Source organism: Aeromonas sp. R7-4 (genome assembly GCF_040908055.1).
In the GTDB taxonomy this organism is placed as follows: Bacteria; Pseudomonadota; Gammaproteobacteria; order Enterobacterales; family Aeromonadaceae; genus Aeromonas; species Aeromonas sanarellii.
In genome coordinates this window covers 113,364-169,903 of record NZ_JBFODA010000067.1, presented here as the reverse complement: position 1 = coordinate 169,903, position 56,540 = coordinate 113,364, and the positions used below count along the sequence as shown (strand labels likewise).

At 62.3% G+C, this 56,540-nt stretch carries 55 protein-coding genes, 2 tRNA genes and 2 pseudogenes (2 of these 59 cut by a window edge); 24 read left to right on the top strand and 35 right to left on the bottom strand.

The window, feature by feature from the left end:
- The 3 genes from AB5Y72_RS19970 to AB5Y72_RS19960 form a co-directional block, all read left to right on the top strand.
- Positions 1-192, top strand: the final stretch of a protein-coding gene (locus tag AB5Y72_RS19970) for a TldD/PmbA family protein (protein ID WP_219143701.1). 1,209 nt of this gene lie to the left of the window's left edge; the window shows 192 of its 1,401 coding nt (coding positions 1,210-1,401); the start codon falls outside the window, past its left edge; its stop codon occupies positions 190-192.
- Positions 192-1,532, top strand: a complete 1,341-nt coding sequence (locus AB5Y72_RS19965) for a TldD/PmbA family protein (RefSeq protein ID WP_325782077.1) — start codon at positions 192-194, stop codon at positions 1,530-1,532. Before AB5Y72_RS19970 ends, AB5Y72_RS19965 begins: the two co-directional genes overlap by 1 nt.
- 149 nt (positions 1,533-1,681) lie before the next feature.
- On the top strand, positions 1,682-2,059 hold the full coding sequence (locus AB5Y72_RS19960; protein WP_042078887.1) for a VOC family protein: 378 nt from the start codon (positions 1,682-1,684) through the stop codon (positions 2,057-2,059).
- Between the two features lie 68 nt (positions 2,060-2,127).
- Here AB5Y72_RS19960 and AB5Y72_RS19955 read toward each other — a convergent pair whose 3' ends face one another.
- Entirely contained in the window at positions 2,128-3,054 is a 927-nt protein-coding gene (locus tag AB5Y72_RS19955; RefSeq protein WP_042078886.1) for a L,D-transpeptidase family protein, read from the bottom strand.
- A 444-nt stretch (positions 3,055-3,498) separates the two neighbouring features.
- Between AB5Y72_RS19955 and yegQ the strand changes: the two genes are divergently transcribed.
- From yegQ to AB5Y72_RS19940, 3 genes and pseudogenes are all read left to right on the top strand, one after another.
- Positions 3,499-4,863 (top strand): tRNA 5-hydroxyuridine modification protein YegQ, encoded by a 1,365-nt coding sequence (yegQ, locus tag AB5Y72_RS19950; protein WP_325782075.1) that lies wholly within the window; start codon positions 3,499-3,501, stop codon positions 4,861-4,863.
- 1 nt (position 4,864) lies between these two features.
- Positions 4,865-5,113 (top strand): YfhL family 4Fe-4S dicluster ferredoxin, encoded by a 249-nt coding sequence (locus AB5Y72_RS19945; protein WP_325782073.1) that lies wholly within the window; start codon positions 4,865-4,867, stop codon positions 5,111-5,113.
- Between the two features lie 24 nt (positions 5,114-5,137).
- Positions 5,138-5,221 (top strand): annotated as a pseudogene (locus AB5Y72_RS19940) (ferredoxin); the annotation flags it as partial.
- Between the two features lie 81 nt (positions 5,222-5,302).
- Here AB5Y72_RS19940 and AB5Y72_RS19935 read toward each other — a convergent pair.
- Entirely contained in the window at positions 5,303-5,695 is a 393-nt protein-coding gene (locus AB5Y72_RS19935; protein ID WP_325782072.1) for a DUF1090 domain-containing protein, read from the bottom strand.
- Positions 5,696-5,855: 160 nt separating this feature from the next.
- On the opposite strand from AB5Y72_RS19935, the gene AB5Y72_RS19930 reads away from it, so the two are divergent.
- Positions 5,856-6,209: a DsrE/DsrF/TusD sulfur relay family protein gene (locus tag AB5Y72_RS19930; protein WP_209793327.1), complete on the top strand. Its 354-nt coding sequence runs from the start codon at positions 5,856-5,858 to the stop codon at positions 6,207-6,209.
- Positions 6,210-6,212: 3 nt separating this feature from the next.
- Here AB5Y72_RS19930 and AB5Y72_RS19925 read toward each other — a convergent pair whose 3' ends face one another.
- The 16 genes from AB5Y72_RS19925 to rlmE all read right to left on the bottom strand — a co-directional run bounded on the left by AB5Y72_RS19925 (position 6,213) and on the right by rlmE (position 23,000).
- Positions 6,213-7,424 carry an MFS transporter gene (locus tag AB5Y72_RS19925; RefSeq protein WP_325782070.1) on the bottom strand — a complete coding sequence of 404 codons (1,212 nt, stop codon included), beginning with the start codon at positions 7,422-7,424 and terminating at the stop codon, positions 6,213-6,215.
- 146 nt (positions 7,425-7,570) lie between these two features.
- Positions 7,571-9,715, bottom strand: a complete 2,145-nt coding sequence (pnp, locus tag AB5Y72_RS19920) for a polyribonucleotide nucleotidyltransferase (RefSeq protein WP_368199509.1) — start codon at positions 9,713-9,715, stop codon at positions 7,571-7,573.
- A 180-nt stretch (positions 9,716-9,895) separates the two neighbouring features.
- Positions 9,896-10,165, bottom strand: a complete 270-nt coding sequence (gene rpsO / locus AB5Y72_RS19915; protein WP_042078876.1) for a 30S ribosomal protein S15 — start codon at positions 10,163-10,165, stop codon at positions 9,896-9,898.
- Positions 10,166-10,300: 135 nt separating this feature from the next.
- Complete coding sequence (truB, locus tag AB5Y72_RS19910; protein WP_368199507.1) at positions 10,301-11,251, bottom strand: tRNA pseudouridine(55) synthase TruB; 951 nt, start codon at positions 11,249-11,251, stop codon at positions 10,301-10,303.
- A 1-nt stretch (position 11,252) separates the two neighbouring features.
- Positions 11,253-11,687: a 30S ribosome-binding factor RbfA gene (gene rbfA, locus AB5Y72_RS19905; RefSeq protein WP_042078874.1), complete on the bottom strand. Its 435-nt coding sequence runs from the start codon at positions 11,685-11,687 to the stop codon at positions 11,253-11,255.
- 55 nt (positions 11,688-11,742) lie between these two features.
- Entirely contained in the window at positions 11,743-14,445 is a 2,703-nt protein-coding gene (infB, locus tag AB5Y72_RS19900; protein WP_042078873.1) for a translation initiation factor IF-2, read from the bottom strand.
- Positions 14,446-14,465: 20 nt separating this feature from the next.
- Positions 14,466-15,968, bottom strand: a complete 1,503-nt coding sequence (gene nusA / locus AB5Y72_RS19895; protein WP_042078872.1) for a transcription termination factor NusA — start codon at positions 15,966-15,968, stop codon at positions 14,466-14,468.
- Positions 15,969-15,982: 14 nt separating this feature from the next.
- Positions 15,983-16,441, bottom strand: coding sequence for a ribosome maturation factor RimP (gene rimP / locus AB5Y72_RS19890; protein WP_042078871.1), 459 nt, complete (start codon positions 16,439-16,441; stop codon positions 15,983-15,985).
- A 166-nt stretch (positions 16,442-16,607) separates the two neighbouring features.
- Positions 16,608-16,684, bottom strand: a tRNA-Met gene (locus AB5Y72_RS19885).
- 91 nt (positions 16,685-16,775) lie between these two features.
- Positions 16,776-16,860: transfer RNA gene (locus AB5Y72_RS19880), tRNA-Leu, on the bottom strand.
- Positions 16,861-16,867: 7 nt separating this feature from the next.
- A complete protein-coding gene (gene secG, locus AB5Y72_RS19875) occupies positions 16,868-17,194 on the bottom strand; it encodes a preprotein translocase subunit SecG (RefSeq protein ID WP_113994141.1) in 327 nt (108 codons plus the stop codon).
- Complete coding sequence (tpiA, locus tag AB5Y72_RS19870) at positions 17,195-17,959, bottom strand: triose-phosphate isomerase (protein ID WP_325782069.1); 765 nt, start codon at positions 17,957-17,959, stop codon at positions 17,195-17,197.
- Between the two features lie 131 nt (positions 17,960-18,090).
- Positions 18,091-19,425, bottom strand: coding sequence for a phosphoglucosamine mutase (glmM, locus tag AB5Y72_RS19865; protein ID WP_216989725.1), 1,335 nt, complete (start codon positions 19,423-19,425; stop codon positions 18,091-18,093).
- 18 nt (positions 19,426-19,443) lie between these two features.
- Positions 19,444-20,289, bottom strand: coding sequence for a dihydropteroate synthase (folP, locus tag AB5Y72_RS19860; protein WP_216989724.1), 846 nt, complete (start codon positions 20,287-20,289; stop codon positions 19,444-19,446).
- A gap of 83 nt (positions 20,290-20,372) precedes the next feature.
- Positions 20,373-22,325 (bottom strand): ATP-dependent zinc metalloprotease FtsH, encoded by a 1,953-nt coding sequence (gene ftsH / locus AB5Y72_RS19855; protein ID WP_042078868.1) that lies wholly within the window; start codon positions 22,323-22,325, stop codon positions 20,373-20,375.
- A 45-nt stretch (positions 22,326-22,370) separates the two neighbouring features.
- Positions 22,371-23,000 carry a 23S rRNA (uridine(2552)-2'-O)-methyltransferase RlmE gene (gene rlmE / locus AB5Y72_RS19850; protein ID WP_042078867.1) on the bottom strand — a complete coding sequence of 210 codons (630 nt, stop codon included), beginning with the start codon at positions 22,998-23,000 and terminating at the stop codon, positions 22,371-22,373.
- Positions 23,001-23,097: 97 nt separating this feature from the next.
- Here rlmE and yhbY point away from each other — a divergent pair, with 97 nt between their 5' ends.
- Both yhbY and AB5Y72_RS19840 read left to right on the top strand, forming a co-directional pair.
- The gene (yhbY, locus tag AB5Y72_RS19845) at positions 23,098-23,394 is read left to right on the top strand and encodes a ribosome assembly RNA-binding protein YhbY (protein WP_042078865.1); all 297 of its coding nucleotides are present in this window, start codon (positions 23,098-23,100) and stop codon (positions 23,392-23,394) included.
- Between the two features lie 106 nt (positions 23,395-23,500).
- Positions 23,501-24,094 carry a hypothetical protein gene (locus AB5Y72_RS19840; RefSeq protein WP_042078864.1) on the top strand — a complete coding sequence of 198 codons (594 nt, stop codon included), beginning with the start codon at positions 23,501-23,503 and terminating at the stop codon, positions 24,092-24,094.
- A 46-nt stretch (positions 24,095-24,140) separates the two neighbouring features.
- On the opposite strand, the gene greA is transcribed toward AB5Y72_RS19840, so the two are convergent.
- The 3 genes from greA to pomA all read right to left on the bottom strand — a co-directional run bounded on the left by greA (position 24,141) and on the right by pomA (position 26,424).
- A complete protein-coding gene (greA, locus tag AB5Y72_RS19835; RefSeq protein ID WP_042078863.1) occupies positions 24,141-24,617 on the bottom strand; it encodes a transcription elongation factor GreA in 477 nt (158 codons plus the stop codon).
- A gap of 146 nt (positions 24,618-24,763) precedes the next feature.
- Positions 24,764-25,657, bottom strand: a complete 894-nt coding sequence (locus AB5Y72_RS19830; protein ID WP_042078862.1) for a flagellar motor protein MotB — start codon at positions 25,655-25,657, stop codon at positions 24,764-24,766.
- An 8-nt stretch (positions 25,658-25,665) separates the two neighbouring features.
- The gene (pomA, locus tag AB5Y72_RS19825) at positions 25,666-26,424 is read right to left on the bottom strand and encodes a flagellar motor protein PomA (protein WP_042078861.1); all 759 of its coding nucleotides are present in this window, start codon (positions 26,422-26,424) and stop codon (positions 25,666-25,668) included.
- A gap of 233 nt (positions 26,425-26,657) precedes the next feature.
- Between pomA and xseB the strand changes: the two genes are divergently transcribed.
- From xseB to dxs, 3 genes are read left to right on the top strand one after another with little or no spacing between them, the layout of a single operon-like run.
- Positions 26,658-26,909, top strand: coding sequence for an exodeoxyribonuclease VII small subunit (gene xseB, locus AB5Y72_RS19820; protein WP_025326041.1), 252 nt, complete (start codon positions 26,658-26,660; stop codon positions 26,907-26,909).
- Positions 26,910-27,800 carry a (2E,6E)-farnesyl diphosphate synthase gene (gene ispA, locus AB5Y72_RS19815; protein WP_368199503.1) on the top strand — a complete coding sequence of 297 codons (891 nt, stop codon included), beginning with the start codon at positions 26,910-26,912 and terminating at the stop codon, positions 27,798-27,800. It begins immediately after the preceding gene.
- Positions 27,801-27,821: 21 nt separating this feature from the next.
- Complete coding sequence (dxs, locus tag AB5Y72_RS19810; RefSeq protein ID WP_325782068.1) at positions 27,822-29,687, top strand: 1-deoxy-D-xylulose-5-phosphate synthase; 1,866 nt, start codon at positions 27,822-27,824, stop codon at positions 29,685-29,687.
- Positions 29,688-29,766: 79 nt separating this feature from the next.
- Here the strand turns inward: dxs and AB5Y72_RS19805 are convergent, their stop codons facing one another.
- The 13 genes from AB5Y72_RS19805 to glyA form a co-directional block, all read right to left on the bottom strand.
- Positions 29,767-30,708 (bottom strand): ABC transporter permease, encoded by a 942-nt coding sequence (locus tag AB5Y72_RS19805; protein ID WP_042078856.1) that lies wholly within the window; start codon positions 30,706-30,708, stop codon positions 29,767-29,769.
- Between the two features lie 4 nt (positions 30,709-30,712).
- Positions 30,713-31,687, bottom strand: coding sequence for an ABC transporter permease (locus tag AB5Y72_RS19800; protein ID WP_042078855.1), 975 nt, complete (start codon positions 31,685-31,687; stop codon positions 30,713-30,715).
- Between the two features lie 96 nt (positions 31,688-31,783).
- Positions 31,784-33,340: an ABC transporter substrate-binding protein gene (locus AB5Y72_RS19795; RefSeq protein WP_209793310.1), complete on the bottom strand. Its 1,557-nt coding sequence runs from the start codon at positions 33,338-33,340 to the stop codon at positions 31,784-31,786.
- A gap of 70 nt (positions 33,341-33,410) precedes the next feature.
- Positions 33,411-35,135 carry a dipeptide ABC transporter ATP-binding protein gene (locus AB5Y72_RS19790; protein ID WP_368199500.1) on the bottom strand — a complete coding sequence of 575 codons (1,725 nt, stop codon included), beginning with the start codon at positions 35,133-35,135 and terminating at the stop codon, positions 33,411-33,413.
- Between the two features lie 775 nt (positions 35,136-35,910).
- Positions 35,911-36,390 carry a phosphatidylglycerophosphatase A gene (locus tag AB5Y72_RS19785; RefSeq protein ID WP_216989720.1) on the bottom strand — a complete coding sequence of 160 codons (480 nt, stop codon included), beginning with the start codon at positions 36,388-36,390 and terminating at the stop codon, positions 35,911-35,913.
- A complete protein-coding gene (gene thiL, locus AB5Y72_RS19780; RefSeq protein WP_216989719.1) occupies positions 36,387-37,346 on the bottom strand; it encodes a thiamine-phosphate kinase in 960 nt (319 codons plus the stop codon). The genes AB5Y72_RS19785 and thiL overlap by 4 nt, the downstream gene beginning before the upstream one ends.
- 57 nt (positions 37,347-37,403) lie before the next feature.
- Entirely contained in the window at positions 37,404-37,817 is a 414-nt protein-coding gene (gene nusB, locus AB5Y72_RS19775) for a transcription antitermination factor NusB (protein ID WP_010675390.1), read from the bottom strand.
- 14 nt (positions 37,818-37,831) lie between these two features.
- A complete protein-coding gene (gene ribE, locus AB5Y72_RS19770) occupies positions 37,832-38,302 on the bottom strand; it encodes a 6,7-dimethyl-8-ribityllumazine synthase (RefSeq protein WP_042078850.1) in 471 nt (156 codons plus the stop codon).
- A gap of 252 nt (positions 38,303-38,554) precedes the next feature.
- On the bottom strand, positions 38,555-39,664 hold the full coding sequence (gene ribBA, locus AB5Y72_RS19765) for a bifunctional 3,4-dihydroxy-2-butanone-4-phosphate synthase/GTP cyclohydrolase II (protein ID WP_042078849.1): 1,110 nt from the start codon (positions 39,662-39,664) through the stop codon (positions 38,555-38,557).
- A gap of 138 nt (positions 39,665-39,802) precedes the next feature.
- Positions 39,803-40,456, bottom strand: a complete 654-nt coding sequence (locus AB5Y72_RS19760) for a riboflavin synthase (protein WP_216989717.1) — start codon at positions 40,454-40,456, stop codon at positions 39,803-39,805.
- A gap of 55 nt (positions 40,457-40,511) precedes the next feature.
- On the bottom strand, positions 40,512-41,624 hold the full coding sequence (gene ribD, locus AB5Y72_RS19755; RefSeq protein WP_216989716.1) for a bifunctional diaminohydroxyphosphoribosylaminopyrimidine deaminase/5-amino-6-(5-phosphoribosylamino)uracil reductase RibD: 1,113 nt from the start codon (positions 41,622-41,624) through the stop codon (positions 40,512-40,514).
- Between the two features lie 89 nt (positions 41,625-41,713).
- A complete protein-coding gene (gene nrdR, locus AB5Y72_RS19750) occupies positions 41,714-42,163 on the bottom strand; it encodes a transcriptional regulator NrdR (RefSeq protein ID WP_005338880.1) in 450 nt (149 codons plus the stop codon).
- Between the two features lie 152 nt (positions 42,164-42,315).
- The gene (glyA, locus tag AB5Y72_RS19745) at positions 42,316-43,569 is read right to left on the bottom strand and encodes a serine hydroxymethyltransferase (protein WP_010675397.1); all 1,254 of its coding nucleotides are present in this window, start codon (positions 43,567-43,569) and stop codon (positions 42,316-42,318) included.
- A gap of 341 nt (positions 43,570-43,910) precedes the next feature.
- Here glyA and AB5Y72_RS19740 point away from each other — a divergent pair, with 341 nt between their 5' ends.
- The 11 genes and pseudogenes from AB5Y72_RS19740 (at position 43,911) to AB5Y72_RS19690 (ending at position 55,452) form a co-directional block, all read left to right on the top strand.
- A complete protein-coding gene (locus AB5Y72_RS19740) occupies positions 43,911-44,198 on the top strand; it encodes a hypothetical protein (protein WP_041215679.1) in 288 nt (95 codons plus the stop codon).
- A 150-nt stretch (positions 44,199-44,348) separates the two neighbouring features.
- Positions 44,349-44,993 (top strand): molecular chaperone TorD, encoded by a 645-nt coding sequence (gene torD / locus AB5Y72_RS19735; protein ID WP_325782065.1) that lies wholly within the window; start codon positions 44,349-44,351, stop codon positions 44,991-44,993.
- Positions 44,994-45,000: 7 nt separating this feature from the next.
- A complete protein-coding gene (locus tag AB5Y72_RS19730; RefSeq protein WP_325782064.1) occupies positions 45,001-45,369 on the top strand; it encodes a hypothetical protein in 369 nt (122 codons plus the stop codon).
- 105 nt (positions 45,370-45,474) lie between these two features.
- Positions 45,475-47,265, top strand: a complete 1,791-nt coding sequence (locus AB5Y72_RS19725) for an EAL domain-containing protein (protein ID WP_325782063.1) — start codon at positions 45,475-45,477, stop codon at positions 47,263-47,265.
- A gap of 173 nt (positions 47,266-47,438) precedes the next feature.
- Positions 47,439-49,385 carry an acetate--CoA ligase gene (acs, locus tag AB5Y72_RS19720; protein WP_325782062.1) on the top strand — a complete coding sequence of 649 codons (1,947 nt, stop codon included), beginning with the start codon at positions 47,439-47,441 and terminating at the stop codon, positions 49,383-49,385.
- A 347-nt stretch (positions 49,386-49,732) separates the two neighbouring features.
- Positions 49,733-50,182: a type II 3-dehydroquinate dehydratase gene (gene aroQ, locus AB5Y72_RS19715; RefSeq protein WP_325782061.1), complete on the top strand. Its 450-nt coding sequence runs from the start codon at positions 49,733-49,735 to the stop codon at positions 50,180-50,182.
- Between the two features lie 36 nt (positions 50,183-50,218).
- Positions 50,219-50,683 (top strand): acetyl-CoA carboxylase biotin carboxyl carrier protein, encoded by a 465-nt coding sequence (gene accB / locus AB5Y72_RS19710; protein WP_209793288.1) that lies wholly within the window; start codon positions 50,219-50,221, stop codon positions 50,681-50,683.
- Positions 50,684-50,698: 15 nt separating this feature from the next.
- On the top strand, positions 50,699-52,039 hold the full coding sequence (accC, locus tag AB5Y72_RS19705) for an acetyl-CoA carboxylase biotin carboxylase subunit (RefSeq protein WP_325782060.1): 1,341 nt from the start codon (positions 50,699-50,701) through the stop codon (positions 52,037-52,039).
- Between the two features lie 118 nt (positions 52,040-52,157).
- Positions 52,158-52,409: pseudogene (locus AB5Y72_RS19700) on the top strand (DUF997 family protein); the annotation flags it as partial.
- A gap of 73 nt (positions 52,410-52,482) precedes the next feature.
- The gene (gene panF, locus AB5Y72_RS19695; RefSeq protein WP_368199495.1) at positions 52,483-53,940 is read left to right on the top strand and encodes a sodium/pantothenate symporter; all 1,458 of its coding nucleotides are present in this window, start codon (positions 52,483-52,485) and stop codon (positions 53,938-53,940) included.
- A gap of 87 nt (positions 53,941-54,027) precedes the next feature.
- On the top strand, positions 54,028-55,452 hold the full coding sequence (locus AB5Y72_RS19690; RefSeq protein WP_042078173.1) for a PTS transporter subunit EIIC: 1,425 nt from the start codon (positions 54,028-54,030) through the stop codon (positions 55,450-55,452).
- Here AB5Y72_RS19690 and AB5Y72_RS19685 read toward each other — a convergent pair whose 3' ends face one another.
- Positions 55,453-56,328: a LysR family transcriptional regulator gene (locus tag AB5Y72_RS19685; RefSeq protein ID WP_209793284.1), complete on the bottom strand. Its 876-nt coding sequence runs from the start codon at positions 56,326-56,328 to the stop codon at positions 55,453-55,455.
- Positions 56,329-56,428: 100 nt separating this feature from the next.
- Between AB5Y72_RS19685 and AB5Y72_RS19680 the strand changes: the two genes are divergently transcribed.
- Positions 56,429-56,540, top strand: the 5' end (the start) of a protein-coding gene (locus AB5Y72_RS19680) for a zinc-binding alcohol dehydrogenase family protein (RefSeq protein WP_325782059.1). The gene runs 905 nt beyond the window's last position; 112 of the gene's 1,017 nt are visible here — the first part of the coding sequence; the start codon lies at positions 56,429-56,431; its stop codon lies beyond the right edge, outside the window.

The following is a 56,540-nucleotide window of genomic DNA, read 5'->3' as shown; positions in this document are numbered from 1 at the left end:
AAAATAACCAGACCGCTGAAGTCGGCGACCCTGATCGGCACGGGCCCCCAGGTGCTCAAGGAGATCTCCATGGTGGGGCGCGATCTGGCCCTCTCCGCCGGCATGTGCGGATCTGTCTCCGGCTCCATCCCGGCTTCGGTCGGGCAGCCGCCACTCAAGGTGGACAACATCCTGGTGGGAGGGAACGCCTGATGAGCCAGCTCGACATGAACCAACTGCTTGCCCGCCTGCTGGACAAGGTCGCCGATCTCGGTGCCGAGGCGGACGTCATCGCCAACCAGGACAGGGCCTTCTCCCTCAAGGCCGACAAGGGCGAGCTCAGTGAATACAAGGTCACCAGCAGCCAGCAGATCGGCATTCGGCTGATCAAGGAAGGCCGGGTCGGCATCGCCTACTCGGAGGCCCTCGATGAGGCCGCCCTGGATGCCATGGTGCAGGATGCGCTCGATGCCAGCCGCTTCGCCAAGGTGGACCCGGACCAGCGCATCACAGTGCAGCAGAGCAGGCTCGCCACCGACTGCGCCGAGATCCACCAGCCCGACACCACGGCGGTGGAAGAGAAGATCGCCCTGGCCCTGCGCCTCGAGTCCGACATGCTGGCCCTGCCGAACGTGACCGGAGCCCCCTACAACGGCTTCTTCGAGGGGGAGAGCCGGCTGTGGCTCGCCAACAGCCAGGGCTCGTTCTGCCAGCACCAGGAATTCAGCGTCGGCTGCCACAGCTCGGCCCTGATCGAGCGGGGTGGCCGCCAGTCCATGCACTACCAGGGGCTGTACGGCCGCCGCTTCGACGAGCTGGACCCGGTGCCCCTCATCGCGCAGATCCATGCCGTGGCCGATGGCCTGCTGATGGGTGAGGCGGTGCCGAGCGGTCGCTACAGCGTCATCTTCAGCCCCAACTGCCTGGCCAGCCTGTTTGGCTGCTTTCAGTCGGCGCTGTCGGGCAAGTGGGCCCAGCAGGGGATCAACCCCTGGCGCAGCAAGGTGGGCCAGAGCGTAGCCTCCCGCTGGCTCACCCTGGAGAGCCGGGTCCATATGCCGGGGGGCATGAAGATCAAGGCGTTTGACGGCGAAGGGGCCGCCACTTCAGATCTCCTGCTCATCGGCGAGGGGGAGCTCAAGACCCTGCTGCACAACAGCGCCACCGCCCGCCACTTCGGCGTGACGAGCAACGGTGCAGCCGCCCGCAGTGCCCGCAGTGCCCTGGACGTGGCCCCTCGTCACCTGGTGTTCGGGCTCGGCCCCCACGGCGAGGCCGAGGTACAAAGCGGTGAGTACCTGGAGCTGGTCAAGCTCGACGGCCTGCACTCCGGGGCCGACGCGGTGAGCGGCGACTTCTCGTTCGGCGCCTCCGGCTTCCTGTGCCGGGACGGGGAACGGGTGACGCCGGTGCGCGGCATCACGGTGGCGGGCAACTTCTATCGCCTGCTGAGTGAGCTGGAGGCGGTCGGCAACCTGCTGCACCACGACGATGGCAAGGAGTTCTATGCCCCGCAGATCCGCTTCGGCGGCTTGAGCATCGCAGGTAAATAGCTGAATGACATGGAGAACCCCCTGGTTTCCTGCAACTGAAAACGGCGCCTGATGGCGCCGTTTTTTTGCCTCTGGCACCGCGTATTGGCCACTCCTAACCTCAAAGAGCCACCGGCCGCATTGGCCGGGAATCTCTGGAGAATACGACGATGGACAACACCCTGGTCTGGGCCGACATTCCGACACGGGATCTGGATCGCGCCATGGACTTCTACTCGGCCCTGCTCGATGTGCAGGTCACCCCCATCCAGGAGGAGGAGATGCGCTATGCCATGTTGCGCTACGACGGCAACAACGCGGCGGCCTGCCTCGGCCCCATGGACAAATACCACCAGCCCGGCGGCGCCGGCCCCCTCATCTATCTCTCCCTCGGTGACAGGCTGCAGGAGGCGGAGCAGCTGGTGCCCCGGCTCGGCGGGCGGGTGCTCGAACCCCTGCACAGCATCGGCAGCGGCCATGGCTCCCGGGTCATCATCGAAGATACCGAAGGGAACTGGCTGGCCCTCTATGCCCCGCCAGCCGCCTGACGGGCGGGCAGACACGACAACGGCGACCCTGGGGTCGCCGTTGTTCTTTCAGCGGATCCTGCTGGCCATCAGGCCTCTGGATTGAGACGGGTCGGCATGCCGGTGCGCTGTTCCAGCACCTGCTTGACCACGTTGGAGTCGCTCTCGGCGTGGGCGATGAAACGGGTGGTGGCCGGGGTCATGGGCAGCGGCACGGCGGCGGTGGAGTTGAACTCCTCCTCGGTGCGCGACAGCGGCTCGTGCACTTCCATGTAGCGACCGCCATCCGGTTCGACCGTGGTCTTGACCGGCTGGTTCACGAACTGGACGCGGGTGCCGACCGGCACGTTGTCGAACAGGTACTTGATGTCGTCGGCGCGCAGGCGCACGCAGCCGCTGCTCACCCGCAGACCGATGCCGAAGGTGGCGTTGGTACCGTGGATGGCGTAGAGGTTGCCGATGTAGAGGGCGTGCAGACCCATGGGGTTGTCAGGACCGGCCGGCCAGACTGCGGGCAGGGTCTTGCCCTGGGCGGCGTAGCGGCGACGGATGTTCTCGGTCGGGGTCCAGGTCGGGTTCGCGCGCTTGCGCTCCACCTTGGTGATCCAGTTCTCCGGGGTGTTGACCCCCAGCTGGCCGATCCCGATGGGCAGCACCTGCACCACGTTCTTGCCCTTGGGGTAGTAGTAGAGGCGCATCTCGGCCACGTTGATGACGATCCCCTCGCGCGGCGCATTCGGCAGGATCAGCTGATGGGGAATGACCAGCTTGCTGCCCGGCGTCGGCAGGTAGGGGTCGACGCCCGGGTTCGCTTCCATGATGTTGGTCAGACCCAGCTGGAAGTCAGCGGCAATCTGCTCCAGCGGACGGTTGTCCGCGGGGACCACGTACTCCTGATTCTCGCCGATCAGGCGGCTGTTCGCGGCGGGCAGCACGTATTCAACGGCGGCCGCCTGCTGGCTGACCAGGGTCAGAGTGCAAAAAAGGGCCGAAGCGGCAATGCGAAGGGGATTCATAAAATTCCTGTATGGTTTCCTGTACCTGTGGGCCTTTGGCCTGCTCATCCTCGGCTTGTTCTGTGACGCGTCACCCGAGACCAATAACCGAGCGCGCATTCTTTCCCGAGTAGGGCAAAATTTCAACTTGGAGATGGGCTTTTTCGCGGAAAAGATCCATTCCCTCCCCAGCGACCGCCCCTCCCGGCTTGCTGACACCCTAACATCGCTCTTATGAGCATAAAATGAACAGGTCGGCGGCCTGGCTGCCCCTCCCCAAATTGCATGAAGGGCCGGTCACGAGTACAATCTCGCACCCTCTGTATCAGGAGTATCGAACCATCTCGTTCCCTGGTGTAGTCCGATCGGAGACGGTGCGTCGAGTACGGTCGCGCCATGCCGATTAATCCATACGACGCCATCAGGTGGCGCCGTCCTGATTTGCAATCAGACAAAGAGTCCAACATGTTCAGACCAGAATTGCTCTCCCCCGCCGGGACCCTCAAGAACATGCGTTACGCCTATGCCTATGGCGCCGACGCCGTCTACGCGGGCCAGCCCCGTTACAGCCTGCGGGTACGCAACAACGAATTCGACCACGAGAATCTGCAGCTCGGCATCAACGAGGCCCATGCCCTCGGCAAGCAGTTCTATGTGGTGGCCAACATCCAGCCCCACAACTCCAAGCTCAAGACCTTCATCCGCGACATGCGCCCCGTGGTGGAGATGAAACCGGACGCACTGATCATGTCCGACCCCGGTCTCATCATGATGATGCGCGAGGCCTTCCCCGAGATGCCGATCCACCTGTCGGTGCAGGCCAACGCGGTCAACTGGGCCACGGTGAAGTTCTGGCATCAGATGGGCCTGACCCGGGTCATTCTCTCCCGAGAGCTGTCCCTGGACGAGATCGAGGAGATCCGCATGCAGGTGCCGGAGATGGAGCTGGAAGTCTTCGTCCACGGCGCCCTTTGCATGGCCTACTCGGGCCGCTGCCTGCTCTCCGGCTACATCAACAAGCGCGACCCCAACCAGGGCACCTGCACCAACTCCTGCCGCTGGGAGTACAAGGTCCACGAGGGCAAGGAAGATGACGTGGGCCAGATCGTCCACCGCCAGGAGCCCATCGCCGTGCAAAAGGTGGATCCGACCCTGGGGGCCGGCAAGCCGAGCGACGCCCTGGTGCTGCTGGAGGAGTCCAACCGCCCCGGCGAGTTCATGACCGCCTTCGAGGACGAACACGGCACCTACATCATGAACTCCAAGGACCTGCGCGCCGTCGAGCACGTGGAGCGCCTGACCAGGATGGGCGTCCATTCCCTCAAGATCGAAGGCCGTACCAAGTCCTTCTACTACTGCGCCCGCACCGCCCAGGTCTATCGCAAGGCCATCGACGATGCGGTGGCCGGCCGGCCGTTCGATCCCACCCTGATGGGTACCCTCGAGAACCTGGCCCACCGCGGCTACACCGAGGGCTTCCTGCGCCGCCACAACCACAGCGAGTACCAGAACTACGACTACGGCTACTCCGTCTCCGACACCCAGCAGTTCGTCGGCGAGATCACCGGTCGCAACGGTGACATGGTCGAGGTCGAGGTGAAGAACAAGTTCCTGCTGGGCAACAGCCTGGAGCTGATGACCCCGCAAGGCAACCTCAGCTTCAACCTGGAGCAGATGCAGAACCGCAAGGGCGAGCTCATCGACACCGCACCGGGCAACGGCCACGTGGTCTATGTGCCGGTGCCCAAAGAGATCGACGTGAACTACGGCATTCTGCTGCGCAACCTCGGCGAGCGCGAGGATACCCGTCAGCCCCACTCGGCGGCCTGAGATGGCGCTGCTCATCACCGACAAGTGCATCAACTGTGACATGTGCGATCCGGAGTGTCCGAACCAGGCCATCAGCCTGGGGACCAAGATCTACGAGATCGACCCGGATCGCTGCACCGAGTGCGTCGGCCACTATGAGAAGCCCACCTGCATCAGCGTCTGCCCCATCGACTGCATCATCTGGGATCCCGCCCACGTGGAAACCGAAGAGCAGCTGATGGAAAAGTTTGTGCGGATGCACAGGCAGTAACACCGGCATCAGCGTCTGCGCCTTTTGGACTGCATCCTCCGGGATCCCGCCCACGTGGAGACCGAGGATCAGTTGCTGGATAAGTTCGTCAGGATGCACAGGCAGTAGCGCCTGCCGCTCGTGGAGTCCATTCTCCAAACATAGAAAAAGCCGGGCATGCCCGGCTTTTTCTATTGCGCTGCCCTCCCCTCAGGGCTTGAGCAGTTTTTGCAGCGCCTCGAGTTCCCGTTGGGCCTCCAGCAGCTCGGCCTGGGACGCTTCCAGCTTTGCCTGCTTCTTGGCGATCTTGTCCGGCTTGCCCGCCACCCGCGCACTCTGCAGATCCGCCAGCCGCTCTTCCACCTCGGCCTTCTGCTTGACCACCTTCTGCTGCTGATCCTCAAGGAGCCCGGCATCGGTACAGTGGGTCTCGATGTTGCGCAGGGCCTGCTCCAACCCGGCAACCCGCTCTGCGTTGTCGTGCGCCCTGGCGAACGCGAGCTGCTCGGTCACCGCCTGATGCCTGGCCTTGCAGCCGACGTTTTCACTGCCATAGGCCTGCCCGGCCAACAGCAACAAGCCTATTCCGGCGATCTTCCACATAACGACCTCTTTGCTCTGTCATACTGGATGGCCGCCCATGAGACCTGACTCATCCCGCGAGGTCAAGACGCGGGAACCCGGGCTACGACAGAGTTTGCACTGCATCAAGCCAGTGTCATCCGGGTGGCGCTACAATGCCCCTTTAACCCAGGAGAGTCCCATGAAACCGCAGATCCTCATCGTCGCCAACGGCGCCCCCTATGGCAGCGAGTCCCTGTTCAATGCCCTTCGCCTCGGGATTGCCCTCCAGGAGCAGGAGAAGACAGACCTGAAACTCTTCCTGATGTCGGATGCGGTCGGCGCCGCCCTGGCAGGGCAGAGCCCGGCCGAGGGCTACAACCTGCGCCAGATGCTGGAGATCCTGCTGGCACAGGGCACCCAGATCCGGCTGTGCAAGAGCTGCACCGACGCCCGTGGCATCACCCCTCTGCCCCTCATCGAGGGCATCGAGATAGGCACCCTGCCCCTGCTGGCCCAGTGGACCCTGGCCGCCGACAAGGTGCTGACCTTCTAGCCATCAGATACCGGCCCGGGCCAGCGTGGGTCGCGGGATCCGGGTGCTCAGGCCATAGAGCATCAGGATCATCAGGCAGAGCAGCGCCATCAGGGCGTAGAGGGTGGCGCCTCCCCAGTGGGCCAGTATCCAGCCCCCCAGCAGGGCCCCCATGGCGACCCCGAGCCCGGACATGGAGGCCGCCCCGAAGTAGCTGCCCTTCAGGTGGCTCGGCGCCATCTGATCGATCAGCACGTTGAGCAAGGGGAACAGGATGCACTCCCCGACGCTCAAGAGGACCACGGCCACTATCCAGTGCCACCAGATGGCGGTATCCCCCAGCGCAAACAGCAACTGAGCGCCGAGAAACAGCGCCACCCCGAGTTGCAGCCTGCGCCGGGTTGGCCAACCCGCGGTCAGGTGCAGCAGGGGGAACTGCAGTATCACTATGGTCAACGCATTGGCGGTGACCAGCCAGCCGATGAGCCGCTCCACCTCGGGTGTGCCCGAACGGGTCAGGTACTGGATGAGGGGGGATTCGAACTGGGCATAGACCAGCATCAGCAGCAGGTTCGCCAGGGTCAGCAGCAGGAAGCCCCTGTCCTGCCAGAGCACTCGCAACACGGTGCGCATGCCGGGACCGGCCGCCTGGCTTGCCTGACAACCGGCCAGCCGAAAGCCGGTGACGAAGATAGCGCCGAGCAGCAGGTAGCTGGCGCTGAGCAGCAGGAAGGTCTCCTGCCGCGCGCTCAGACCATAGGTGACCCCGAGCAGGGGACCGATGGCCGCCCCCAGGTTCAGCAGAAAGTAGCGCAGGTGCAGCGCCAGTTCGCGGGCCTTGGGCTCGGCCAGGCTGTCGGCCATCAGCGCCTTGCCGGGGGAGTCGATGAGCCCGTAGGAGAGGCCACTGCCGATCACCCCGACCGCCAGCCAGACCACCTGATGGGAGAGACCGAGCAAGGCCACGCTCGAGGCCGATATCAGACAGCCAAACAGCAGGATGTTGCGCCTCCCCCACTTGTCCGACAACCAGCCACCGTAGAAGCTCACCAGGGTGGAGAGGGCCGCCGTCGCCCCCAGGATGGCCCCTATCAGGGTCGCCGACAGGCCGTAGTCACGGTAGAGCAGGATGGAGAGGAAGGGCCAGACCATGAAGAAGGTGGTACGCACCATGAAGGTGCCCAGGATGACGATCCAGACCAGGGGGGTAAACTGCCTGAGAGAGGCCCATGACATGTTGCACTTCCTTTTGACAACCGAGAGGCGGGTCGCCCCTTATAGCAAGTGGCGCCAAAAGGAACAAGGCATCTCACCGACGGGATCGCCGGATGCCAGACAACAAAAAGCCGACCCTGAGGTCGGCTTTTTCAGCAGGCGGCGGCTTATTCGGCAGCCGGCTCTTCCACGGCAACGGCGGCGGCGGCCGGAGCGGCAGCGGCTTCGGTCGGGGCGTTCGCTTCCTTGATGGAGAGACGCACGCGGCCCTGACGGTCCACTTCCAGTACCTTCACCTTCACCACGTCACCAATCTTCAGATAGTCGGCCACGTTCTGCACGCGCGCATCGGTGATCTGGGAGATGTGCACCAGACCGTCCTTGCCCGGCAGGATGTTGACGAAGGCACCGAAGTCGGCCAGACGGACAACCTTGCCTTCGTAGATGCGGTTCACTTCGATCTCGGCGGTGATGGCCTCGATACGGCGGATCGCTTCCTTGGCGGCTTCACCGTCGACGGCGGCGATGCGGACGGTACCGTCGTCATCCAGCTCGATGTTGGTGCCGGTCTCTTCGGTCAGCGCGCGGATCACGGAGCCACCCTTGCCGATGACGTCCTTGATCTTCTCCGGGTTGATCTTGATGGTGTGGATACGCGGGGCGAAATCGGAGATCTCGGCACGCGGCGCCTGGATGGCTTCGTCCATCACCTTCAGGATGTGCAGGCGAGCACCACGAGCTTGCTTCAGGGCAATCTCCATGATCTCCTTGGTGATGCCTTCGATCTTGATGTCCATCTGCAGGGCGGTCACACCTTCGGTGGTACCGGCAACCTTGAAGTCCATGTCGCCCAGGTGATCTTCGTCACCCAGGATGTCGGACAGCACGACGAAACCTTCTTCTTCCTTCACCAGACCCATGGCGATACCGGCAACGGAGGCCTTGATCGGCACACCGGCGTCCATCAGCGCCAGGGAGGAACCACAGACGGAGGCCATGGAGGAGGAGCCGTTGGATTCGGTGATTTCAGACACCACGCGTACCACGTACGGGAATTCGTCGGCGCTCGGCATCACGGCGGCGACGCCGCGCTTGGCCAGACGACCGTGACCGATTTCGCGGCGCTTCGGGCTGCCCATCATGCCGGTCTCACCGACGCAGTATGGCGGGAAGTTGTAGTGCAGCATGAAGCGATCGGCGCGGTTGCCGGTCAGCTCGTCGATGTTCTGGGCGTCACGCTCGGTACCCAGGGTGGCAACGACCATGGCCTGGGTTTCACCACGGGTGAACAAGGCGGAGCCGTGGGCACGCGGCAGTACGCCAGTGGCGACGGACAGGGCGCGGATCATCTCGGGATCGCGACCATCGATGCGCGGCTCGCCGCGAACGACGCGGCCACGAACGATGCGGCTTTCCAGGCTGTGGAACTCTTCGCCGATCTTCTTGGCATCTTCTTCCACGCCGGAGGCGATGACCTGCTCGATCACGCGGCCCTTGATGGCGGCGATGGTTTCGTAACGCACGGCCTTCTCGGTGATGCGGTAGGCTTCACCCAGTTCAGCTGTCGCCAGCTCGGCCACCTTGGCCTTCAGCGCTTCGTTGACGGCAGGCGGAGTCCAGTCCCACGGCTTGGTGCCGACGTCGGCAGCGAATTCGTTGATGGCGTTGATCACGGCCTGCATCTGCTCGTGACCGTAGACCACGGCGCCCAGCATCACCTCTTCGGAGAGGATGGCCGCTTCGGATTCCACCATCAGCACGGCGTTGGCGGTACCGGCAACCACCAGGTCCAGATCGCTCTGGGGCAGTTCGGTGGTGGTCGGGTTCAGCACGTACTGGCCGTTCATGTAACCCACGCGGGCTGCACCGATCGGGCCGCCGAACGGGATGCCGGAGATGGCCAGCGCCGCGGAGGCACCGATCATGGCAACGATGTCGGGGGAAACGGCCGGGTTCACGGACATGACGGTGGCAACCACCTGAACCTCATTGAGGAAGCCTTCCGGGAACAGCGGACGGATGGGACGGTCGATCAGGCGGGAGATGAGGGTTTCACCCTCGCTCGGACGGCCTTCACGACGGAAGAAACCACCCGGGATACGACCAGCAGCATAGGTACGCTCCTGATAGTTGACGGTCAGCGGGAAGAAATCACGGCCGTGATCGGCCTCTTTCTTGCCTACGACGGTCACGAAGACACAGGTATCGTCCATGCTGACCATGACGGCCGCAGTGGCTTGACGGGCCATCACACCGGTTTCCAGTGTGACGGTGTGTTGACCGTACTGGAATGACTTTACAATAGGATTCACGTGAATTTCCTTTTAACAATTTGGCGCTTTAAATTCGCGTGCAAGTATACTTGATTCGCATCAAAAGGTAAGCGCGGACGTTAATTCTGTGAGGCAGGCAACGGCCTGCATCCCGTTTGAAACGGGCCATAAAAAAGGGGAACCTCACGGTTCCCCTTTTTCGCGAAATCTGATGGTCGATTAACGACGCAGACCCAGCTTGGCGATCAGAGCGGCATAACGCTCGGAATCTTTACGCTTCAGGTAGTCCAGCAGCTTACGACGCTGGGAAACCATGCGCAGCAGACCGCGACGACCGTGGTGATCCTTGGCGTGCTCCTTGAAGTGACCTTGCAGATGGTTGATCTGGGCAGTCAGCAGGGCAACCTGCACTTCGGGGGAACCGGTGTCGTTGGCGCCACGAGCGTTGTCGGCAACGATTTGCGCTTTGATCTCAGCATTTAGAGACATGATGTTACTCCAGTAGAGTGTTTAAAGGTTCACAGCCAATCTCTAATTCAGCCGTGAAATGAGGGCGGTATCATAATCGCAGCCGCCCCTTTTCGCAACGATAAAAAGGGGTGGCTGCAAACGCCGTTCGGAGGGTCACTCCTCGTCGTGATAGCGCACCAGACGTTTGGGCGCCACGCGCCCTTCGTCATCGATCTCGCCCACCCCGATGAACTCGCGTTCCGGGCCGACCGTCATGCGGACCTGGCCGCTCTGCGGCGCACCCGCCACCTGAACGGCCTGACCCTGGTTCACGTAGGCGGCCACCGCCACCTGCATGTTCACCTCGGGCAGGGAGGCCACGGCGGTATCCATCGGCAGCAGCAGGGGATCCAGCTGCTCCCGAGGCGGGATGCTCTCCGCCTTGGCCTGCTCGAAGATGCACTCGAGCTGCTCCAGGGTCAGCATCCGCTCGTACGGGTAGCTGGCCACCTGGGTGCGGCGCAGCTGGGTGACGTGAGCGCCACAGCCCAGCACCTCGCCGAGATCGTCCACCAGGGAGCGGATGTAGGTGCCCTTGCTGCAGTGCACCTCGAGACGCACCTCATCCCCCTCGAAGCTCAGCAGTTTGAGCTCGAAGATGGTGATGGGACGGGCTTCCCGCTCGATCTCGATGCCCTCGCGGGCGTACTCGTAGAGCGGACGGCCGTTGTGCTTGAGGGCGGAGTACATGGACGGCACCTGCATGATGGGACCGCGGAACTGGTCCAGTGCCTCGATCAGGGTGCCCACCGCCACGTTCACAGGCCGGGTGGAGACCACCTCGCCGTCGGAGTCGCTGGTGTTGGTACGCTCGCCGAGCTTGGCGGTCACCTCGTAGCGCTTGTCCGCTTCCAGCAGGTACTGGGAGAACTTGGTGGCTTCCCCCAGGCAGATCGGCAACATGCCGGTCGCCAGGGGATCCAGGGCGCCGGTGTGGCCGGCCTTGGCGGCGTTGTAGATCCGCTTGACCTTCTGCAACACATCGTTGGAGGTCAGGCCGGTGGGTTTGTCCAGCAGCAGGATGCCGTGCACGTCACGGCCCTTGAAACGACGTCTTCGAGACATCTCAGGCTTTGTCCTCAGTAGTGTCATCCGGTGCGGCATCGCTCTCGTCACGACCGGCTTCGGTCATGCGGCGCTTGTCTTCCCGCACAGTGTTGGTCACCAGGTTGGAGAGGCGCATCCCCTCGACCAGGGTCTGGTCATAGTAGAAACGCAGCTCCGGCACCACCCGCAGGCGCATGGCGCTGCCCAGCAGGCTGCGGATGTAGCCGGCGGCTTCGGTCAGGCCCTTGAGCCCTTCCGCGATGCGCTCGGCATCGTTCTCCAGTTGCAAGAAGGTGACGTAAATCTTGGCATAGTTCAGATCCTTGGACACTTCCACATCGGAAACCGTCACCATGCCGATGCGCGGGTCTTTCACCTCGCGCTGCAGGATCAGCGCGATTTCACGCTGGATCTGCTGCCCGACCCGACGGGTCCGGCTGAATTCTCTGGCCATATTCTATCCTGCGATAAAAGGGGGCCGCGGCCCCCTATTTTGTATAACGCTCGGCTTACAGAGTCCGCTGGATTTCAACGGTCTCGTAAACTTCGATCTGGTCGCCTTCGCGCACGTCGTTGTAGTTCTTGACCGCGATGCCGCACTCGTAGCCGTTCTTGACTTCGTTGACGTCATCCTTGAAGCGACGCAGGGATTCCAGCTCGCCTTCGTAGATAACCACGTTGTCACGCAGAACGCGAATGCGGTTGGAACGCTTGACCACACCTTCGGTGACCATACAGCCGGCCACGGCGCCAAACTTCGGCGACTTGAAGACGCTGCGCACTTCCGCCAGACCGATGATCTCCTGACGATATTCCGGTGCCAGCATGCCGCTCATGGCCTGCTTCACTTCGTCCAGCAGGTCATAGATGACGGAGTAGTAGCGCAGATCCAGGCTCTCGGCCTCGATGACCTTGCGGGCAGAGGCGTCGGCACGGACGTTGAAGCCCACCAGGATGGCGCTGGACGCGGCAGCCAGGGTGGCGTCGGTCTCGGTGATGCCACCCACGCCGGAACCCACGATCTTCACCTTCACCTCTTCGGTGGAGAGCTTGACCAGGGCGTCGCAGATCGCTTCCACGGAACCCTGTACGTCGGCCTTGATCACCACGTTCACTTCGGACACTTCGCCCTCGGTCATGTTGGCGAACATGTTCTCCAGCTTGGCCTTCTGCTGGCGAGCCAGCTTGACTTCGCGGAACTTGCCCTGACGATAGAGTGCCACTTCGCGGGCCTTCTTCTCGTCACGCACGACGGTGGCTTCGTCACCGGCAGAGGGCACGCCGGACAGGCCGAGGATCTCGACCGGCAAAGACGGACCCGCTTCCTTGATCTCGCGACCCAGTTCGTCACGCATGGCGCGCACACGGCCGTACTCCAGACCGCACAGCACGATGTCGCCCTGACGCAGAGTACCTTCCTGCACCAGCACGGTGGCAACCGGGCCACGGCCCTTGTCCAGGAAGGACTCGATCACGACGCCGCTGGCCATGCCGTCGACCACGGCCTTCAGCTCCAGCACTTCAGCCTGGATCAGGATGGCCTCCAGCAGGTCGTCGATGCCCTGACCGGATTTGGCGGAGACGTGCACGAACTGGCAGTCGCCACCCCAGTCTTCCGACATGACGTTGTAACGGGCCAGCTCGGTCTTGACGCGATCGGGATCCGCTTCCGGCTTGTCGATCTTGTTGACCGCCACCACCAGGGGCACTTCGGCCGCCTTGGCGTGCTGGATCGCTTCGATGGTCTGCGGCATGACGCCGTCATCGGCAGCCACCACCAGTACCACGATGTCGGTGGCCTTGGCACCACGAGCACGCATGGAGGTGAACGCCGCGTGACCCGGGGTATCCAGGAAGGTGATCATGCCACTGTCGGTTTCGACGTGGTAAGCACCGATGTGCTGGGTGATGCCGCCGGCTTCGCCCGCGGCAACCTTGGCCTTGCGGATGTAGTCCAGCAGGGAGGTCTTGCCGTGGTCGACGTGACCCATGATGGTCACGACAGGGGCGCGCGGCTTGGCTTCGGAGGTCTCGTCACGATCGCTAAGTACCGCCTCTTCCAGCTCGTTCTCGCGGCGCAGCACCACCTTGTGACCCATCTCCTCGGCGACCAGCTGGGCGGTCTCCTGGTCGATCACCTGGTTGATGGTGGCCATGGCGCCCATCTTCATCATCACCTTGATGACTTCGACACCCTTGACGGCCATCTTGTTGGCGAGTTCCGCCACTGTGATGGTCTCGCCGATGACGACATCGCGGTTGACCACGGCCGCCGGCTTGTTGAAGCCGTGCTTCATGGCGTTCGGCATGGCCATCTTGCCACGCTTGCCCTTGCGAGCACGCGGATCGCGGGAGTTGCGGTCGTTGCGGTCATCTTCGCGACGGCCGACCTTCTTCGGCGCCTTGGCAGCGGCAGCCGTGCGACGACTGGTCTCTTCCTTGCGATCCAGCTCATCTTCCGCCGCTTGCGCGTGCTTGTTGGTGGTCAGATGGTAATCGCTGCTCTCTTTGGCACGAGCCGCCTCTTCCTCGGCCCAGCGGGCCGCATTCTGTTCCGCCATGAGACGAGCCTCTTCGGCTTTCTTCGCGGCGAGTTCTTCAGCTTTTTGCAAAGCTGTCTGTTCCTGTTGGCGCTTCAGTTCTTCTGCTTCGCGCTTGGCCATCTTTTCTGCCTCTTGCTGAGCTGTGCTACTGGCTGCTTTGGCGGGCTGTTGAGCCTGTCGAGCCTTTTGTTGTGCCTCGATCCGCGCCTTTTCCTCAGCTTCACGACGAGCCTGCTCAGCCTCACGGCGAGCCTTCTCTTCAGCGTCGAGGCGGGCCTTCTCTTCGGCCTCGCGACGAGCTTTTTCTTCTGCTTCCAAACGCGCTTTTTCCTCGGCTTCCGCCTGACGCTGTTCATCTTCCAGCGCCGAGCGTCTTACATAGGTGCGAGACTTGCGCACTTCTACCTGCACTTCCTTGTTCTTGCCGCCAGTACCTTGAACACTCAGGGTGCTCTTGGTCTTGCGCTGCAAGGTCATGCGGGCAGGGGCGGCAACCTCGTCACCTCCATGCTGTTTCTTCAGATGGGCCAGCAGAGTCTGCTTCTCGGACTCGCTGACCAGGTCGTCGGCCTTGCTCTTGCTGATACCGGCATCGACAAACTGCTGGAGAAGACGATCAACCGGTGTGTCGATGTCAGTGGCAAGTTGTTTGACTGATACTTCTGCCATTCATTTTCCTCCGTTTGATCTTAACTAGACTGCTCTTCTCCGAACCAACAGATATTGCGAGCAGCCATAATCAGCTCACCTGCCTTCTCGGCGGTCAGCCCTTCGATGTCGGCAAGGTCATCAATGCCTTGCTCTGCCAAATCTTCCAGGGTGCCGATGCCGCGCGCGGCCAGGGCGTACGCCATGTCACGGCCGAGGCCGTTCAGATTGAGCAGTTCTTCGGAAGGTTCAACACCTTCAAAGGATTCTTCTTTGGCCAGGGCCTTGGTGGTCAGGGCATCCTTGGCGCGCTTGCGCAGCTCTTCGACCATGTCTTCATCCAGACCGTCGATGGCCAGCAGCTCGTTGACCGGCACGAAGGCGATCTCTTCCAAGGTGGAGAAGCCCTCTTCCATCAGCAGGCCGGCGAAATCGTCGTCGATGTCCAGGGTGCTGGTGAACAGGGTCATGATGCGGTCGTTCTCGGCCTGGTGCTTGGCACGCATGTCCTCGACGGTCATCACGTTCAGCTCCCAACCGGTCAGCTGGGAGGCCAGACGCACGTTCTGACCGTTGCGACCGATGGCCTGGGCCAGGTTGGCGGCTTCCACGGCGATGTCCATGGTGTGGTTGTCTTCATCGACGATGATGGAGGCCACATCGGCCGGCGCCATGGCGTTGATCACGTACTGGGCCGGGTTGTCATCGTACAGCACGATGTCGGCACGCTCGCCGCTCAGCTCGGCGGAAACCGCCTGAACGCGGGCACCGCGCATGCCGATACAGGCACCGATCGGGTCGATGCGACGATCGTTGGTCTTCACCGCGATCTTGGCGCGGGAACCCGGGTCACGGGCGGCACCCATGATTTCGATCATCTCTTCGCCGATCTCCGGCACTTCGATGCGGAACAGCTCTTTGAGGAAGTCCGGGCTGGAGCGGCTGACGAACAGCTGGGAACCACGGGCTTCAGGACGCACGGCGTACAGCAGGCCGCGAATGCGGTCGCCCGGGCGGAAGGTCTCGCGCGGCAGCATGTCGTCGCGGAAGATCACGGCCTCGGCATTGCTGCCCAAGTCCAGGATCACGTTGTCGCGGTTACTCTTCTTGACCACGCCGCTGATGATGGTGCCTTCCTTGTCCTTGAACTGGTCGACGACCTGGGAGCGCTCGGCCTCGCGCACTTTCTGCACGATGACCTGCTTGGCGGTCTGGGTGGTGATACGGTCGAAGGTCACGGAGTCGATCTGATCTTCCACGTAGTCGCCAATCTGGATATCCGGCTGCTCGATCTGAGCCGCTTCCAGGGTGATCTCGGCGTAGGGGTTTTCCATCGCAGCCTGATCCGCGATGACGACCCAGCGGCGATAGGTGTCGTAGTCGCCGGTCTTGCGATCGATCTCGACCCGCACTTCAATCTCGCCTTCGTACTTTTTCTTGGTCGCAGTCGCCAGCGCAGTCTCCAGAGCCTGGAAGATCTTCTCGCGGGGGACAGCCTTCTCGTTGGACACTGCGTCAACGACCAGCAAAATCTCTTTATTCATATCCGATAGCCTCGTTAACCAAAGTTCGGCACTATGTTCGCTTTTTGGATATTGGTGAAAGCCAACACCTCGTCCTTACCATCTACCGTCAGGGTGATCATGTCCCCCTGCACGGCTTTGATTACGCCTTTGAACTTGCGGCGGTTGTTTGTTGCCATCCGAAGCGAAACCGCCGCCTCCTGGCCAACGTATTTTTCGAACTGGGCGACCTTGAACAGCGGACGATCCAGACCCGGGGAGGAGACCTCGAGGTAGTACTCCTCGGTGATGGGGTCTTCGACGTCCATGATGGCGCCGACCTGGCGGCTCACCTCGGCGCAGTCTTCCACCGTCACACCTTGCTCCGCGTCGATGAAAACGCGCAGGGTCGAGTGTTTGCCCGCACGGACAAATTCGATACCCCACAGTTCAAAACCCAAGGCAACGACAGGAGCCTCGAGCAGATCGGTCAAACGTTGTTCCAACGTAGCCAAAGTCACCCTCCGAAAAACAAAAAAAGGGCATATAGCCCAGATAGAAATAAAGTCAGAATAAATCGCACATAACAAAAAGCCCCGATATCAAATCGGGGCTTGGCGCTTTACCCTGATTGTCGCCTCGCAGCGACCGCCTTCCTGAGCGTAGGAAATGCGTGAAATTTGGTTGCGGGGGCCGGATTTGAACCGACGACCTTCGGGTTATGAGCCCGACGAGCTACCATGCTGCTCCACCCCGCGTCCGAAATCGTGCGAGATTATAGCCACTTCACTCTCATCACACAAGACTGACTGGCTATAACACCCCGGTCACCCGGGTTCACTGCTTAATTGGTGCCGTGGGCGGGACTCGAACCCGCACACCCTAGAGCACTACCCCCTCAAGATAGCGTGTCTACCAATTCCACCACCACGGCAAAACTCTTACTCGGGAACGTCAGTGTCTTTCTTCACTGGCGCTTTGTTCTGCTCAACCTGTTGGGTCTGTTGCAGATTTTCCCATTCACTACCCTGTTTTACCTTGTTGCTCGACATGGATCCGAGCACCAGGCTAATCAAGAAGAACAGAGTAGCCAAAATCGCTGTTGTGCGGGTCAGGAAGCTGCCTGAACCACCGGAGCCGAATACGGTATTCGATGCCCCTGCGCCGAAGGAGGCGCCCATATCAGCCCCTTTACCTTGCTGAATCATCACCAGACCAATCAGAGCCAGCGATACCAGCAGATAAACGACCAAAAGAATCTCGTACATTTAACTTGCACCCTTTGCCGCTTCAACGATTCCTAAAAACGCCTTGTCATCGAGACTTGCTCCGCCAATCAGACCACCGTCTATGTCGGGCTGGGCAAACAAATCCTGTGCATTGGCCGGCGTCACGCTCCCACCATAGATGATTCTGACTTTCTCACCTATTACCGGAGTATCCTCCGCCAAGCGACCGCGTATAAAGGAATGAACCTCTTGTGCCTGCTCGGGTGTGGCGCATTTACCTGTACCTACAGCCCAAATCGGCTCGTAGGCGATGATAGCATTATCGAAAGCCATCGCGCCATTTTTCTCTATGACGATGTCCAGCTCTTCGGCAATCACCTCAAAGGCTCTTCTTGCCTGTCTCGCCGCCCCTGACTCACCCAGACAGAGTATGGGTACCAGGCCTGCCGCTCTGACTGCCGCGAACTTCTCCGCGACGATGAAACTGGTCTCACCAAAGAGACGCCTGCGCTCGGAGTGGCCAACCAGTACGTATTGGCACCCTGCCTCGACCAGCATCTCACACGAGACTTCCCCCGTGTAAGCACCCTGTCTGTGCTGGCTCACGTTCTGAGCCCCCAACTTCATCACCCTCTGCTGATTGAGCAGAGCGGCCGTGAAGTCGAGATGCACATGGGATGGACACAAGACCACGTCTACTCGTTCATCAATGCGCTCTAGGCACTGACCAGTAAACTGCTCTAACTGCGACCTACTACCGTGTAACTTCCAGTTGGCTGCTACAAACGGCTTGCGATGTCCCATCGGCAACTCCCTTGCGAAAGCGGGGCTGATAATATCCAGAGGATGCTCAGCTGACAAGTGCTATTTTCAAATTCTCGAATCGTTTGAACAAGATACAACCAAGGCGACTAAAAAGCCGCCTTGGTTGTTCATTAAAACGCCGATTCGACCCGTTGTGCGATGCGTGTGGCCATGTCACGCACCTGTTGCTCGTGTTCCCCTTCCACCATGACCCGGATCAGCGGCTCTGTCCCGGATTTGCGCAGCAGCACGCGACCACGTCCGGCCAGCTCCTGCTCCACCGCGGCTACTTCCTGCTGAACGGCGTCCGATGCGAGCGGATCCTTGCCTTCGGCGAAGCGCACATTCACCAGCACCTGGGGGAATTTGCTCATGCCGGAGCGCAGCTTGGCCAGCGGCATCTCGGCGGTGCGCATCGCAGTCAGCACCTGCAGGGCGGCGACGATGCCATCCCCCGTGGTGGTCTGATCCAGGCAGATGATGTGACCCGAGTTTTCACCGCCGATGCGCCAGCCCTTCTCGTTCATCATCTCCAGCACATAGCGGTCACCCACCTTGGCGCGGGCAAACGGGATGCCGAGGGTCTGCAGCGCCAGCTCCAGCCCCATGTTGGCCATCAGGGTACCCACCACGCCGCCCTTGAGACGACCGTTGCGCAGCGCATCCCGGGCGATGATATAGAGGATCTCGTCCCCGTCGATGATGTAGCCAGTACCATCCACCATCACCAGACGATCGCCGTCACCGTCGAAGGCGACACCGAGATCGGCCTTGCACTCCAGCACCTTGGCGGCCAGCGCCTCCGGTGCGGTGGAACCGACGCCGTCGTTGATGTTGAGGCCATCAGGGCTGCAACCGATGGCGATCACTTCGGCTCCCAGCTCGCGGAAGACGGAAGGGGCGATGTGATAAGTTGCACCGTGGCCGCAGTCCACCACCATCTTCAGCCCTTCCAGGCTCAGGTTGGAGGGGAAGGTACTCTTGCAGAACTCGATGTAGCGGCCGGCCGCATCGTCGATGCGCTGCGCCTTGCCGAGTTCGGCGGACTCCACGCACTTGAGCTCGTGATCCAGTTCGGCCTCGATGGCCAGCTCGACGTCGTCAGGCAGCTTGGTGCCGTCGGCGGAGAAGAACTTGATGCCGTTGTCGTAATAGGGGTTGTGGGATGCGCTGATGACGATGCCGGCCTCGGCACGGAAGGTGCGGGTCAGGTAGGCGACGGCCGGAGTGGGCATGGGCCCCATCAGAATGGCCTTGAGACCGGCGGCGGAGAGGCCTGCCTCCAGCGCCGACTCCAGCATGTAGCCGGAGATGCGGGTGTCCTTGCCGATCAGCACCTTGCGGGTGCCCTTCTTGGAGAGCACCTTGCCGGCAGCCCAGCCGAGCTTCATCACGAAATCTGGGGTGATCGGGTATTCACCCACCTTGCCGCGCACACCGTCGGTGCCGAAATACTTTCTGGTCATTGTCTGTTTCTCGTTTTTCTATTTGGATACGAAATCTTGTCCCGTCATGGTCATCCAGCCGACACGCAGCGCATCCATGGTGGCGCGCACGTCGTGCACCCGAATGATCCTGGCCCCTTGTTGCAACCCGATCAGGGCACAGGCCAGGCTGCCGGCCAGCCGTTCATCGACAGGGCAGCCGAGCAGGTTGCCTATCATAGACTTTCGCGACATGCCCACCAAGAGCGGCAAACCGTAATCAAGCAACTTGTGCTGCTCGGCCAGCAGCCGATAGTTGTGGGCCAGGGTCTTGCCAAAGCCGTAACCCGGGTCCAGCAACAACCGCTCGCGCGGGATCCCGGCCGCCAGGCAGGCTGCGATCCGCTCGTCAAAGAAGGCCCTCACCTCTCCCACCAGATCGTCGTAATGGGGCTCTGCCTGCATGGTTCTGGGCTGCCCCTTCATATGCATCAGGCACACCGGCACACCCGCCTCTGCCGCGGCGTCGAGCGCTCCCGGTTCCTGCAAGGCGCGCACATCGTTGATCAGGTGGGCGCCGGCGGCACAGCCCGCCGCCATCACGGCCGCCTTGGAGGTATCGAGGGAGACCATCACATCGAGCTCCTTCACCATCCGCTCGACGACGGGGATGACCCTGTCCAGCTCTTCCTGCTCGCTCACGTCGGGGGCACCGGGGCGGGTCGATTCGCCACCGATATCGATAAGGGTCGCCCCATCGGCCACCATCTCGCTGGCATGGCCCAGCGCCAGATCGATCCGCTTGAAGCGACCGCCATCGGAGAAGGAGTCCGGCGTCACATTGAGAATGCCCATCACATGGGGGCGATCCAGAGAGAGGCTGCGCCCCTTGCTGTCTAGTTGCATCTTTTCATCCACCTGCATCAGAACATCTGACTATCCGCACAAAGAAAAACCCCGGGCGAGCCCGGGGTTTGGATCATGACAATTTATTTGGCCGGGACATCGTTCGCCTTGTCGACGTCGCTCAGTGGCGCCTTGCTGTCATCGGCCGGAGCCTTGACTTCGGACCCGTTGCCCACAGTGGCGCCACCTTGCGGGGTGTCACCGTGTTCATCGTGCCAGTTGCTGGGGGCGCGGACCTCGCGGCGGGCCATCAGATCGTCGATCTGCTTGGCGTCTATGGTCTCGTACTTCATCAGCGCGTCTTTCATGGTGTGCAGCACATCCATGTTGTCCAGCAGTATCTGTTTGGCACGATCGTAGTTGCGATCGATGACCTGCTTGACCTCGGCATCGATGATGCGAGCGGTGTCGTCGGACATGTGCTTGGCCTTGGCCATGCTGCGACCGAGGAAGACTTCACCGTCCTCTTCCGCGTAGAGCATGGGACCCAGACGCTCGGACATGCCCCACTGGGTGACCATCTTGCGGGCAATCTCGGTGGCGCGTTCGATGTCGTTGGAGGCACCGGTCGATACCTTCTCGGCACCGTAGATCAGCTCTTCCGCCAGACGACCGCCGTACAGACTGGAGATCATGGACTCCAGGTGCTGCTTGGAGTGGCTCCAGCGATCCTGCTCCGGCAGGTACATGGTCACACCCAGCGCGCGGCCGCGCGGAATGATGGAAACCTTATAGACGGGATCGTGATCCGGTACCACACGACCGATGATGGCGTGACCCGCCTCGTGATAGGCCGTCATCTCCTTCTCGGATTCCTTCATCACCATGGAGCGGCGTTCCGCCCCCATCATGATCTTGTCCTTCGCCTTCTCGAACTCCAGCATGGAAACCACGCGGCGGCTCTCGCGTGCGGAGAACAGGGCAGCCTCGTTGACCAGGTTGGCCAAATCCGCACCGGAGAAACCGGGAGTACCGCGGGCGATCAGGGCCGGGTTGACGTCATCCGCCAGTGGCACCTTGCGCATGTGTACCTTCAGGATCTGCTCGCGACCGCGCACATCCGGCAGTCCGACCACCACCTGGCGGTCGAAGCGGCCCGGACGCAGCAGGGCGGGGTCCAGTACGTCGGGACGGTTGGTGGCGGCGATGACGATGATGCCCTCGTTACCTTCAAAGCCATCCATTTCGACCAGCATCTGGTTCAGGGTCTGCTCGCGCTCGTCGTGACCACCGCCCAGACCGGCGCCACGCTGGCGACCGACCGCGTCGATCTCGTCGATGAAGATGATGCAGGGGGAGGACTTCTTGGCCTGCTCGAACATGTCGCGGACACGGGAGGCGCCCACACCCACGAACATCTCGACGAAGTCGGAACCCGAGATGGTGAAGAAGGGCACCTTGGCCTCGCCTGCGATGGCCTTGGCCAGCAGGGTCTTACCAGTACCGGGAGGACCTACCAGCAGTACGCCGGTCGGGATCTTGCCGCCCAATTTCTGGAATTTGCTCGGGTCGCGCAGATAGTCGACCAGCTCCTTGACCTCTTCCTTGGCCTCGTCACAGCCGGCGACGTCGGCGAAGGTGGTCTTGATCTGATCTTCACTCATCAGGCGAGCCTTGCTCTTGCCAAACGACATGGCACCCTTGCCACCGCCGCCCTGCATCTGACGCATGAAGAATACCCAGACACCGATCAGCAGCAGCATCGGGAACCAGGAGATGAAGATGGAGGTGATCAGAGACGGCTCTTCCGGCTTCTCACCCATCACCTTGACGTTGTGGTTGAGCATGTCGTTGAGCAGCTGGGGATCCGGCGCAGGGATGATGGTAGTGAAACGTTCACCGGTGCGCTTGACGCCATTGATGACCTTGCCATCCATCCGCACTTCACGGATCTGCTCTTGGGTCACTTCTTTCACGAAGCTGGAATAGTCCAGCTGGCGACTGGTGGTATCGCTGGGGCTGAAGCTATTGAACACCGACATCAGCACGACGGCGATGACCAGCCACAGGATTAGGTTTTTCGCCATGTCACTCAAATCAATGACCTCGCAGACTGACAGTTAACGATGAGGGTTAGGGTACTACAGTTTAAAACCGGTAGCCACAATGTAGACTTCTCGTGAACGGGCACGGGACGAGTCGGGTTTACGAATCTTGACGACAGAGAAAAGTCTACGTATTTCATTGAGATAGGTATCAAACCCCTCCCCCTGGAACACCTTGACCACGAAGCTGCCGTTACTGCTCAGGACCTGATTGCACATGTCCAGCGCCAGCTCGACCAGATACATGGCACGGGCCTGATCCACCTGCTGGGTACCGCTCATGTTGGGTGCCATGTCAGACATGACCACATCCACCTTGTCCGGGCCGACGCGTTCCAGCAGGGCGCCGAGGACAGTTTCCTCCCGAAAGTCCCCTTGCAGGAAATCGACACCGGCAATGGAATCCATCGGCAAGATGTCGCAGGCGATCACCCGCCCCTTGTCGCCCACCTGGTCGATGGCAAATTGGGACCAGCCACCGGGGGCCGCCCCCAGGTCCACCACCGTCATGCCAGGCTTGAGCAATCTGTCCTTGCCCTGGATCTCGTCGATCTTGAACACGGCGCGGGAACGCAACCCCAGCTTCTGGGCTTTTTTGACGTATTGGTCGTCGAAATGTTCTTTTAACCAGCGGGTTGAACTGGGGGAACGTTTTTTCTGGGTCATGATTGTCGACTTTAAAAAACCACAAGGGTTATTAGTATTAAGGGCTAAGTGGGGGTAGAATACGCCCCTTTCAACCCTGACTTATGAAGAAATTGCCATGATTCTCAACAATAAACAGAAACAGTACCTCAAGGGCCTTGCCCACAGCCTGAAGCCGGTCGTCCTGCTGGGACAGCACGGTCTGACCGAAGGGGTGCTGGCCGAGATCGATCTGGCGCTGAACCACCACGAGCTGATCAAGGTCAAGGTGTCGTCTGAAGATCGTGAGATGAAGCAGCTGGTAATGGATGCCATCGTCCGTGAGACCGGCGCCATCAAGGTACAGAGCATGGGCCATGTACTGACCATCTATCGTCAGGCCAAAGAACCCAAAATCCAGTTGCCGCGCAAGTAACAGGAAAGAGCATTCGCTCTTTCCTTCATTTCCCCTTCTTCCCAAGTCGCTTGCCAAAATAGCCGTCAGGCCCTTAACCTGCGATGAATAGTCGCGGACACCCACTATGGACAAGCATCAGCTTCTCACCGATGAAGAACTGGCCATGCTGCGGGACCTGGGCAAGAGCGAGGACCAGGCTGCCGGCCAGTTCCTGCGAGGCAATCTGCCCCTTCCCCTGCAGAGCCTGCTACAACGCGCCACCCCTTTGACACTCGAGGCCCGCATCGCCGGCCACCAGCTGCGTTTTCCGCTGCACTGCACCCAGGCCGCGGAGGGCCACGCCGAACTGCGCATCGCCGCCCCCACCATCACCGAGCTTGGCTCGCCTCATCTGCGCGCCTGGCGCCTCGAAGAGCACGCTGTGCTGCGCAGCGGGGATACCGAGTATGAGGTGCACAGCCTCTCCCTCGGCGGCCTCATAGTGGCGGGCCTGCCCGCATCCATGGTCAGGGGCGATCCCCTGAACGGCACCCTCTGCATCGAGGGGCTCTCCCCCCTGGCGATGACGGGCAGCCTGATCAGGCATGTGGATACCAACCAGAGCCAGCATGACTGGGCCGTGCAATTTCGACTGGACAAGGACGATCAGGAACAGCTGCGGGACTGGCTCTTCCAGCGTCATCAGGACGCCTTCGTCCAGGCCTATCAGGGGGAGTAAATGCAACAGGGGAGCCCGGCTCCCCTGTCTCTTCCGCCCCTCAGACTCAGAGGTAGGCGACTTCCAGGATCTCGTACTCCACGTCACCACCAGGGGTCTTGACGATGGCGACATCGTCCACTTCCTTGCCGATCAGGGCGCGGGCAATGGGCGAGTTCACGGAGATCATGTTCTGTTTTATGTCCGCCTCGTCGTCACCCACGATGCGGTACACCACTTCCTCTTCCGTCTCGCTCTTGAGCAGGGTCACGGTGGCGCCGAAGATGACGCGGCCATTGTTGGCAATCTTGGTGACATCGATCACCTGAGCGTTGGAGAGCTTGCCTTCGATTTCCTGAATGCGGCCTTCACAAAACCCCTGCTGCTCGCGGGCGGCATGGTATTCGGCATTTTCTTTCAGATCGCCGTGTTCACGGGCATCAGCAATCGCTTCGATAATCTGGGGACGCAGCTCGGTCTTGAGATAGTCGAGCTCCTGGCGCAGCTTTTCGGCGCCGCGAACAGTCATCGGAGTATGATTCATAGTCGAAACCTGGGTTGCTTTATAAAGAGAAGCTGCGGCAATCAAAAGAGAGCCGCAGCTGTCGGTTCGGATGGGGCATCTTAATATGAAGCCGCCACAAAATCCATGTCAGCCCCTGCGAGGGGGATCGCGCTTCCCGGCGAAAGCTACTTGGGATCCGCAACCCCGATGGGCGCCGAGACCGTCGGCTTGCCCTGCATGATGGCGATCTCCACCCGCCGGTTCATGCGCCGGTTTTCCGGGCTGTTGTTGGGCACCAGCGGCTGGGAATCCGCCATACCCTGCACCACCAGCCGGTTGCCGTCAAAGCCGGGCACCTTGATCATCTGATGGGCCACCGCCACCGCTCGCTGGGATGAGAGCTCCCAGTTGGACTGGAACAGCTCGTCTTCGGTGGCGACATCGTCGGAGTGGCCGGAGACGGTGATCTCACCCGGCACATCCTTAAGCAGGGTCGCCACCTTGCGGATCACAGGCCAGAACTGGGGCTGCAGGAAGGCAGACCCTGCCGGGAAGGCCGCCTTCTCGCGAATCCGGATGATGACCTGCTGACCCAGCGCCTCTATCTCGATGGCCCCGTCCTGGATCTGGGCCTGCATCTGCTCCGCCAGCGCCTTGGCCAGGGTATTGGACTGCTCCTGCGCCTTCTGGGCCTGCTGGGCGGTGTCACCCCCACTCTGCTGTCCCTCGGTCTTGTCATGCCCCCCGGCCTTGTCAGCATCTCCGGGCTGGAAGTCCAGCTCGGTCTGGGTCATGTCGATGGTCTGCTGCATGATGGTGTCGATGGGGGTCGGTTCGGGACGGCCAGGGCGAAACTCCTGGGCGATGACCGAGGTCCCCTTGGGAATGTCTTTGACCTCCAGGATGTTCTGCACCCCGAACGCCTTCTCCATGGAGCCGGCGATCTGCTTGAACTTCTGCACGTCCATCTCGGCAAACGAGAGCAACAGCACGAAGAAGCACATCAGCAGGGACATGAGGTCGGCGAAGGTCCCCATGTAGCCGGGCAGACCGGGAGGCGGGCACTTGCACTTTGCCATGCGCGCTCCTATTCGGTCCCGTTGTTGCGTTTGGACTGATTCAGGTAGTTCTGCAACATGGCCTGGATCACTCTCGGGTTCTGGCCGTCCTGGATCCCCATGATGGCGTCGAGGATCAGGGTACGGCTCAGCTGCTCCTCACCGCTGCGCAGCTCCAGCTTGTCGGCGATGGGGATGGCGATCATGTTGGCCTCGATCGCCCCGTAGAGGGTGGTCAACAGGGCCACCGCCATGGCAGGGCCGATGGACTTGGGATCGCTCATGTTCGCCAGCATGGCCACCAGGCCCACCAGGGTACCTATCATGCCCATGGCGGGGCCGAGATCCCCCAGGGAGCGGAACACCTTGACGGCGATGACGTGGCGCTCCGAGGTCAACTCGATGTCCTTCTCCATCACGGATCGCACCACGTCGGCGTCATGGCCGTCCACCAGCATGTCGATGCCCTTCTTCATGAAGGTATTGGGGATCTCCGCCGCCTCCAGGGCCAGGAAGCCCCCCTTGCGGGCCGCGTCCGCCAGCTCCACCGCCTTGGCAATCAGGTCATCGAGCTTGTCGCCCTTGTACATGAATGCCTTGCCGGCCACCTTGAACGCCATCAGAAACTGGCCGAGGTTGAACTTCATCATGCAGATGAACAGAGAACCCAAGATGGTGATGTAGACCGAGGGCATATCCACATACATGCTCATGGGGCCACCCAGCAGCATGCCGTACACCACGACCCCGAACCCCAGCACTATGCCTATCAGACTGCCTAAATCCACATCCTTGCTCCTGTCACCAAACTTGCCTCTATTTATACTGCGCTGAATTTTCTGCTATTACGCCCCTGGCAGCAAGCCCGGTTCCCCCCTATTGGCGCGCGGAGATGCGGGGATATCAGTCAGTTCTTATCGGCCGGGGGCGGGATAGTTTGAGGGCAGCGCACTTTTCTGCCTCCCCCCTGTGGCCGGTCGATGTTAAGATGAGCCGTTTTTTTCAATCCCCGAGGATGGACATGGCCAGTAAAAAAATCGACCGTCTGAGTTTTGATGCCACCCTGGAAGAGCTGGAAACCATAGTGCATCAGCTCGAACAGGGTTCGCTCCCCCTCGAGGAGGCACTCAAGCAATTCGAACAGGGCATCCATCTGGTGCGCGCCGGCCAGCAGAAGCTGGAACAGGCCGAACAGAAGATCCAGATCCTCCTGACCCAGGCCGATGGCAGCGAGCAGGCGGTCCCCTTTCGCTCAGAGCAAGGAGAGGAGTGAGTGACTCTCGACGATTTCTCCCGCCTGCACCGCCAGCGCATCGACGGCTGCCTCTCGGCACAGCTTGAGGCCCTGCCCCCCATGGCGCCGCGCCTGCGGGACGCCATGAAATACGGCCTGCTGCTCGGTGGAAAACGGGTGCGTCCCTTCCTGGTCTACGCCGTGGGCGAGATGCTGGGCGTCAAGAGCGAGCTGCTGGACGGCCCGGCCGCCGCGGTGGAGTGCATCCATGCTTACTCCCTGCTGCACGACGACCTGCCCGCCATGGACGACGACGACCTTCGTCGTGGCCAGCCCACGGTGCACAAGGCGTTCGACGAAGGCACTGCCATCCTGGCCGGCGATGCCCTGCAGACCCTGGCCTTCTCCATCCTGGCCGATCACCCCATGCCGACCGAATTGATGGCCAACCGGGTCAAGATGCTGAGCGCCCTGGCCCGCGCGTCGGGCTATCTCGGCATGTGCGGCGGCCAGGCGCTGGATCTGGAGGCCGAGGGCCGCCGGATCACCCTGGCCGAGCTGGAGCAGGTGCACCGCCACAAGACAGGGGCGCTCATCGAGTGCGCCGTCACCCTAGGGGCCCTGTGCAAGGCCGACGTGGAACCCGCGACGCTGGCCGCCCTGCAGACCTATGCCGCCGCCATCGGGCTCGCCTTCCAGGTACAGGACGACATTCTCGACATCACGGGCGACACCGCCACCCTGGGCAAGCCGCAAGGCTCGGATCTGGCGCAGGAGAAGAGCACCTACCCGGCCCTGCTCGGACTCGACAATGCCCGTGAGCTGGCTCGCGAACTGCATGACAAGGCCTTAACAGCCCTGCAAGCCTTGCCCTACAATACCGACATTCTGGAAGCGTTTGCCGATTACATCATCGAGCGAACCCACTAAACGCTGGATAACAGTAACAATATGAGCGTTGATATAAGCGATTACCCCAACCTGGCCCTCGCGGACACGCCGGTCGAGCTGCGATCCCTCCCCTTCGAGCGACTGCCCGTGCTGTGCAACGAGCTGCGCGAGTACCTGCTGCGCTCGGTGAGCCGTTCCAGCGGTCACTTCGCCTCCGGCCTCGGCACCGTCGAGCTGACGGTCGCCCTGCACTACGTCTACAACACCCCCTTCGATCGCCTGGTGTGGGACGTGGGCCATCAGGCCTATCCCCACAAGATCCTGACCGGCCGGCGGGATCGCATCCACACCATCCGCCAGAAAGACGGCCTGCACCCCTTCCCCTGGCGGGAGGAGAGCGAGTACGACGTCCTCAGCGTCGGTCACTCCAGTACCTCCATCGGGGCGGCCCTCGGCATGGCCGTGGCCGCCGAGCGCGAGGGACTGGGCCGCAAGGTGGTGGCCGTCATCGGTGACGGCGCCATCACCGCCGGCATGGCCTTCGAGGCCCTCAACCACGCCGGCGACGTCCACAAGGACATGCTGGTGGTGCTGAACGACAACGAGATGTCCATCTCCGAAAATGTCGGCGCCCTGAACAACCACCTGGCCAGGCTGATGTCAGGCAAGCTCTACACCACTATCCGCGAAGGCGGCAAGAAGGTGCTGGCCGGTCTGCCGCCGGTCAAGGAGCTGGCCAAGCGGGCCGAGGAACACCTCAAGGGCATGGTGGTGCCCGGCACCCTGTTCGAGGAGTTCGGCTTCAACTACATCGGCCCCATCGACGGCCACGACATCCACGCCCTGGTCGAGACCCTGCGCAACATGCGCAGCCTCAAGGGCCCCCAGCTACTGCACGTCAAGACCAAGAAGGGCAAGGGCTACGAGCCTGCCGAGAAGGATCCCATCGGTTATCACGCCGTCCCCAAGTTCAACCCGGACGAGTGCGCCCTGCCCAAGAGCGCCGGTGGCAAGCCGACCTTCTCCGCCATCTTCGGTCAGTGGCTGTGCGACATCGCCGCCAGGGACGAGCGCGTGGTCGGCATCACTCCCGCCATGCGCGAGGGCTCCGGGCTGGTCAAGTTCAGCCAGCAGTATCCGGATCGCTACTTCGATGTGGCCATCGCCGAGCAGCACGCGGTCACCTTCGCCGCCGGCCTCGCCATCGCCGGGCAGAAGCCGGTGGTGGCCATCTATTCCAGCTTCCTGCAGCGCGCCTATGACCAGCTGATCCACGACGTGGCGCTGCAAAACCTGCCGGTGCTGTTCGCCATCGACCGCGCCGGTCTGGTGGGGGCCGACGGCCCCACCCACCAGGGGGCCTTCGACATCAGCTTCCTGCGCACAGTGCCGAACATGGTGGTGATGACGCCGTCCGACGAGAACGAGTGCCGTCAGATGCTCTACACCGGCTACCAGCACAACGGGCCGGCGGCGGTGCGCTACCCCCGCGGCAGCGGCACCGGCATCCAGGCAGAGAGCGAGATGCAGGCGCTGGCGCTCGGCAAGGGCCGCGTCGTGCGTAAGGGCAAGGGTACGGCCATCCTGGCGTTCGGCACCCTGTTGCAACAGGCCAGGGCCGCCGCCGAGGCGCTCGATGCCACCCTGGTGGACATGCGCTTCGTCAAGCCCATGGACGAGGCGCTGGTGCTTGAACTTGCCGCGACCCACGATCAGTTCGTCACCTTGGAGGACAACGCCATCATGGGCGGCGCCGGCTCTGCGGTGAACGAGCTGCTGATGGGCGCCAGGCTGTGCAAGCCGGTGCTGAATCTCGGCCTGCCGGATCGCTTCATCGAGCAGGGCACCCAGGAGGAGATCTACGCCCTGCTGGGGCTGGATGCCACCGGCATTCAGGCCAGCATCGAGCGCTGGCTGCAGGCCTGACAGGCTCATCGCACGCAACACAAATAAAGAAGGGCGCCTATATGGCGCCCTTCTTGTTTCTCTTCATTCCTGACCCGAGTCAGCCCTTGTAGATCTTCGGGTTGAACACATCCCGCAGCCAATCACCCAGGAGGTTGATGACCAGCACCAGCACCACCAGGCAGATGCCCGGGAAGGCGGTGATCCACCAGGAGCCGGAGAAGATGTAGTTGAAGCCCACGCTGATGAGCGAGCCCAGTGACGGCTGATCCACCGGCATGCCGAGTCCCAGGAAGGAGAGGGCCGCCTCGCTCATGATGGCGTTCGCCACCTGCACGGTGGAGATGACCAGGATGGGTGACAGGCAGTTCGGCAGTATGTGGCGGAACATGATGCGCGGGGCGCGGAAACCCATCACCTTGGCCGCTTCCACATACTCCTTCTTCTTCTCTGCCAGCACGGAGGCGCGCACGGTCCGGGCATACTGGGGCCATTCGGCGATGCCGATGATCACCACCAGCATCACGATGGCAAACTTCGAGTAGAACTCGGAGCCGAAGGTCGCCTGGAAGATGGCAGAGATGATGATGGCCACCATCATGGTGGAGAACGACAGCTGCACGTCGGCGAAACGCATCAGCAGGTTGTCGATGCGACCGCCGAAGTAACCGGCAATGAGGCCGATGACGATGCCGAGCACCAGCTGCAACCCCACCGCAAACAGGCCTATGGTCAGCGAGATGCGGGCGCCATACAGGATGGTGCTCCAGATGTCGCGGCCCTGGTTGTCGGTACCGAGCCAGAAGCGCTCCTCGCCCCCTTCCAGCCAGGAGGGGGGCAGCTCCGCATCCATCAGGTCGAAGCTGGTCTGGTCATAGACGTTGTGCGGGGCCAGCCAGGGGGCCAGCAGGGCCGCCAGCACGAAGACCACGAACACCGCAAAGCTGAACATGGCTACCTTGTCCCGCAGGAAGTAGTAGACGATGTCGGAATTCTTGAAACGTGCCCAACGGCTCGGGCTCGCTGTTACTGCATTACTCATGTGCTCACCCCTTGGCGGTCAAATTGACGGTCGGGTTGATCAACCCGTAGAGCAGGTCGACCAGGGTATTGGTCACCACGAAGATCAGGCCGACGAAGATGACGTAGGCGGTGATGAGGGGCGTATCGACCCGGTGGATCGCCTCGAGGAACAGGAAGCCGGTCCCCGGCCACTGGAACACGCTCTCGGTCAGTATGGTGTAGGCCACCATGGTGCCGATCTGCACGCCACCGACGGTGATGACCGGCAGCATGGTGTTCTTCAGGGCGTGCTGGTAGTAGACCTTGTTGTTGTCCAGCCCCTTGGCCCGGGCAAACTTGACGTACTCGGAGGAGAGCTGCTCCAGCATCTCGGAGCGCACCAGCCGGATGAACAGCGGCAGCATGATGGAGGAGAGGGAGACTGCGGGCAGGATCAGGTGCAGTATGCCGTCCCAGGTGAAGAAGCCCGACTCCCAGCCCAGCAGGTTGTAGGTCTCGCCGCGGCCATAGGCCGGCAGCCAGCCGAGCTGGATGGAGAAGAGGTACATCAGCATGATGGCGGTCAGGAAGACCGGGATCGAGATGCCGATGCTGCTCACCGCCATGATGACCTTGGTGAGAATGCTGCGCGGTCTTATCGCCGAATAAACCCCCAGCGGAATGGAGACGACGACGATGATGATCGCGGCGGCAAACACCAGTTCAAGGGTTGCCACCAGCTTGTCGAGGATCACCTCGAGGGCCGGTCGCTTGAAGAAATAGGAGGTGCCCAGATCCCCTTGCACCGCGTTCTGCAGGAAGCGGCTGTATTTCACCAAAAAGGGATCGTTGAGGCCCATCTTGTCGCGCAGCTCCTGGCGCACGGACTCGGAGACGGATTGTCCCACCAGCTCGCGCAGCGGATCCCCCAGGTTGTCCTGGATGGAGAAGGCGACCAGGCTGATGACGAACATCACTATCACGGCCTGATAGAACCGTTTCAGCAGGAATGTAAACATGCTTGTCCTTCTACGTGGCCTGTGTCTTGGCACAGGCTTCTGTTAATGGCGGGGCAAACATGGTTGCCCCGCCGGGTCCTTCCTTGAGCGCCTCGCTTACTTGTTGACCACCAGGTCACCCAGGTAAGGGAAGTTCATCACGTTGACGATCGGCTTGATGTCGACGTTCTTCTTGGCGCCGTAGGCCAGATCTTCCCAGTGCAGCGGCACATAGGCGGCGTCGTCGATCAGCATGGCTTCCACCTTCTGCAGGATGGCGGCACGCTTGGCCGGATCGGTCTCGGTGTTCGCTTCCATCACCATCTTGTCAGCCTCTGCGTTGGCATAACCGCCGCAGTTGTACTGGCCCATGCCGGTTTTGGCATCCTTGGTGAAGGTCAGGAACTCGAAGAAGTTCGCACTGTCTTCGGTGTCGGAGTGCCAGCCGATCAGCTGCATGTCTGCGGCGCACTTGTCAAACTCCGGCCAGTACTGGGCTACCGGCATGGTCTTCAGATCCACCTTGATGTTGATCTTGGACAGCATGGCGGAGACCGCCTGGGCGATCTTGACGTCGTTGACGTAGCGGGCAGCCGGGGAGATGAAGGTCATCTTGAAGCCCTTCTCGTAACCGGCTTCCTTCATCAGCTCCTTGGCCTTGGCCAGATCATACTGGGGCTTGAGCGCCTCGTTGTGACCGGCATAGCCTTTCGGGCTCAGCTGGCCGGCCGGGGTGCCGAAGCCCTTGTTGATCTTGTCGACGATGCCCACCTGGTTGATGGCGTAGTTGATCGCCTGACGCACGCGCTTGTCTTTCAGCGCCGGGTTGGTGTTCTGGTTCAGCTCGATGATGATGGCGCGGGTACCGGACAGGGTGACCAGCTGGGAATCCTTGCCGTTCTTCACGCGCTCCAGATCGTTCGGGGCGACCGGGTAGATCATGTCCACGTCCCCACCCAGCAGGGCGGCCACGCGGGTGGCATCTTCCTTGATGGGCACCACGGTCAGGTTGTCGACGTTGCCCTTGGAGGCCTTGTCCCAGTAGTTGGCGTTGCGGGCATAATCCAGCTTCACGCCCTGCTCGCGGAACTTGACGGTGAACGGGCCGGTACCGGAGACATTGGTCGAGGCGTAGGAGTCGCCGTTCTTGACGATCTCGGCCTTGTCCTTGCCGGCGTCTGTCTTGCCGGTATAGAACTTGGAGTCCATCGGGAAGATGTAGGTCACGGTCTGCAGCACCAGCGGGAAGGGCTTGGCGGTGACGAGATCCACGGTGAAATCATCCACCTTCTTGGCTTCGGCGATGGGGTCGAAGATCGCCTTGAAGTCCGGGGAGGCCTTCAGACGGTTGACGGTCCACACCACGTCGTCGGCGGTGAAGTCGTTGCCGGAGTGGAACTTGACGCCCTTGCGCAGGTGGAAGCGGACGGTCTTGTCGTCGATGCGCTCATACTTCTCGGCCAGGCGCGGCTCGAACTGCAGATCCTGGGTGTAACGCATCAGGGGATCGAATACCAGGTGAGACATCTCCAGCGTCTGGCCGGAGAGCTGCTCCTGCGGGTCCAGCGAGGTGGCGTCGGAAGCGACGGCGACCTTGATGTCGGCGGCAGAGACGTTAAACGCGAGACCAGCGGCGAACAGCGCCATGGCGATCTTGGATAATCCTTTCTTCATGTCTTTCTCCATGCTTTTGGCTTTTTATTGACACTTTTTTTGACAAGCAGACCGGCGAGCCGGCTCTTTCCTAGCTTGCGATTTCCAGCCCCTCGCGGGACATTCCCTTGAACTCCGGCATGAGGGAGATCAGCTTGCGGCTGTACTCATGCGCGGCATTGGTAAAGAGCTTCTCGGTCTCGGCCACCTCCACCAGGTTGCCGTGCTGCATCACGCCGATGCGATCGCACATCTGGCGGATGACCGGCAGATCGTGGCTGATGAACAGCATGGTGAGCCCGAGCTCCTGCTGCAAGTCTTTGAGCAGGTTGAGGATCTGGGCCTGCACCGAGACATCAAGCGCCGAGGTGGGCTCGTCGCAGATGAGGAAGCGCGGCCGGGTCGCCAGGGCACGGGCGATGGAGATGCGCTGGCGCTGACCGCCGGAAAACTCGTGGGGATACTTGACCCCTGCCCCGCTGCCCAGGCCGACGTGATCCAGGAGATCCCCCACGATCTGCTCGATCTGCCGCTCGCTCTCGGCCAGGCGGTGGAAGCGGATCGGCTCGGCGATGATGTCGCGCACCTTCATGCGCGGGTTCATGGACGAGTAGGGGTTCTGGAACACCATCTGCATCTGGCGGCGCAGGGGGCGACGCTCATGCTCCCCTTTCAGGGCGGTGAGGTCGATCCCCTCGAAGATGATCTTGCCGGCATCGGGCGGATAGAGGCCGGTGATGGCCCGGGCTATGGTGGACTTGCCGGAGCCGGACTCTCCCACCAGGCCGAAGGTCTCCCCCTCGAAGATCTCGAAGCTGATGTTGTTGCAGGCCCGCACGTACTGGCGGCGGCTCGGGAAAATGGAGTCCTTGGTGACGAACTTCAGATCCACGTTCTCCACCCGCAGCAGCGCTCCTTCATAGGCGCGCTCGTCCTGACTCTGGCCGAGCCAGTGGGTCTTCAGATCGATGCTGGTATCCGGTGCACCGGCATCCTCGATGTAGGAGACCAGGGGGAAGCGTACCAGCTTGACGTCCGAGCGGGGCACCGCCGAGATGAGGCTGCGGGTATAGGGATGATTGGGGCGGCCCAGCACCTGCTCGGTGGTGCCGAACTCCACCAGATCGCCGCGATACATGACCGCCACCTTGTCGGTGACGTTGGAGACCACGCCCATGTCGTGGGTCACCAGCATGCAGCCTACCTGGCGCTCCTTGCACAGGGAGCGAATGAGCTGGAGGATCTGATCCTGGATGGAGACGTCCAGCGCCGTGGTGGGTTCGTCGGCGATGATGAGCTCGGGATCCCCGGAGAGGGCGATGGCGATCACCACCCGCTGGCGCATGCCGCCGGAGAACTGGTGGGGATACTGCTTGATGCGCACATCCGGGTTCGGGATCCCCACCGCGCCCATCAGCTCGAGGGCCTTGGCAAAGGCCGCCTCGCGGGACAGGTCGGTGTTGGCGAGGATGGTCTCCACCAACTGCTGCTCCACGGTGAACAGCGGGTTCAGGGAGGTCATGGGATCCTGGAAGATGAAGCCGATGCGGGAGCCACGAATGGCTCGCATCTCGTTCTGGCTCTTGCCGGAGATGAGCTCGCCGTTGAGGTAGATATCGCCGCGGGCGATGCGACCGGGCGGGCTCAACAGATCGATGACGGCGTTGCCGATGGTGGACTTGCCGGCGCCGGACTCACCGACGACGCCGACGATCTCGCCCTTTTCAACAGAAAAAGAGAGATCCTTGACCGCGGCCAGCACCCCGTAGCGGGAGGGGTACTCGATCCGCAAGTTTTTTACTTCAAGCAAGGACATGGTTACCTCTGCGGGGGACATCCGTCCCAAATAATTCGTCCGTAAATCAGCCGCAGATGCTGGTTGTGCCTTGGGTACTGCTCGAGAGCCGTTGTCGTGTAATAAACGCTCAATCCATGAGGCAGCCAAACCAGCGATCCGGGCGGGTTTTTTGCATTTTTTTGGAATAACCCGCGAGTAAGTTAGTCGGTTTGCCCGCGGGTGTAAATGATCCAGTTATACAATTTCGCAATACTATGCCCAGATAAAGCTGGAACCATGGGCGTAAAATGTTGGTAAAAGTCACATTACCAGATATTGCATTGGCAATACGAGCAGATTTGCTATTTATGTTTCAACAAAATGATAACAAACCACCACTTCCACTGCCCCACATAAACTGGCAAGTCTCGAATGAGTAGTGAATATTTATGTGAAATGTTTTTTTGACGACAGCATATCTTGGAGAAGGAAAACTAAGCAGAGATAAATAGTGGCCATCCAGAATGTTCAACCAGAGGCCCTTGCCGGTTGGCGGCGTGGATCGGGAGGGATTGCATACAAAACGGCCCAGGGCCGGGAAGCCCCTGCCCAGACGCCTGGCCTCGTCCCGGCGAGCATTGGCATGGGACGGCAACGGGCGGCGAGAGGACCAGCCAGAGATGGCGGCCCTCGCTGGTCGACAAGGCCATTCACGACGAGGGATGAGAGGGGTGGGAGCCGCAGGATCGGAGGCTGCCTGCCACCCGGGCTGGCAGGCAGATGAGACGGGACAGGCGGACCTGCCCCGGCTCCCTTACCAGCGGGCCAGCAGCTGCATGCACAGCAGGGCGAACAGACCGGCGATGAGATCGTCCAGCATGATGCCGAGTCCGCCGTGGATGCGGCGATCGAACCAGGAGATGGGCCAGGGCTTGAGCACGTCGAACAGGCGAAACAGCACGAAGCCGGCCAGCACCCACTCCCAGCCGGCGGGCGCCGCTATCATGGTGACGCCGAAGCCTATCACCTCGTCCCAGACGATGGCCCCGTGATCCGGCATGCCGATGGCGTCGGTGGCGCTCTGGCAGATGCGGATGCCCGCCACGAAGCCCACCACCAGCAGGGCGATGAACCAGGGGGTGGAGAGGCCGCTCACCAGCAGGTAGAGCGGGATGGCGGCAAGCGTCCCCATGGTGCCCGGCGCCCTGGGAGAGAGGCCGGAGCCAAACCCCACCGCCAGCAGGTGGAGCGGGTTCCTCAGGTTAAGTTGCTTGAGCTCAGGTTTGATCTTCATGCGAAATGATCCCACCCCTTGAGATGGAGCTCGACCGGCTGCTCATCCTGCATATAGTCGATGCCGGGTTCCCCGGCCAGGATACGGCCGATGCGGGTGAACTTGACGCCGCAATTGGCCAGTGCCGTGTCCAAGGCACCGTGATGTTCCTGGGGCACGGTGAAGCAGAGCTCGTAGTCATCGCCACCGGCCAGCGCCAGTTGCCAGGCATCCTTGGCGGGCACTGCATCCTGCAACACGGGAGAGAGGGGCAGCAGGTTGAGATCGATCTGGGCCCGTACCCCGGAGGCCTTGAGGATGTGGCCGAGATCCGAGGCCAGGCCGTCGGAGAGATCCAGGGCGCTGCTGGCCAGCCCGCGCAGGGCCTGGCCCGCCAGGATGCGGGGATGGGGATGGTCGAGCCTGGGCAGCGCGGCCGCCAGCTGGTTCTCGTTGAGGGTGCGCTTGCCCAGCAGGTGGGAGAGGGCCAGGGCCGCATCCCCCAGGGTGCCGGTCACATAGATGCCGTCCCCCGCCTTGGCACCGCTGCGCAGCAGGGCGCGGCCGGCAGGCACCGATCCCTTCACCGAAACGGTGATGGAGAGCGGGCCCCGGGTCATGTCACCGCCCACCAGGGCCACGTTGTAGTATTCGGCAAGCTCGAGGAAGCCCTCGGCGAAACCGGCGACCCAGCTCTCGTTGACGGCGGGCAGGGTCAGGGCCAGGGAGACCCAGCGCGGCTCCGCCCCCATGGCGGCGAGATCGGACAGGTTGACCGCCAGCGCCTTGTAGCCGAGATCCACCGGATCCATGTCGGGGAAGAAGTGCACACCGCTTACCAGGGTATCCGTGCTCACCGCCAACTGGACGTCGGGGGGCAGGGTCAGCAGGGCACAGTCATCCCCAGGTCCCATCACCACGTCCTTGCGGGCGTGGGGGGCCTTGAAGTACTTCTCAATCAGCTCAAATTCACCCATACAGTAAAAAGCCAGCAATAAGCTGGCTCCTCTCTTAAATGCTGACGGACGGCGGGATCAACGCTTGGGCAGCGTCTTGATCACCTTGTCCAGTACGCCGTTAACAAACTTGTGGCTGTCATCGGCGGCGAAGGCTTTGGCCAGTTCGATCGCTTCGTTGATCACCACGCGCGGCGGCACATCTTCACGACGGGTCAGCTCGTAGGTCGCCAGACGCAGGATCGCCTTGTCCACCATGTCCACTTCTTCCAGCGGACGGGAGAGGAAAGGTGCGAACACCTTGTCCAGCTCGTTGCAGTGGACCGCAACCCCGAACAGCAGATCGCGGAAATAGTTCAGGTCCACACCCTTGGTGTCCTGATCGATCTTGAACTGCTCTTCGATGTCGCCCACATTGGCCTGGGTCATCTGCCACTGGTAGATGGCCTGGGTGGCGCAATGACGGGCCTTACGGCGCTCGGACGGTTTCAATGCATTTCTCCTCGTTACACGTCCAGTTGTTTCAGGACGTTGATCATTTCGAGCGCGCTCAGTGCAGCCTCTGCACCCTTGTTACCCGCCTTGGTACCGGCGCGCTCGATGGCTTGTTCGATGTTTTCGGTGGTCAGCACGCCGAAGGCAACGGGAATCTCATACTCCATCATCACCTGGGCCAGCCCCTTGCCGTTCTCGCTCGCCACCAGTTCGAAGTGGTAGGTACCGCCACGGATGACGGTGCCCAGCGCGACGATGGCGTCGTATTGACCGCTCTTGGCCAGCTTCTTGGCCGCCAGGGGGATCTCGACGGCGCCCGGCACGCGCACCAGGGTCAGGTTGCTCTCCTGGATCTGGCCTTGACGCTTCAGCACGTCCAGCGCACCGTTCACCAGGCTGTCATTGATGAAGCTGTTGAAACGGGCAACGACAATAGCAACACGCGCCTCGGGAGCGGCGATATTTCCTTCGATAATCTTCATTGGAAATCCTGTCTCTGTGCAATCAGTAGGGCCATCAATGGGGCCGCGGCCAAAAGTGCACGCATTCTAGCACAACAGAGCCGCGACAAAAAACCATGGCCGCAACGGGCGGCCATGGTGATAATTTCAACCGTATGCAGCGCTTACTCGCCGACGTACTCCACCACTTCCAGGCCGAAGCCGCCCGGCAGGAGATGGTACTTCTCCGGCAACATCCAGTGGCGAACGTTCTCCATCCCGCCACGGGATCGCTTACTCACCGACGTATTCCACCACTTCCAGGCCGAAACCGCCGAGGGCGTGGTACTTCTTCGGCGAGCTCAACAGGCGCATCTTACCCACCCCCAGCGCCTTGAGGATCTGGGAACCCACGCCGACCCGGCGCGAGGTGCCCTGCCACTTGGCCCCTTCCGGCGCCAGCCCCTTGTCGGCGGCCTCGAATCCCTTGACCCTGGCCAGCAGCTCGGCACCATGGGCTTCCGCCCCCAGGATCACCAGCACGCCCCCTTCATCGGCGATGCGGGCCATGGACTTGGGCAGCGGCCAGCTGCGGGCGCTATGGCGGTCGGTCAGCAGCAGATCGCTCAGCACGTCGTGCAGGTGGACCCGCACCAGAGTCGGCTGGTCGGCCTTCACCTCGCCTTTCTTCAGGGCGAAGTGTACCTGGTTGTCGATGGTGTCACGGAAGGTGACGAGGTCGAACTCGCCGTATTCGGTGGGCAGCTTGCACTCGGCCACTTTCTCTACCGTGGTCTCGTGCTGGTTGCGGTATTCGATAAGATCCGCGATGGTGCCGAGCTTGATGCCGTGCTGCTCGGCGAAGATCTCGAGATCCGGGCGACGCGCCATGGAGCCGTCCTCGTTGAGGATCTCGACGATGACGGAGGCAGGCTCATACCCCGCCAGCCGGGCCAGATCGCAGCCGGCCTCGGTGTGGCCGGCGCGGGTCAGCACGCCACCATCCTGCGCCATCAGCGGGAAGATGTGGCCGGGCTGCACCAGATCCGAGGCCTTGGCATTGGGCGCGACCGCCGCCTGCACGGTGACGGCGCGATCGGCGGCGGAGATGCCGGTGGTCACCCCCTCGGCCGCTTCTATGGTCACGGTGAAGGCGGTGGAGAACTGGGCGTTGTTTCTGTCCACCATCAGCGGCAGCGCCAGCTGTTTGCAGCGATCCCGGGTCAGGGTGAGGCAGATGAGGCCGCGACCGTAGCGCGCCATGAAGTTGATGTCTTCCGGGCGGACACAGGAGGCAGCCATGATGAGGTCCCCTTCGTTCTCCCTGTCTTCGTCATCCATCAGGATCACCATCTTGCCAGCCTTGATATCGGCAATGATTTCCTGGGTCGTGCTCAGCGCCATGGGCTACTCCATCAATGTGCTTGGGAAATGAGCCCGCGGGCTCGGTTCGAACTGGGTTCATTCCGCTCTAGATTGGGGCACGCGGCCCCGTTTCAATCGGAGCGGGATCACAGAAAAGCGTTTTTCCCGCAAAACGGCTCACAAGAATCCGGACTGGGCCAGCTTATCCAGGGTCAGGGTGCTGCCGCTGCTCTCCTCGCGCTTGCCCGTCATCAGCCGCTCCAGATAGCGGGCGATTTGATCCACCTCGAGGTTGACCCTGTAGCCAGGTTTCCAGCGGGCGATGGTGGTCTCCTGGGCGGTGTGGGGCACTATGGTCAACCGGAAGAGATCCCCCTGGACGGCGTTGACCGTGAGGCTGATGCCATCCACCGCAATCGACCCCTTCTCGGCAATGTAGCGGGAGAGCTCGCCTGGCGCCTCTATCCAGTATTCGATGGCACGGCCGCTGGCGGACTTGCTCTTCACCTCGCCCATGCCGTCCACGTGGCCGGAGACCAGGTGGCCACCGAGGCGGGAGGTGGGCATCAGCGCCTTCTCGAGGTTGACGGGGTCCCCCACCTTGGCCGCCGCAAAACCGGTGCGCGACAGGGTCTCCAGCGAGACGTCTGCGGTATAGCGCTGGTCACCCAGGGCGACCACGGTGAGGCAGACACCATTGGTGGCGATGGAATCTCCCAGCTTGACGTCGCTGAAGTCCAGGGTCGGCGCGTGCACGGTGAGGGCCATGTCCTCCCCCTGGCGGCGCAGCTCTACCAGGGTTCCCACCGCTTCGATAATTCCGGTAAACATGCAGATCACCTTGCTGATGACGGGGGCGACGGATGCCCCCGTGAACATTGAAAAATCAGGCTATTTTCGCAGTGATGCGAATATCCTGGCCAAGCATGCGCACATCCTTGAGGTTGAGCCTGGGGGCCTGGAACAGGCGGGTCAGCCCCGGCAGATGGAACAGGCCGCGCCCCTCGTCCCCCATCAGTTTGGGCGCCTGATAGAGCACCAGCTCATCCACCAGCCCTTTCTCCAGCAGGGCGCCGCAGAGGCGCGGCCCCGCCTCCACCAGCACAGAGTTGATGCTGTGCTGCTTGGCCAGCAGCATGAAGAGGCTGACCAGATCCAGCTTGCCATCCAGCAGCGGCACCTCCAGCTGCTGCACCCAAGCGGGCCAGTCGCCGTCCGCCTTGTGGCGGGCCAGCAGCACAGGGCTCTCGCTCTGGAACAGGGGCAGATCCGGAGTGAGCCGGTTTTGCGAGTCGACGATGACCCGCAGCGGCTGGCGCAGGGTCTCTTTGGGATAGACCGCCTTGACCGAGGGGGGCAGCTCGTGCCAGCGCACGGTCAGGGAGGCGTTGTCCGCCAGCACGGTCTCGGCGCTGGAGAGCACCGCATCGTGGCGCGCCCGCAGCCGCTGCACGTCGCGGCGCGCCTCGGGGGAGGTTATCCACTGGCTCTCGCCGCTCGCCATGGCGGTGCGACCATCCAGGCTGGCGCCGAGCTTGACCGTCACCTGCGGGAAGGCGGTGCGCATCCGCTTGAAGAAACCGGGGTTGAGGGCCTCGGCTTCCGCGGCCAGCAGGCCGAAATCGGTCTTGATGCCCGCCTCGGAGAGCATGCGCAGGCCGCGCCCGCCCACCTGGGGATTGGGATCCACCATGGCGGCCACCACCCTGGTCACCCCGGCCTTGATGAGCGCCTCGGCGCAGGGGGGCGTGCGGCCGTGATGGGAGCAGGGCTCCAGGGTCACGTAGGCGGTGGCACCGCGGGCCTCTTCCCCTGCCGCGTGCAGGGCATAGACCTCGGCATGGGGCTCGCCGGCCCGCTGGTGCCAGCCTTCCCCCACCACCACGCCGGCCTTCACCAGCACGGCGCCGACGCAGGGGTTGGGGGCCGTGGTGTAACGGCCGCGGCGGGCCAGTTCGAGGGCCCGGCTCATCCATTGGTAATCGTCTTGACTAAACATCTGGGCTCCTCTGACAAAACATCCCCCTCTCCCGGCGTCGGGCTCATCGGTTGCCGCGCCGCCGAACGCAGTCTGGGTGGACGGAAAACTCACTTCTCCAGCTTGGCGATCTCTTCGCCGAATTCGCGGATGTCCTCGAAGCTGCGGTAGACAGAGGCGAACCGGATATAGGCCACCTTGTCCAGGCTCTTGAGCTCGTCCATCACCAGGTTGCCCACCAGCTCGGAGGCGACCTCGCGCTCGCCGGTGGCGCGCAGGCGGGACTTGATGTGGTTGACCGCCTTCTCGATGGCCTCCATGCTCACCGGTCGCTTCTCCAGCGCCCGCAATATGCCGGCACGCAGCTTGTCTTCGTTGAACGGCTCGCGCGAGCCGTTGGACTTGATGACGCGGGGCATCACCAGTTCGGCCATCTCGAAGGTGGTGAAACGCTCGTGGCAGAGCAGGCATTCGCGACGGCGGCGCACCTGATGGCCCTCGGCCACCAGACGGGAATCGATCACCTTGGTATCAACGGCACTACAGAAAGGGCAATGCATCGGACCTCCGGCGTGGATGAAAAAGGGCGCGGGCCCCGGGGGCTGGCGCTAGGCCGGTCAGTGTAACACGGCCATGGAAAACCGGTAAAAGCCCAGAAAAAACAATGCCACCCATTGGGTGGCATTGGTCTCAAACCGGGCATAGGCCGTTATCAGGCATAGACCGGGAAGCGGCGGCAGATGTCCAGCACCTTCTCGCGCACGGTCGCCAGCACTTCTTCGTTGTCGTGGCTGTCCAGCACGTCGCAGATCCAGTTGGCCAACTGGATGGACTCGGCCTCCTTGAAGCCGCGGCGGGTGATGGCCGGGGTGCCGATACGCACGCCGGAGGTCACGAACGGGGAACGCGGGTCGTTCGGTACGGAGTTCTTGTTGACGGTGATGTTGGCCTTGCCGAGGGCTGCATCGGCATCTTTGCCGGTCAGCTCGCGACCGATCAGGTCAACCAGCATCAGATGGTTGTCGGTACCACCGGAGACGATCTTGTAGCCGCGCTCGATAAAGGTCGCCGCCATGGCCTTGGCGTTCTTCACGACCTGGGCCTGGTAGGTCTTGAACTCGGGCTCCAGCGCTTCCTTGAAGGCCACGGCCTTGCCGGCGATGACGTGCATCAGCGGGCCGCCCTGACCACCCGGGAAGACGGCGGAGTTCAGCTTCTTGTACAGATCTTCGTCGTCGGCGGCGGAGAGGATCAGACCACCGCGCGGACCGGCCAGGGTCTTGTGGGTGGTGGAGGTGACCACGTGAGCGTGGGGCACCGGGTTCGGGTAGACGCCGGCGGCAATCAGACCGGCTACGTGGGCCATGTCCACGAACAGGTAAGCACCGATCTTGTCGGCGATTTCGCGCATGCGGGCCCAGTCGACGATGCCGGAGTAGGCGGAGAAGCCGCCGATCATCATCTTCGGCTTGTGCTCAACGGCCAGGCGCTCCATCTCGTCGTAGTCGATCTTGCCGGACTCGTCGATGCCGTAGGGGATGATGTTGTACAGCTTGCCGGAGAAGTTGACGGGGGAGCCGTGGGTCAAGTGACCGCCGTGGGCCAGGTTCATGCCGAGCACGGTGTCGCCCGGTTGCAGCAGGGCCATGTAGACGGCGCTGTTGGCCTGGGAGCCGGAGTGCGGCTGCACGTTGGCGTAGGTGGCACCGAACAGCTCTTTGGCGCGCTCGATGGCCAGGGTTTCAACCACATCCACATACTCGCAACCGCCGTAGTAACGCTTGGCCGGGTAGCCTTCGGCGTACTTGTTGGTCAACTGGGAGCCCTGGGCTTCCATGACGCGGGGGCTGGTGTAGTTCTCGGACGCAATCAGCTCGATGTGCTCTTCCTGACGACGGGTCTCGTCTGTGATGGCCTGCCACAGCTCTGGATCATAGCCGGCGATGGTCATGTCACGTTTCAACATCCGTTTATCTCCTGAAAATCGTTTGCGCGATAGGTGAAGTGGGCCCGCGCATTGTAACGTGAGCTGGATCAAAGAGACAGTCCAACCACCCAAAAAATTGTTTATAAAATGTAAAATACGTCGCAAATTTCGAATCCCGCCCCCTGGCTTCGCTCATCCCCCCGACCTCCCCACACCCGCAATCCGGCTCCAGCCATCGTCCCCGTTTTCCGGGCAAGGCGATAGAAACCAGAGCCAGATCATGGATATAGCATTTACTAACAGATAACATCTTTAGGCCATGGGACATCTGCACGAGCGGGTGTCGCTCCCTGCCATCCCGGAACACAAGGGGAAACGCCATGATGGATCATCTGATGCTGTTCGTGATTGTCGCGGTCTTCGCTCTCTTCTACTGGGTCTACTACACCGCCAGCCGCAAGGGTGCCTGCACCGCCAACTGGGAGACACTTCCCACCCGGGAGCAGTACCTGGCGGCCCATCCCGGCGCCGCCGACGGGGATCTCATCTTCTGCATCCATTGCGGTCACCATCAGCAGCGGGAGGTCGGCCTGGTGCACCAGGTGGATTACCGCCGCCAGCACATCTGCCCCCGTTGCAAGCAGGCGCTCTATCGCGTCGAGGAGTAGGTCGGCCTCCTCGTCGCCCACGGCGATCCCGCGATAGCGCCCCCCTCTCCTGGCGCTATCCGGCCAAAGGGCCCCATGAGTTTCCTTTATTTTTAAAGTCGTTAGAATCGGGGGCCATCAAGGCTCCCGATTGTCATCCACGGAGGAAAAATGCAGGAATTCATGGCGACCAGCGAACGCCGGGCCGAGCTTTATTGGTGGTTTTCCACCCTGTTTGCTGCCGAACTCAGTGATGCACAGATCGCTGAATACGACACCTATGACGTGCGCAGCTTCTTGAAGAGCCTCTCTACTCTCGACCCCATGCGCGAAGCCGTGGCCGAGCTCAACGACGCCATCGCCCGCCTGCTGGTTCGCGAGGAGCGCGCCACTGCACTGGCTGCCGACTTCAACGCGCTATTTCTCTCCCCCAAAGCGGTGCAACCATACGAATCCGCTCATGGTGACAACACGGCGCGTAGCCGCATGGAACAGCGCCTGAACCGGCTCGCTATCGATGTCAGCGAGAAATACCAGCAGCCTGTCGACCACCTGGCCATCGAACTGGATCTGATGGGCAACCTCATCATCCGCGCCGCCGAGGCGACCACCGCCGCCCTTCGCGAGGAGTGGCTCGGCGAACAGGAAGGGCTGCTGCACGGCCATCTGCTGGCTTGGTTCAAGCCCTTCGAGCAGGCCTGCCGCGCCGCCGACCCGTTTGGCTTCTACGGTGCCAGCGCCCGGCTGCTGGGGGTATTCCTGAAGATGGATGCCAACTACCTCTCCCTGGTCAAACCGGCGAAATCCGCCGACTGAGCCCGCCATGAAGACAGCCCTGCTGCTGATCGCCTGCTGGCTGCTGGCCCTGATCCCGCTGGATCAGGGCATTACCCCCCTCGTCGTCCTGCTGTTCAATCCGGATCGGGCACTCTACGGCACCGCCCAGCTCACCGGTTTTGCCGGCATACTGCTGACCCTCTACCTCGCCAATCTCGGGGTGGAAGTGGTACTGCGCCGCCGCTTCCAGATCGCGGGCATGCTGGCCCTGCTGGCCACCTGGATCGGCTTCATCAACAGCAGCGGCACGGAGAGTCACTGGCTGCTGCTCTACGCCATGGCGCTGCCGTTTCATCTGGTAGGCTGGCTCGTGTTCGTGCGGGGCATCCAGGCCTTTGGTCGCCAGAAAGGCTGACATCCCGTTGATTTAACTCCTCCCCACACTTTCTTTCTCTCCTGAAACTTCATGCCATACTGACACAGCCGTCCAAATGACAAAGAAATCAATTCAGGAGCCTCCATGGAAAAAGTGCTACCCGAATCGGTTCCGACACCGCATCTGTCAGGCCCGCTCTCCCTTCACGAGTTGCAACGGTTGTTCGAGCAGGCCCCGTTTGGCATTGGCGTGTTCGATCGAGAGTTCAGATGCCGTGGCGTCAACGCCAGCTTTGCCGAGCGAAGCGGCCTCCCCCAGGCGGACCACGTCGGCAAGACGCTGCTTGAAATCAGTCCGGCCCAGGCCCCCCTGCTGGCCCCTTTGCTTCAGCAACTGCGCCATGGCGCTGTGCAGGTCGACGTGGAGCTGGACGACATGGAGGCCACTCATTCCGCGCCGCCGAGACGGTGGCACCTGAGCTGCAGCCCGGTGCTGGATGACGACGGTATCTTCAACGGCCTCTTTCTCATCATGCGCGAGCTCGTCCCCGTGCCCCGCCTCCCCCCCGGAGTGCCCGGTCCTCTCGGGATCCAGGAGATGACCCATCACCATGTACAGCGGCTCTACCAGATGGAGGCCAGACTGCAGCACCTCTCCTATCACGATCCCCTCACCGACCTCGGCAATCGCCACCTGCTGCAGGAGCGACTCGCCATGGAGATCGCGACGGCCCGCCTGAACCGGCACGCCCTGGCGCTGCTCTTCATCGATCTCGACGGCTTCAAGCTCATCAACGACAACCTGGGGCACAACGCCGGCGATCAGCTGCTCAAGCTGTCGGCGGATCGCATCCGCCACTGCCTGCGCCCCGGGGATGTCGCCATCCGGCTGGGGGCGGACGAGTTTCTGGTGCTGCTCCCAGGCATCAGGGAGCCGCAGGAACTGGTGGGGCTGATCGAACGGCTGCAACGCAGGCTGCACGATCCCGCCGACATCGGGCAGGAGCGGGTGAGACTCTCGGCCAGCATAGGCGTCTCCCTCTATCCGGAGCATGGCCAGACCCCGGACAGTCTCATCAGTGCGGCGGACAATGCCATGCACGAGGCCAAGCGCCGGGGTCGCAACGGCTATCTGTTCCACTCCCCGGACATGACGGCGCAGATCAGGGAACGGATGCTGCTGGAGCAGGGGCTGCTCAAGGCCATGGAACAGCAGCAGTTTCGCCTGCTCTACCAGCCCATGGCGGATCTCGCCCATGGCAACCTCAGCGGTCTCGAAGCCCTGGTGCGCTGGCAGCATCCCAGCCTGGGCATGATTTCCCCCGCCAAGTTCATCCCGGTGGCGGAGGAGTGCGGCCTCATCGAGCAGCTCGGGGAGTGGGTGATGCGCACCGCCTGTCAGCAGGGGCAGAAGTGGCTGGCCGAGGGCTTCAGCGTTCCCAGGCTGTCGGTCAACGTGTCGGTCAGGGAAATGCGCTCTCCCGACTACGTGGAGCGGGTCACCGCCATCCTGGCCGAGACCGGCTTCCCCGCCGAGCGGCTGGAGATCGAGGTGACAGAGAGCATCATTCAGAGCGTGGATCACAGCCTGCGCCTCTTCACCCGCCTCAAGGCGCTGGGGGTGCAGATCGCCATCGACGACTTCGGAACCGGCTTCTCTTCCCTGAGCCTGCTCAAGAGTCTGCCCATCGATCGCATCAAGATAGACAGGGCCTTCGTCCAGGCGCTGCCCGACGACAAGCACAGCCGGGAGCTGTGTCGCACCATAGTCCAGCTGGCCAGCTCCCTTGACATGGTGGTCACGGCGGAGGGGATCGAAACCCAGCCTCAACGCCAGTTCCTGCAATCCCTGCGCTGCGAGGAAGGCCAGGGCTACCTGTTCAGCCACCCCCTGCCGGAGCCCCACATGGCCTCCATGCTCGCCATACGGCATTGAGGATCCCGGACAGCCCAATGACAGAAGGGAGCCCCAGGCTCCCTTCTTCGTACTCCCCTCGGGCCATGTCGACCGGCCCGCCTCGTCGCTATCCAAAAGTCTAATTGCCCTCCGGCACCAAAGGTATAAGTTGTTACTCAATCATTAAAAAAATGTATTCACAGGAGTGAGAGATGAGCGAGAGCAAGGTCTACCCGGTCAAGGCCCACATCGGCAGCGGCGCCCTGCTGGACAAGGAAGGTTATGAAGCCATGTATCAGGCGTCTGTGCAGGATCCGGACGCCTTCTGGGGGGAGCAGGGCAGGATCCTCGACTGGATGACCCCCTACACCCGCGTCAAGAACACCTCCTACGATCCGGGCCACGTCTCCATCAAGTGGTACGAGGACGGCCTGCTCAACGTATCGGCCAACTGCCTGGATCGCCACTTGAGCGAGCGTGGCGACAAGGTCGCCATCATCTGGGAAGGGGACAACCCGGCCGAGGATCGCAAGATCACCTACCGTGAGCTGCACCTTGAGGTGTGCAAGTTTGCCAACGTGCTCAAGGCCCAGGGGGTCAAACGCGGCGACATGGTCTGTCTCTACATGCCCATGGTGCCAGAAGCGGCCATCGCCATGCTGGCCTGTACCCGCATCGGGGCAGTGCACAGCATCGTCTTCGGCGGCTTCTCGCCGGAAGCGCTCTCGGGTCGCATCATCGACTCCGGGGCCACCATCGTCATCACTGCCGACGAGGGGCTGCGCGGCGGCCGTCCCATCCCCCTCAAGAAGAACGTGGACGAGGCGCTCACCCACCCGGAGACCCGGGTCAGCAAGGTGATCGTGCTCAAGCGCACCGGCGGCAACGTCGCCTGGCATGGTCACAGGGACATCTGGTGGCACGATGCCGTCGCCGCCGCCAGCCCGGATTGTCCGCCCGAGGCCATGGGGGCCGAAGATCCCCTGTTCGTGCTCTACACCTCCGGCTCCACCGGCAAGCCCAAGGGGGTGCTGCACACCACGGGCGGCTACCTGGTCTATGCCGCCCTCACCTTCAAGTACGTGTTCGACTACCACGAGGAGGACATCTACTGGTGTACCGCCGACGTGGGCTGGGTCACCGGCCACTCCTACCTGGTCTACGGGCCGCTCGCCAACGGCGCCACCACGCTCATGTTCGAAGGGGTGCCGAATTACCCGGCCACCAACCGCATGAGCCAGGTGGTGGACAAGCATCAGGTCAGCATCCTCTATACCGCTCCGACCGCGATCCGCGCCCTGATGGCCAAGGGCAAGGAGGCCGTCGAAGGCACCTCCCGTACCAGCCTGCGCATCATGGGGTCGGTGGGTGAACCCATCAACCCGGAAGCCTGGGAGTGGTACTACCGCACCATAGGGGACGAGCGCTGCCCCATCGTCGACACCTGGTGGCAGACCGAGACCGGCGGCATCCTGATCAGCCCCCTGCCCGGCGTCACCGCGCTGAAGCCCGGCTCCGCCACCCGCCCCTTCTTCGGGGTACAGCCGGCCCTGGTGGACAACCTGGGCGAACCGCTGGAGGGGGCCACCGAGGGCAACCTGGTGATCACCGACTCCTGGCCCGGCCAGATGCGCACCGTGTTCGGCGATCACGAGCGCTTCGAGCAGACTTACTTCTCCACCTTCCCGGGTCGCTACTTCACCGGCGACGGCGCCCGTCGCGACGAGGATGGCTACTACTGGATCACCGGCCGGGTGGATGATGTACTGAACGTCTCCGGCCACCGCATGGGCACCGCCGAGATCGAATCGGCCCTGGTGGCCCATCCGAAAATCGCCGAGGCGGCCGTGGTGGGGGTGCCCCACGAGATCAAGGGTCAGGGCATCTATGCCTATGTCACCCTGATCGCCGGGGAGGAGCCGAGCCGCGAGCTGCATAAAGAGGTCAAAGAGTGGGTGCGCAAGGAGATAGGCGCCATCGCCACCCCGGACGTGATCCACTGGGCCGAGGGGCTGCCCAAGACCCGCTCCGGCAAGATCATGCGCCGTATCCTTCGCAAGATCGCCACCGGCGAGACCGACAGCCTGGGGGATATCTCCACCCTGGCGGATCCGGGCGTCGTGGACAAGCTGATCCGCGAGAAGTCGGAAGCGGCGTGAGTCTCTTCCCCTTCCACCGCAGAGCCGGCCACGTGCCGGCTTTGTTGCGTCTGGAGCCCGTACAGGGCAGAGAACCCCGACACGGCAGGAGGCAGGAGGCAGGAGGCAGGAGGCAGGAGGCAGGAGGCAGGAGGCAGGAGGCAGGAGGCAGGAGGCAGGAGGCAGGAGTTCAATAAATAGCCAGATGTAGAGATTAGACCAGTAAAATGCTGCTAATTTTCACGAAATCAATATAATTGCGAAATCTGTGTGTCAGGGCACACCGATTTGTGCAAAAATTGGCTAGATTTCTGGTAGTCCACAGATAGCTGATAGATAGCAGCATAATCATCGAGGATGTACTCAATATGTCGCAACATCACCGAATCCTCCTGCTCAACGGCCCCAATCTGAATCTGCTGGGCAAGCGGGAACCGGGAATCTACGGCAGCAAGACGCTCGATGAGATCGTCGTCGATCTGGCCGCTCGCGCCAGCGAACTCGGTGTCACCCTGGAACATCTGCAATCCAACGCCGAACACGAGCTGATCGGCCGCATCCATCAGGCCATGGGCCAGGTGGATTTCATCATCATCAATCCCGCCGCCTTCACCCACACCAGCGTTGCCCTGCGCGATGCCCTGCTGGGTGTGGCTATCCCCTTTATCGAGGTTCACCTGTCAAACGTTCATGCCAGGGAGCCCTTCCGTCATCACTCCTATCTGTCTGATGTCGCCAAGGGGGTGATCTGCGGGTTGGGTGCCGATGGCTACCATTTCGCTTTAACCGCGGCCGTGCATCAGTTGCGCGCGGCTTGATAATCACTGATCAGATAAAGAAGAAAGAGAATGCTAATGGATATCCGCAAAATCAAGAAGCTGATTGAACTGGTTGAAGAGTCCGGCATCGCCGAGCTGGAAATCTCCGAAGGGGAAGAGTCCGTTCGCATCAGCCGCAATTTCTCCGGCCAGGTTAGCGTTGCCCCGCAGATGATGATGCAGCCGGCACCGGTGCAACAGGCCGCCGCTCCGGTTGCCGCGGCCCCGGCCGCTGCCGCAGCGCCCGCTGCCGATGCCGCTCCGAGCGGTCATCTGATGCGCTCCCCCATGGTGGGCTCCTTCTACCGCTCCTCCAGCCCGGAAGCCAAGCCGTTCGTGGAAGTCGGTCAGCACGTCAATGTCGGCGACACCCTGTGCATCGTCGAAGCCATGAAAATGATGAACCAAATCGAGTCTGACAAGGCCGGCGTGATCAAAGCGATCCTGGTTGAAAATGGTCAGGCCGTCGAGTTTGACGAGCCGCTGTTCATCATCGAATAAGGGAAAATGCCACCCATGTTGGACAAAGTAGTCATCGCCAACCGCGGTGAAATTGCCCTGCGGATCCTGCGCGCCTGCAAAGAGCTCGGGATCAAGACAGTGGCCGTTCACTCCACTGCCGATCGGGAGCTCAAGCATGTGCTCCTGGCCGACGAAACCATCTGCATCGGCAAACCTGCCAGCGGTGAGTCCTACCTCAACGTGCCGGCCATCATCGCCGCCGCCGAGGTGACCGGTGCCGTCGCCATCCACCCGGGCTACGGCTTCCTCTCCGAGAACGCCGACTTTGCCGAAGTGGTCGAGAAATCCGGCTTCATCTTCATCGGCCCGCGCGCCGAGACCATTCGCCTGATGGGTGACAAGGTCTCCGCCATCGAGGCGATGAAGAAGGCGGGCGTGCCCTGCGTACCCGGCTCCGACGGCCCGGTGGACAACGATGCCAAGCGCAACGCCGCCATCGCCAAGCGCATCGGCTATCCGGTGATCATCAAGGCCGCCGGTGGCGGTGGTGGTCGCGGCATGCGCGTGGTGCGCAGCGAGTCCGAGCTGGCCGCCGCCATCGCCCTGACCAAATCCGAAGCGGGCCAGTTCTTCAAGAACGACATGGTCTACATGGAGAAGTACCTGGAGAACCCGCGCCACATCGAGATCCAGGTGCTGGCAGACGGCCAGGGAACCGCCCTCTACCTGGGTGAGCGGGACTGCTCCATGCAGCGCCGCCACCAGAAGGTGGTGGAAGAGGCGCCGGCTCCCGGCATCACCGAAGAGATGCGCAAGTTCATCGGCGAACGCTGCGTGCGCGCCTGTCTCGAGATAGGCTACCGCGGTGCGGGCACCTTCGAGTTCCTGTACGAGAACGGCGAGTTCTACTTCATCGAGATGAACACCCGTATCCAGGTGGAGCACCCGGTCACCGAGATGGTCACCGGCGTCGACCTCATCAAGGAGCAGCTGCGCATCGCCGCCGGCCAGCCCCTGTCGATCACCCAGCAGGACATCCGCCTCCGTGGCCATGCCATCGAGTGCCGGATCAATGCCGAGGATCCGGCCACCTTCCTGCCCTCTCCCGGTCTCATCCAGCGCTTCCACGCGCCGGGCGGTCTGGGGGTGCGTTGGGAATCCCACATCTATGCGGGTTACAAGGTGCCGCCCTACTACGACTCCATGATCGGCAAGCTGATCTGTTACGGCGAGAACCGCGACGTGGCCATCGCCCGCATGCGTCACTCTCTGGACGAGCTGGTGGTGGAAGGGATCAAGACCAACATCGCCCTGCAAAAAGAGATCATGAAGGACGAGAACTTCCAGCACGGTGGGACCAATATCCACTACCTGCACAAGAAGCTGGGTCTGTAACAGACTGGCATCTAACACGATGTGTGTCCGATCCGGCAGGATCGACAAATGAAAAGGGCCATGGCGACATGGCCCTTTTTTGTTATTCTTGCGCCCCGCTCACTCGTCGGAGGCCACAGTGAACCGCTTCGCACTCGCCCGCCGGGAAGCAGCCCTCTGCCTGCTGCTCACCCTGCTCTATTTCCTTGCCTGGTATGGCTCGGCTTATTTCATCCCCGAGGATCTCGAGCTCTGGGAGATGCCGCTCTGGTTTCTGCTCAGCTGCATCCTGATGCCGCTGCTGTTCATCGGCCTCTGTGCCCTCATGGTGGATCGCCTGTTCGTCGACATTCCCCTGGATACCGAGGCGCCGCTCACCGACCCCGAGCCGGGACAGGCGGGCGACCCCATGACCCAGCATCGCCTCCATGACACCCCCTCTCCCGCCCACGAGGAGCACCGCCATGAATCTTGAGCTGATGCTGCCGTTGGTGGTCTACCTGGTGCTGGTGCTGGGAGTGGGATTCTGGGCCAGTCGTCACCGTATCGCCGGCGACTTCGTGCAGGAGTACTTCATCGGCAACCGCAGCATGGGGGGCCTGGTGCTCGCCATGACGCTGGTGGCCACTTATACGTCTGCATCGTCCTTTATCGGCGGCCCCGGCGCCGCCTACAAGGTCGGCCTCGGCTGGGTGCTGCTGGCCATGATCCAGCTGCCCACCGTCTGGCTCACCCTGGGAGTGCTCGGCAAGAAGTTTGCCATCATCGCCCGCCGGATCAATGCGGTGACCATCAACGACATGCTCTGGGCCCGCTACCAGAGCCGGGCCGTGGTGATCCTGGGCTCCGTCACCATCATCCTGGCCTTTATCGCGACAATGGTGGTGCAGTTCATCGGCGGAGCCCGTCTGCTGGAGGCGGCCACCGGCCTCTCCTACCAGCAGGGGCTCTTCCTGTTTGCCAGCTGCGTGCTGCTCTACACGGTGATCGGTGGCTTTCGCGCCGTGGTGATGACGGATGCCCTGCAGGGCATCGTCATGCTCATCGGCACCGGGGCCCTGCTGGCGGGGATCCTCATCGCAGGTGACGGATTGCCGAACCTTGTCCACCAGCTCAAGGAGATCGATCCCAAGCTGGTGAGCCCGCAAGGGGCCGACGACATGCTGACCCAGCCCTTCATGCTGAGCTTCTGGGTGCTGGTCTGCATCGGGGTGGTGGGGCTGCCCCACTCCGCCCTGCGCTGTTTCGGCTATCGCGACAGCAAGGCGCTGCACCGCGGCATCCTCATCGGCACCATAGTCTGCGCCCTGCTGATGTTCGGCATGCACCTGGCCGGGGCCCTGGGCCGCGCCATCCTGCCCGGCATGGACAGCCCGGACAAGATCATGCCCTCCCTCATGATGGAGGTGCTGCCCCCCTGGCTGGCCGGGGTCTTCCTGGCGGCGCCCATGGCGGCCATCATGTCCACCATCGACTCCCAGCTGATCCAGGCCTCTGCGACCCTGGTGAAAGATCTCTACCTCAACTACCTCAACCCCCGCCAGGAGAGGCTGGAGGTGCGGGTACCCAGGCTCTCCCTGCTCTGCACCCTGATCCTCGGCACCCTGGTGCTGCTGGCGGCGTTGCAGCCCCCCGAGATGATCATCTGGCTCAACCTGCTCGCCTTCGGCGGCCTGCAGGCGGTGTTCCTCTGGCCGCTGGTGCTCGGCCTCTACTGGTCGCGGGCCAACGGGCCAGGGGCCCTGGCCAGCATGGCGAGCGGCATCCTCTGCTACACCGCCCTGAGCCAGTGGGGGATCAAGCTGGCCGGCCTGCACGCCATCGTGCCCAGCCTGGGGCTCGGGCTCGTCGCCTTCGTGCTGGTTAGCCTGCTCACCCCGCCCCCGGATCAGGCGGTACGCCGATTGTTTGATCAAAATTAAGAAAAGGATCAATAAAGGACCCCTCGCCTATTCCCAAATGAGGGCCCACGGGTAAAATGTGCGCCACGTCACAAATACCGTGCCCCCATGCCAGTTCCGAACGCCAGAAAGATCCTGACCCAGTCCCTGCAACGGCTCGGCTATGCCCTGCTGCTGCCCGTCTCCATCCTGCCCCTGGCCGCCCTGCTGTACCGGCTTGGTCAGCCTGACGTGCTGGATCTGGCCGTGCTCTCCCTCGCCGGTCGCGCCCTGTTCAGCCAGATGCCGCTCATCTATGCCGTGGCCATCGCCTTCGGACTGAGCCGCCAGGGACAGGGAGCCCAGGCCCTCGCAGGTGCGGTCAACTTCCTGCTGCTGAGCTCGGCCCTCGGCACCCTGGCGCCCGGGCTGCATGCGGACATGATCTGCGGCCTGCTGTCCGGCCTCGTCACGGCGCTGGTCTGCTCCCGGGCCCGCAGCCTGCGCCTGCCGGGCTGGCTTCGCCCCTTGCAGGAGGACCTGCCGGGCATGCTGCTCTCGGCGCTCGCCTGTCTGTTGCTGGTGATCCCCCTCTCGCTCCTCTGGCCGCTGCTGGAAGATGGCATCACCCTGCTCGCCTCGGACCTGCTCACCACCCCCTTCGGCGCCTTCTGCTACGGCGTGCTGAATCGGCTGCTGATCCCCCTCGGCCTGCACCAGGTGCTGGGCAGTCTCATCGGCCTGGGGGAGAGCAACCTGCAGGCCCTCTCCACCGCCCAGCCGCTGCACGAAGGCTACGTAGCCGGGCTCTACCCCGTTATCATGTTCGGCCTGCCCGGTGCCTGTTTCGCCATCTGGCTCCATCGCCAGCGGATGCGGCAGCTGCCGCAGGGGGGGCTGCTGCTCACCCTGGCGCTCACCTCTGCCCTCGTGGGCATCACCGAGCCCATCGAGTTTCTGTTCGCCTTCACCGCCCCCTGGCTGTTCCTGGCCCACGCCCTGCTGACCGGACTGTCGCTCGCCATCTGCAACGGCCTCGGCATCCAGGTGGGCAGTTACTTCTCCGCCGGGCTGCTGGATCTGGTGCTGAGCTACCAGTACGGTGAGCACAGTTTCTGGCTCATCCCCCTCGGCATCCTGTTCTTCGTCATCTACGCCCTGCTCTTCTCCCGGCTGCTGGAGCACGCGCCCTTAAGCCTGCCGGGCAAGCCCATCGCCGAAGAGTTGCCCCAGCTCGCCACCGTGGCCCCCACGGACCCCCAGATGCTGGCCATCCAGTACCTCAAGATGCTGGGGGGCATGGACAACCTGCAGGCCATGAGCGTCTGCCTGACCCGCCTCAGCCTGCGGGTGCGGGAGATGGCGCTGGTGGATCAATCCTGCCTGGCCAGGCTGGGCTGCCTCTCCTGGATAGTGCTGAATGAACATCAGCTGGTGCTGGTGCTCGGCCCCAATGCCGGCCTGATCGAGGGGCAGATCCGCATGCTGGCTGAGCGCCAGTCGGTCCCCCTCGGCCTCGAACCCGCCCAGGCCCCCCTCGGCCAGCACCAGTGATCAGGCGAAGGGCAAACGCTCGGCGACGAAGTCCATCAGGCTGCGCAGGGCGGGCGCCAGGTGCTCCCGGCTCGGGTAGATGAGGTAGAAGGGATTGGGGGGAATGGGGAGCTCCGGCAGCACCTTGCACAGCCGCCCCGCCGCCAGATCGTCACGACAGACGTGGGCCGGCAGCAGGGCTATCCCCCCTTCATGGAGCGCCAGCTCCCGCAGCGCCAGCAGGCTGTTGCTAAGACAGGCCCCCTGGGGTCGCCAGCCCCCCTCCTGCAGCGGCCACACCGGCAAGGAGCCGTGTACCAGGCAGGCATGCAACTCCAGTTCAGAGAGCTGCTGCGGCGTGCCGTGGCTCGCCAGGTAGCCAGGGGCCGCCACCAGATGGCGCGCCACCTGGCCGATGCGCCGGCAGATGAGGCTGGAATCCTTCAGCGGCGCCGCCCGCAGCGCCAGATCGTAGCCCTCCCCCACCAGATCCAGCTGTTCATCGCAGAGGGTCAGCTCCAGCACCACCTCGGGATAGAGGGCGCGAAACTCTGCCAGGATCCGGCCGAGCAGCAGGGTGCCGGTGGCCTCGGGCGCGGTGATCCGCACCCGGCCCGCCGGGGCCGAGCGCAGCCTGGCCATGGCCAGGTTGGCGCTGCGCGCCAGGGTCAGCAGCCCCTGGCAATGCTCCACATAGACCTCCCCCTGGGGCGTCAGACTCAGCCTGCGGGTGGTGCGCTGCAGCAGGCGGACCCCGAGGCGGGACTCGAGGCGCGAGATCTTCTGGCTCACCGAGGACTTGGGCATGCCGAGCACCTCGGCCGCCCTGGTAAAGCTCCCCTGCTCCACCACGGTGGCGAACAGTCCCATCAGCTCCAGCTCGGCATTATTGTTCATATATTCAAACAGTCTTTATTAATTACCCATCTTAATCTTGATAATCATCCAGACTAGAGTGAGTGGCAATCCCGAACACTGCTATTTGAAAGGAAAAGCCATGAAAGCCATCGCCCTCACGCACTATCTGCCAAGCGACCACCCCCACTGCTTCATCGAGAGCGATCTGCCCGACCCGACACCGGGCCCGCGGGATCTGCTGGTACGGGTCA

Bases quoted from the DNA above. Each gene is read 5' to 3' on its own strand.
- AB5Y72_RS19965 (WP_325782077.1), top strand. From the start codon at position 192: ATGAGCCAGCTCGACATGAACCAACTGCTTGCCCGCCTGCTGGACAAG.
- AB5Y72_RS19960 (WP_042078887.1), top strand. From the start codon at position 1,682: ATGGACAACACCCTGGTCTGGGCCGACATTCCGACACGGGATCTGGAT.
- AB5Y72_RS19955 (WP_042078886.1), bottom strand. From the start codon at position 3,054: ATGAATCCCCTTCGCATTGCCGCTTCGGCCCTTTTTTGCACTCTGACC.
- yegQ (WP_325782075.1), top strand. From the start codon at position 3,499: ATGTTCAGACCAGAATTGCTCTCCCCCGCCGGGACCCTCAAGAACATG.
- AB5Y72_RS19945 (WP_325782073.1), top strand. From the start codon at position 4,865: ATGGCGCTGCTCATCACCGACAAGTGCATCAACTGTGACATGTGCGAT.
- AB5Y72_RS19935 (WP_325782072.1), bottom strand. From the start codon at position 5,695: ATGTGGAAGATCGCCGGAATAGGCTTGTTGCTGTTGGCCGGGCAGGCC.
- AB5Y72_RS19930 (WP_209793327.1), top strand. From the start codon at position 5,856: ATGAAACCGCAGATCCTCATCGTCGCCAACGGCGCCCCCTATGGCAGC.
- AB5Y72_RS19925 (WP_325782070.1), bottom strand. From the start codon at position 7,424: ATGTCATGGGCCTCTCTCAGGCAGTTTACCCCCCTGGTCTGGATCGTC.
- rpsO (WP_042078876.1), bottom strand. From the start codon at position 10,165: ATGTCTCTAAATGCTGAGATCAAAGCGCAAATCGTTGCCGACAACGCT.
- truB (WP_368199507.1), bottom strand. From the start codon at position 11,251: ATGTCTCGAAGACGTCGTTTCAAGGGCCGTGACGTGCACGGCATCCTG.
- rbfA (WP_042078874.1), bottom strand. From the start codon at position 11,687: ATGGCCAGAGAATTCAGCCGGACCCGTCGGGTCGGGCAGCAGATCCAG.
- infB (WP_042078873.1), bottom strand. From the start codon at position 14,445: ATGGCAGAAGTATCAGTCAAACAACTTGCCACTGACATCGACACACCG.
- nusA (WP_042078872.1), bottom strand. From the start codon at position 15,968: ATGAATAAAGAGATTTTGCTGGTCGTTGACGCAGTGTCCAACGAGAAG.
- secG (WP_113994141.1), bottom strand. From the start codon at position 17,194: ATGTACGAGATTCTTTTGGTCGTTTATCTGCTGGTATCGCTGGCTCTG.
- tpiA (WP_325782069.1), bottom strand. From the start codon at position 17,959: ATGGGACATCGCAAGCCGTTTGTAGCAGCCAACTGGAAGTTACACGGT.
- glmM (WP_216989725.1), bottom strand. From the start codon at position 19,425: ATGACCAGAAAGTATTTCGGCACCGACGGTGTGCGCGGCAAGGTGGGT.
- folP (WP_216989724.1), bottom strand. From the start codon at position 20,289: ATGCAACTAGACAGCAAGGGGCGCAGCCTCTCTCTGGATCGCCCCCAT.
- rlmE (WP_042078867.1), bottom strand. From the start codon at position 23,000: ATGACCCAGAAAAAACGTTCCCCCAGTTCAACCCGCTGGTTAAAAGAA.
- yhbY (WP_042078865.1), top strand. From the start codon at position 23,098: ATGATTCTCAACAATAAACAGAAACAGTACCTCAAGGGCCTTGCCCAC.
- AB5Y72_RS19840 (WP_042078864.1), top strand. From the start codon at position 23,501: ATGGACAAGCATCAGCTTCTCACCGATGAAGAACTGGCCATGCTGCGG.
- greA (WP_042078863.1), bottom strand. From the start codon at position 24,617: ATGAATCATACTCCGATGACTGTTCGCGGCGCCGAAAAGCTGCGCCAG.
- AB5Y72_RS19830 (WP_042078862.1), bottom strand. From the start codon at position 25,657: ATGGCAAAGTGCAAGTGCCCGCCTCCCGGTCTGCCCGGCTACATGGGG.
- xseB (WP_025326041.1), top strand. From the start codon at position 26,658: ATGGCCAGTAAAAAAATCGACCGTCTGAGTTTTGATGCCACCCTGGAA.
- dxs (WP_325782068.1), top strand. From the start codon at position 27,822: ATGAGCGTTGATATAAGCGATTACCCCAACCTGGCCCTCGCGGACACG.
- AB5Y72_RS19805 (WP_042078856.1), bottom strand. From the start codon at position 30,708: ATGAGTAATGCAGTAACAGCGAGCCCGAGCCGTTGGGCACGTTTCAAG.
- AB5Y72_RS19800 (WP_042078855.1), bottom strand. From the start codon at position 31,687: ATGTTTACATTCCTGCTGAAACGGTTCTATCAGGCCGTGATAGTGATG.
- AB5Y72_RS19795 (WP_209793310.1), bottom strand. From the start codon at position 33,340: ATGAAGAAAGGATTATCCAAGATCGCCATGGCGCTGTTCGCCGCTGGT.
- AB5Y72_RS19790 (WP_368199500.1), bottom strand. From the start codon at position 35,135: ATGTCCTTGCTTGAAGTAAAAAACTTGCGGATCGAGTACCCCTCCCGC.
- AB5Y72_RS19785 (WP_216989720.1), bottom strand. From the start codon at position 36,390: ATGAAGATCAAACCTGAGCTCAAGCAACTTAACCTGAGGAACCCGCTC.
- thiL (WP_216989719.1), bottom strand. From the start codon at position 37,346: ATGGGTGAATTTGAGCTGATTGAGAAGTACTTCAAGGCCCCCCACGCC.
- ribE (WP_042078850.1), bottom strand. From the start codon at position 38,302: ATGAAGATTATCGAAGGAAATATCGCCGCTCCCGAGGCGCGTGTTGCT.
- ribBA (WP_042078849.1), bottom strand. From the start codon at position 39,664: ATGGCGCTGAGCACGACCCAGGAAATCATTGCCGATATCAAGGCTGGC.
- AB5Y72_RS19760 (WP_216989717.1), bottom strand. From the start codon at position 40,456: ATGTTTACCGGAATTATCGAAGCGGTGGGAACCCTGGTAGAGCTGCGC.
- ribD (WP_216989716.1), bottom strand. From the start codon at position 41,624: ATGTTTAGTCAAGACGATTACCAATGGATGAGCCGGGCCCTCGAACTG.
- nrdR (WP_005338880.1), bottom strand. From the start codon at position 42,163: ATGCATTGCCCTTTCTGTAGTGCCGTTGATACCAAGGTGATCGATTCC.
- glyA (WP_010675397.1), bottom strand. From the start codon at position 43,569: ATGTTGAAACGTGACATGACCATCGCCGGCTATGATCCAGAGCTGTGG.
- AB5Y72_RS19740 (WP_041215679.1), top strand. From the start codon at position 43,911: ATGATGGATCATCTGATGCTGTTCGTGATTGTCGCGGTCTTCGCTCTC.
- torD (WP_325782065.1), top strand. From the start codon at position 44,349: ATGCAGGAATTCATGGCGACCAGCGAACGCCGGGCCGAGCTTTATTGG.
- AB5Y72_RS19730 (WP_325782064.1), top strand. From the start codon at position 45,001: ATGAAGACAGCCCTGCTGCTGATCGCCTGCTGGCTGCTGGCCCTGATC.
- AB5Y72_RS19725 (WP_325782063.1), top strand. From the start codon at position 45,475: ATGGAAAAAGTGCTACCCGAATCGGTTCCGACACCGCATCTGTCAGGC.
- acs (WP_325782062.1), top strand. From the start codon at position 47,439: ATGAGCGAGAGCAAGGTCTACCCGGTCAAGGCCCACATCGGCAGCGGC.
- aroQ (WP_325782061.1), top strand. From the start codon at position 49,733: ATGTCGCAACATCACCGAATCCTCCTGCTCAACGGCCCCAATCTGAAT.
- accB (WP_209793288.1), top strand. From the start codon at position 50,219: ATGGATATCCGCAAAATCAAGAAGCTGATTGAACTGGTTGAAGAGTCC.
- accC (WP_325782060.1), top strand. From the start codon at position 50,699: ATGTTGGACAAAGTAGTCATCGCCAACCGCGGTGAAATTGCCCTGCGG.
- panF (WP_368199495.1), top strand. From the start codon at position 52,483: ATGAATCTTGAGCTGATGCTGCCGTTGGTGGTCTACCTGGTGCTGGTG.
- AB5Y72_RS19690 (WP_042078173.1), top strand. From the start codon at position 54,028: ATGCCAGTTCCGAACGCCAGAAAGATCCTGACCCAGTCCCTGCAACGG.
- AB5Y72_RS19685 (WP_209793284.1), bottom strand. From the start codon at position 56,328: ATGAACAATAATGCCGAGCTGGAGCTGATGGGACTGTTCGCCACCGTG.